At 62.6% G+C, this 57,671-nt stretch carries 50 protein-coding genes; 32 read left to right on the top strand and 18 right to left on the bottom strand.

Annotation, left to right across the window (positions count from 1 at the left end; genetic code table 11):
• Window positions 1-101: 101 nt before the first annotated feature.
• Entirely contained in the window at window positions 102-989 is an 888-nt protein-coding gene (locus M1D51_RS10925) for a helix-turn-helix transcriptional regulator (protein WP_458109480.1), read from the bottom strand.
• A gap of 129 nt (window positions 990-1,118) precedes the next feature.
• Between M1D51_RS10925 and M1D51_RS10920 the strand changes: the two genes are divergently transcribed.
• Both M1D51_RS10920 and hrpB read left to right on the top strand, forming a co-directional pair.
• Window positions 1,119-2,162 carry an NAD(P)-dependent alcohol dehydrogenase gene (locus M1D51_RS10920; protein ID WP_172324260.1) on the top strand — a complete coding sequence of 348 codons (1,044 nt, stop codon included), beginning with the start codon at window positions 1,119-1,121 and terminating at the stop codon, window positions 2,160-2,162.
• A 98-nt stretch (window positions 2,163-2,260) separates the two neighbouring features.
• On the top strand, window positions 2,261-4,945 hold the full coding sequence (gene hrpB / locus M1D51_RS10915) for an ATP-dependent helicase HrpB (RefSeq protein WP_458109479.1): 2,685 nt from the start codon (window positions 2,261-2,263) through the stop codon (window positions 4,943-4,945).
• On the opposite strand, the gene M1D51_RS10910 is transcribed toward hrpB, so the two are convergent.
• Window positions 4,942-6,573 carry an amidohydrolase gene (locus tag M1D51_RS10910; protein ID WP_458109478.1) on the bottom strand — a complete coding sequence of 544 codons (1,632 nt, stop codon included), beginning with the start codon at window positions 6,571-6,573 and terminating at the stop codon, window positions 4,942-4,944. The genes hrpB and M1D51_RS10910 overlap by 4 nt on opposite strands.
• Complete coding sequence (locus M1D51_RS10905) at window positions 6,563-8,020, bottom strand: APC family permease (protein ID WP_458109477.1); 1,458 nt, start codon at window positions 8,018-8,020, stop codon at window positions 6,563-6,565. The genes M1D51_RS10910 and M1D51_RS10905 overlap by 11 nt, the downstream gene beginning before the upstream one ends.
• A gap of 159 nt (window positions 8,021-8,179) precedes the next feature.
• Between M1D51_RS10905 and M1D51_RS10900 the strand changes: the two genes are divergently transcribed.
• The 3 genes from M1D51_RS10900 to M1D51_RS10890 all read left to right on the top strand — a co-directional run bounded on the left by M1D51_RS10900 (window position 8,180) and on the right by M1D51_RS10890 (window position 11,839).
• Window positions 8,180-8,797 (top strand): TetR/AcrR family transcriptional regulator C-terminal domain-containing protein, encoded by a 618-nt coding sequence (locus tag M1D51_RS10900; protein WP_458109476.1) that lies wholly within the window; start codon window positions 8,180-8,182, stop codon window positions 8,795-8,797.
• A 31-nt stretch (window positions 8,798-8,828) separates the two neighbouring features.
• The gene (locus M1D51_RS10895; RefSeq protein WP_172326241.1) at window positions 8,829-9,563 is read left to right on the top strand and encodes a M50 family metallopeptidase; all 735 of its coding nucleotides are present in this window, start codon (window positions 8,829-8,831) and stop codon (window positions 9,561-9,563) included.
• Window positions 9,564-9,733: 170 nt separating this feature from the next.
• Window positions 9,734-11,839 carry an elongation factor G-like protein EF-G2 gene (locus tag M1D51_RS10890; protein ID WP_458109475.1) on the top strand — a complete coding sequence of 702 codons (2,106 nt, stop codon included), beginning with the start codon at window positions 9,734-9,736 and terminating at the stop codon, window positions 11,837-11,839.
• Between the two features lie 34 nt (window positions 11,840-11,873).
• Here the strand turns inward: M1D51_RS10890 and M1D51_RS10885 are convergent, their stop codons facing one another.
• Window positions 11,874-12,536 carry an alpha/beta hydrolase family protein gene (locus M1D51_RS10885; protein WP_458109474.1) on the bottom strand — a complete coding sequence of 221 codons (663 nt, stop codon included), beginning with the start codon at window positions 12,534-12,536 and terminating at the stop codon, window positions 11,874-11,876.
• A 76-nt stretch (window positions 12,537-12,612) separates the two neighbouring features.
• Between M1D51_RS10885 and ligD the strand changes: the two genes are divergently transcribed.
• Entirely contained in the window at window positions 12,613-13,638 is a 1,026-nt protein-coding gene (ligD, locus tag M1D51_RS10880; protein ID WP_458109473.1) for a non-homologous end-joining DNA ligase, read from the top strand.
• Window positions 13,639-13,678: 40 nt separating this feature from the next.
• Complete coding sequence (locus tag M1D51_RS10875) at window positions 13,679-14,818, top strand: serine hydrolase (protein WP_458109472.1); 1,140 nt, start codon at window positions 13,679-13,681, stop codon at window positions 14,816-14,818.
• 12 nt (window positions 14,819-14,830) lie between these two features.
• On the opposite strand, the gene M1D51_RS10870 is transcribed toward M1D51_RS10875, so the two are convergent.
• From M1D51_RS10870 to M1D51_RS10850, 5 genes are read right to left on the bottom strand one after another with little or no spacing between them, the layout of a single operon-like run.
• Window positions 14,831-15,451, bottom strand: a complete 621-nt coding sequence (locus tag M1D51_RS10870; protein ID WP_026540583.1) for an L-threonylcarbamoyladenylate synthase — start codon at window positions 15,449-15,451, stop codon at window positions 14,831-14,833.
• Between the two features lie 20 nt (window positions 15,452-15,471).
• Window positions 15,472-16,338 (bottom strand): ABC transporter permease, encoded by an 867-nt coding sequence (locus M1D51_RS10865; RefSeq protein WP_458109471.1) that lies wholly within the window; start codon window positions 16,336-16,338, stop codon window positions 15,472-15,474.
• Window positions 16,328-17,299, bottom strand: coding sequence for an ABC transporter ATP-binding protein (locus M1D51_RS10860; RefSeq protein WP_458109470.1), 972 nt, complete (start codon window positions 17,297-17,299; stop codon window positions 16,328-16,330). The genes M1D51_RS10865 and M1D51_RS10860 overlap by 11 nt, the downstream gene beginning before the upstream one ends.
• On the bottom strand, window positions 17,296-18,372 hold the full coding sequence (locus tag M1D51_RS10855) for a LolA family protein (protein WP_458109579.1): 1,077 nt from the start codon (window positions 18,370-18,372) through the stop codon (window positions 17,296-17,298). The genes M1D51_RS10860 and M1D51_RS10855 overlap by 4 nt, the downstream gene beginning before the upstream one ends.
• 57 nt (window positions 18,373-18,429) lie before the next feature.
• Window positions 18,430-19,338 (bottom strand): N-acetylglucosamine kinase, encoded by a 909-nt coding sequence (locus M1D51_RS10850; protein WP_458109469.1) that lies wholly within the window; start codon window positions 19,336-19,338, stop codon window positions 18,430-18,432.
• 134 nt (window positions 19,339-19,472) lie between these two features.
• Between M1D51_RS10850 and M1D51_RS10845 the strand changes: the two genes are divergently transcribed.
• The 5 genes from M1D51_RS10845 to M1D51_RS10825 all read left to right on the top strand — a co-directional run bounded on the left by M1D51_RS10845 (window position 19,473) and on the right by M1D51_RS10825 (window position 23,997).
• A complete protein-coding gene (locus M1D51_RS10845; RefSeq protein WP_458109468.1) occupies window positions 19,473-20,204 on the top strand; it encodes a GntR family transcriptional regulator in 732 nt (243 codons plus the stop codon).
• Window position 20,205: 1 nt separating this feature from the next.
• Window positions 20,206-21,000 carry an IclR family transcriptional regulator gene (locus M1D51_RS10840; RefSeq protein WP_172325642.1) on the top strand — a complete coding sequence of 265 codons (795 nt, stop codon included), beginning with the start codon at window positions 20,206-20,208 and terminating at the stop codon, window positions 20,998-21,000.
• Between the two features lie 174 nt (window positions 21,001-21,174).
• Window positions 21,175-21,960: an SDR family NAD(P)-dependent oxidoreductase gene (locus tag M1D51_RS10835; protein WP_458109467.1), complete on the top strand. Its 786-nt coding sequence runs from the start codon at window positions 21,175-21,177 to the stop codon at window positions 21,958-21,960.
• Window positions 21,961-21,997: 37 nt separating this feature from the next.
• On the top strand, window positions 21,998-23,695 hold the full coding sequence (locus M1D51_RS10830) for an FAD-dependent oxidoreductase (RefSeq protein ID WP_458109466.1): 1,698 nt from the start codon (window positions 21,998-22,000) through the stop codon (window positions 23,693-23,695).
• The gene (locus M1D51_RS10825) at window positions 23,692-23,997 is read left to right on the top strand and encodes a Dabb family protein (RefSeq protein WP_458109465.1); all 306 of its coding nucleotides are present in this window, start codon (window positions 23,692-23,694) and stop codon (window positions 23,995-23,997) included. The genes M1D51_RS10830 and M1D51_RS10825 overlap by 4 nt, the downstream gene beginning before the upstream one ends.
• On the opposite strand, the gene M1D51_RS10820 is transcribed toward M1D51_RS10825, so the two are convergent.
• Genes M1D51_RS10820 through kynA form a run of 3 tightly spaced genes read right to left on the bottom strand, consistent with a single transcriptional unit; the run spans window position 23,998 to window position 27,043 of the window.
• Window positions 23,998-24,879, bottom strand: a complete 882-nt coding sequence (locus M1D51_RS10820; protein WP_458109464.1) for a PaaX family transcriptional regulator — start codon at window positions 24,877-24,879, stop codon at window positions 23,998-24,000.
• Window positions 24,880-24,886: 7 nt separating this feature from the next.
• Entirely contained in the window at window positions 24,887-26,125 is a 1,239-nt protein-coding gene (gene kynU / locus M1D51_RS10815) for a kynureninase (protein ID WP_458109463.1), read from the bottom strand.
• A gap of 48 nt (window positions 26,126-26,173) precedes the next feature.
• A complete protein-coding gene (gene kynA / locus M1D51_RS10810; protein WP_458109462.1) occupies window positions 26,174-27,043 on the bottom strand; it encodes a tryptophan 2,3-dioxygenase in 870 nt (289 codons plus the stop codon).
• Window positions 27,044-27,160: 117 nt separating this feature from the next.
• Here kynA and M1D51_RS10805 point away from each other — a divergent pair, with 117 nt between their 5' ends.
• The 6 genes from M1D51_RS10805 to M1D51_RS10780 all read left to right on the top strand — a co-directional run bounded on the left by M1D51_RS10805 (window position 27,161) and on the right by M1D51_RS10780 (window position 31,843).
• Complete coding sequence (locus M1D51_RS10805; RefSeq protein ID WP_458109461.1) at window positions 27,161-27,679, top strand: HAD domain-containing protein; 519 nt, start codon at window positions 27,161-27,163, stop codon at window positions 27,677-27,679.
• Window positions 27,680-27,860: 181 nt separating this feature from the next.
• Window positions 27,861-29,066, top strand: a complete 1,206-nt coding sequence (locus tag M1D51_RS10800; RefSeq protein WP_458109460.1) for an anion permease — start codon at window positions 27,861-27,863, stop codon at window positions 29,064-29,066.
• Entirely contained in the window at window positions 29,063-29,284 is a 222-nt protein-coding gene (locus M1D51_RS10795) for a hypothetical protein (RefSeq protein ID WP_458109459.1), read from the top strand. The genes M1D51_RS10800 and M1D51_RS10795 overlap by 4 nt, the downstream gene beginning before the upstream one ends.
• Window positions 29,285-29,380: 96 nt before the next feature.
• Window positions 29,381-30,400, top strand: a complete 1,020-nt coding sequence (locus M1D51_RS10790; protein ID WP_458109458.1) for a hypothetical protein — start codon at window positions 29,381-29,383, stop codon at window positions 30,398-30,400.
• A complete protein-coding gene (locus tag M1D51_RS10785; protein WP_458109457.1) occupies window positions 30,397-31,284 on the top strand; it encodes a hypothetical protein in 888 nt (295 codons plus the stop codon). The genes M1D51_RS10790 and M1D51_RS10785 overlap by 4 nt, the downstream gene beginning before the upstream one ends.
• A gap of 13 nt (window positions 31,285-31,297) precedes the next feature.
• Complete coding sequence (locus M1D51_RS10780) at window positions 31,298-31,843, top strand: dihydrofolate reductase family protein (RefSeq protein WP_458109456.1); 546 nt, start codon at window positions 31,298-31,300, stop codon at window positions 31,841-31,843.
• A 10-nt stretch (window positions 31,844-31,853) separates the two neighbouring features.
• On the opposite strand, the gene M1D51_RS10775 is transcribed toward M1D51_RS10780, so the two are convergent.
• Window positions 31,854-32,318: a hotdog fold thioesterase gene (locus M1D51_RS10775; RefSeq protein ID WP_172324061.1), complete on the bottom strand. Its 465-nt coding sequence runs from the start codon at window positions 32,316-32,318 to the stop codon at window positions 31,854-31,856.
• 160 nt (window positions 32,319-32,478) lie between these two features.
• On the opposite strand from M1D51_RS10775, the gene polA reads away from it, so the two are divergent.
• The 4 genes from polA (at window position 32,479) to rpsA (ending at window position 39,173) form a co-directional block, all read left to right on the top strand.
• Window positions 32,479-35,121 (top strand): DNA polymerase I, encoded by a 2,643-nt coding sequence (gene polA, locus M1D51_RS10770; RefSeq protein WP_458109578.1) that lies wholly within the window; start codon window positions 32,479-32,481, stop codon window positions 35,119-35,121.
• A gap of 82 nt (window positions 35,122-35,203) precedes the next feature.
• Complete coding sequence (locus M1D51_RS10765) at window positions 35,204-36,517, top strand: GNAT family N-acetyltransferase (RefSeq protein WP_458109455.1); 1,314 nt, start codon at window positions 35,204-35,206, stop codon at window positions 36,515-36,517.
• 49 nt (window positions 36,518-36,566) lie between these two features.
• Window positions 36,567-37,508 (top strand): polysaccharide deacetylase family protein, encoded by a 942-nt coding sequence (locus tag M1D51_RS10760; RefSeq protein ID WP_458109454.1) that lies wholly within the window; start codon window positions 36,567-36,569, stop codon window positions 37,506-37,508.
• Window positions 37,509-37,691: 183 nt separating this feature from the next.
• Complete coding sequence (gene rpsA, locus M1D51_RS10755) at window positions 37,692-39,173, top strand: 30S ribosomal protein S1 (protein ID WP_026540604.1); 1,482 nt, start codon at window positions 37,692-37,694, stop codon at window positions 39,171-39,173.
• A gap of 97 nt (window positions 39,174-39,270) precedes the next feature.
• On the opposite strand, the gene M1D51_RS10750 is transcribed toward rpsA, so the two are convergent.
• Entirely contained in the window at window positions 39,271-39,960 is a 690-nt protein-coding gene (locus tag M1D51_RS10750) for an IMPACT family protein (protein WP_458109453.1), read from the bottom strand.
• Window positions 39,961-39,982: 22 nt separating this feature from the next.
• On the opposite strand from M1D51_RS10750, the gene coaE reads away from it, so the two are divergent.
• The 4 genes from coaE to M1D51_RS10730 all read left to right on the top strand — a co-directional run bounded on the left by coaE (window position 39,983) and on the right by M1D51_RS10730 (window position 45,924).
• Window positions 39,983-41,221, top strand: coding sequence for a dephospho-CoA kinase (gene coaE / locus M1D51_RS10745; protein ID WP_458109452.1), 1,239 nt, complete (start codon window positions 39,983-39,985; stop codon window positions 41,219-41,221).
• A 29-nt stretch (window positions 41,222-41,250) separates the two neighbouring features.
• Window positions 41,251-43,350, top strand: a complete 2,100-nt coding sequence (uvrB, locus tag M1D51_RS10740; protein ID WP_172325479.1) for an excinuclease ABC subunit UvrB — start codon at window positions 41,251-41,253, stop codon at window positions 43,348-43,350.
• Window positions 43,351-43,519: 169 nt separating this feature from the next.
• The gene (locus M1D51_RS10735; protein ID WP_458109451.1) at window positions 43,520-44,548 is read left to right on the top strand and encodes a TerC family protein; all 1,029 of its coding nucleotides are present in this window, start codon (window positions 43,520-43,522) and stop codon (window positions 44,546-44,548) included.
• Window positions 44,549-44,577: 29 nt separating this feature from the next.
• Window positions 44,578-45,924 (top strand): MFS transporter, encoded by a 1,347-nt coding sequence (locus M1D51_RS10730; RefSeq protein ID WP_458109450.1) that lies wholly within the window; start codon window positions 44,578-44,580, stop codon window positions 45,922-45,924.
• On the opposite strand, the gene M1D51_RS10725 is transcribed toward M1D51_RS10730, so the two are convergent.
• The 4 genes from M1D51_RS10725 to M1D51_RS10710 are packed head-to-tail and all read right to left on the bottom strand — an operon-like array spanning window position 45,921 to window position 51,762.
• Entirely contained in the window at window positions 45,921-47,279 is a 1,359-nt protein-coding gene (locus M1D51_RS10725) for an alpha/beta fold hydrolase (protein WP_458109449.1), read from the bottom strand. The genes M1D51_RS10730 and M1D51_RS10725 overlap by 4 nt on opposite strands.
• The gene (locus M1D51_RS10720) at window positions 47,272-47,784 is read right to left on the bottom strand and encodes an N-acetyltransferase family protein (protein WP_458109448.1); all 513 of its coding nucleotides are present in this window, start codon (window positions 47,782-47,784) and stop codon (window positions 47,272-47,274) included. Before M1D51_RS10720 ends, M1D51_RS10725 begins: the two co-directional genes overlap by 8 nt.
• 59 nt (window positions 47,785-47,843) lie before the next feature.
• A complete protein-coding gene (locus M1D51_RS10715; protein WP_458109447.1) occupies window positions 47,844-49,223 on the bottom strand; it encodes a CoA transferase in 1,380 nt (459 codons plus the stop codon).
• Window positions 49,224-49,227: 4 nt separating this feature from the next.
• Window positions 49,228-51,762, bottom strand: a complete 2,535-nt coding sequence (locus tag M1D51_RS10710) for a DEAD/DEAH box helicase (protein ID WP_458109446.1) — start codon at window positions 51,760-51,762, stop codon at window positions 49,228-49,230.
• Between the two features lie 70 nt (window positions 51,763-51,832).
• Between M1D51_RS10710 and M1D51_RS10705 the strand changes: the two genes are divergently transcribed.
• The 6 genes from M1D51_RS10705 to M1D51_RS10680 all read left to right on the top strand — a co-directional run bounded on the left by M1D51_RS10705 (window position 51,833) and on the right by M1D51_RS10680 (window position 57,616).
• Entirely contained in the window at window positions 51,833-52,612 is a 780-nt protein-coding gene (locus tag M1D51_RS10705; protein WP_458109445.1) for a trans-aconitate 2-methyltransferase, read from the top strand.
• Window positions 52,609-52,806: a hypothetical protein gene (locus tag M1D51_RS10700; protein WP_458109444.1), complete on the top strand. Its 198-nt coding sequence runs from the start codon at window positions 52,609-52,611 to the stop codon at window positions 52,804-52,806. The genes M1D51_RS10705 and M1D51_RS10700 overlap by 4 nt, the downstream gene beginning before the upstream one ends.
• Window positions 52,803-53,183, top strand: coding sequence for a GntR family transcriptional regulator (locus M1D51_RS10695; protein WP_172325314.1), 381 nt, complete (start codon window positions 52,803-52,805; stop codon window positions 53,181-53,183). The genes M1D51_RS10700 and M1D51_RS10695 overlap by 4 nt, the downstream gene beginning before the upstream one ends.
• A gap of 65 nt (window positions 53,184-53,248) precedes the next feature.
• Entirely contained in the window at window positions 53,249-56,176 is a 2,928-nt protein-coding gene (gene uvrA, locus M1D51_RS10690; protein ID WP_458109443.1) for an excinuclease ABC subunit UvrA, read from the top strand.
• A gap of 68 nt (window positions 56,177-56,244) precedes the next feature.
• The gene (locus M1D51_RS10685; RefSeq protein WP_172325878.1) at window positions 56,245-56,961 is read left to right on the top strand and encodes an HAD hydrolase-like protein; all 717 of its coding nucleotides are present in this window, start codon (window positions 56,245-56,247) and stop codon (window positions 56,959-56,961) included.
• Window positions 56,948-57,616, top strand: coding sequence for a lysophospholipid acyltransferase family protein (locus M1D51_RS10680; protein WP_172325879.1), 669 nt, complete (start codon window positions 56,948-56,950; stop codon window positions 57,614-57,616). The genes M1D51_RS10685 and M1D51_RS10680 overlap by 14 nt, the downstream gene beginning before the upstream one ends.
• Window positions 57,617-57,671 lie beyond the last annotated feature (55 nt).

Below are 57,671 nucleotides of genomic sequence, written 5' to 3'. Positions count from 1 at the left end.
TGCGTCTGCGCCGGTGCCGACGGATCTGTACGGCCGCGCCCTCAATCCACCCCGCCCTTTTTGTTTAGTTCTCCGTCGTGACCCTGCTGCGTCACCGCGTACTACCGGGGACGACCTAGGGGCTCGGTTTCACCGGACACGTAGGGGGTCGCGGCCCAGCTGGCGAGCAATTGAAGAGCGTCGGCCGTGCCCGTGCCGGGTTCGGCGTTATAGACCGTCAAGGTCAAGCCCGCATCGGCGGACAGTTCAAGGGCTTCATACAACAAGTGCAGGTCGCCCACTACCCTGTGCCGGAAGTGTTTCTTCCCGGTGTAGTGCTGGCGGACGTTGTGGGAGGCCCAGCGGACCCGGAATTCTTCACTTCGGGTGGACAACTCACCCACGAGGTCGCTAAGGCCCCGGTCATAGGGGTCGCGTCCGGCCTCGGTCCGCATAATGGCAACGGTGTCGTTGGCGGCCCGCTCCCAGTCGGCGTAGAAATCGTGGCTGCGAGGATCGAGGAAGAGGAAACGGGCGTGGTTGGGCGGTCCGGCAGGACTGTCGTAGATATCCGAGTACAGCGCCCGGCCCAAGGCATTGGTGGCAAGGAGGTCGAGCCTGCCGTTGCGAATAAAAGCCGGTGAGCCTGTGATCGCGTCCAGGGTCAGTTGTACGCCGGGCCGGATTGACTGCTTCCGGACAGGCCGACGCCGGGACTTGCCGCCGTCGCTCGCAGCGCGGGCGAGATCGTACAGGTGTGCACGTTCGGCATCGTCAAGCTGCAGCGCGTTGGCCAGCGATTCCAGCACACTCTCCGAGACGCCGGACAGGTTCCCGCGTTCCAGCCGTGTGTAATACTCAACACTCACTCCCGCCAGCATGGCCACCTCGCCGCGCCTGAGCCCCGGGACGCGACGGTTGCCGCCGTACGCGGCCAATCCCGCCTGCTCGGGGGTGATCTTCGCCCTCCGGGTGGAAAGGAAATCGCGCGTCTCGGTCCGGTTGTCCATGCTTCAACGGTAGGACCTTTGCCCCGCTAAGGGAGTCCCTGTCATTACCCCTTACAGCAGTAACTCCTTGCGTCAACGGAAACAGGGTTAGATGGAAATATCCAATAACGTTCACGACGCAGGAGAAACATGCCTACCGCTAACGCTTACGCTGCCCCCTCGGCCACAGGCGACCTGACCCTGACCACCATCGAACGCCGTGAGGTCGGTCCGAACGACGTCAACATCGACATCAAGTTCGCCGGCATCTGCCACTCTGACATCCATACCGTTCGCGGTGACTGGGGCCCCCAGCAGTACCCCCTGGCCCCGGGCCATGAAATTGCCGGCATCGTTACCGAGGTTGGCTCGGAGGTCACCAAGCACAAAGTGGGCGACCGCGTCGGCGTCGGCTGCATGGTGAACTCCTGCAAGGAGTGCAGGAACTGCCTTGCAGGCGAAGAACAGTACTGCCTCAAGGGAAACGTGGGCACCTACGGTGCTGTTGATCGTGACGGCACCATCACCCAGGGCGGTTACTCAAGCCATGTGGTGGTGAACGAGGACTTCGTCGTCACCATTCCCGAAGGGCTGGAACTTGACGTTGCTGCTCCTCTGCTGTGCGCAGGCATCACCACCTACTCGCCCCTGCACCACTGGGGTGCCGGCCCCGGCAAGAAGGTTGCCGTCGTCGGGCTTGGCGGACTTGGCCACATGGCCGTCAAGATCGCCCACGCCATGGGCGCTGAGGTGACTGTTCTTTCGCAGTCGCTGAAGAAGATGGAGGACGGTCTCAAGCTGGGCGCGGACCACTATTACGCCACCAGCGATCCCGCCACGTTCGAAGAGCTCGGCGGCAGTTTCGATCTCATCATCAACACGGTCAGTGCGTCGATCGACATCAGCGCATACCTCCAGTTGCTGACGCTAGACGGCAGCCTGGTCAATGTCGGTGCCCCGGCCGAACCGCTGCCGGTGAACGTGTTCTCGCTGATCACGGGCCGCCGCCGCTTCGCGGGCTCAGCCATCGGCGGCATCCGTGAAACCCAGGAAATGTTGAACTTCTGCGCCGAACACGGCCTTGGCGCAGAGATCGAGGTCATCCCGGCCAGCAAGATCAACGAGGCGTACGAGCGCGTACTCGCCTCCGACGTCCGCTACCGCTTCGTCATCGACGCTTCCACCATCGGCTAGGAAAAGGCGCCACCTGACCCCGCAATACGACGGAAAGGCCACGCCCGTGTCACTAAGGCGTGGCCTTTCCTGTCCCATCCAACAGGGACAATGGACTGGTGACATTCAGACTGGACACCATCGGCAAGGGCCTGGTCTTTGCCGATTCGCTCGCGGACCTGACGGCGGCTCTTGAACGGCAGGGCGGCGGCGGCGTGGCAGTGGTGCAGGCCCCGCCCGGCACAGGAAAGACCACCCTCGTGCCCCCGCTGGTGGCGAATTTGCTGTCAGAGCGGCACATCGGTGCTGACACGCACCTGCCTGGTCCCCGGAAGACCCGGCCACGCATAGTGGTTACCCAGCCCCGGCGTGTTGCGGCGCGATCTGCGGCACGCCGCTTGGCCACGCTGGACGGCAGCCGCTTGGGCGGCAGGGTGGGTTACACCGTCCGCGGGGAAAGCAAAACCAGCCAGGACACGGTGGTCGAGTTCGTGACGCCGGGGATCCTTCTCCGACGCCTCCTATCGGACGCCGGACTTGAGGGCGTCCACGCCGTGGTCCTGGATGAGGTTCACGAGCGCGGACTCGATACCGATCTGCTGGTGGGCATGCTTGCCGAGGTCAGGGAGCTTCGTGGCGACCTCACGCTGATCGCGATGTCGGCAACCCTTGATGCAGCGCGTTTTGCAGCTTTACTGGAGCAGAACGGGCCAGCGCCCGACGACGACGGGCCGGCTCCCGTGGTCGACTGCGCCTCCGCGCTTTACCCGCTGGAAGTTCGGTGGGCTCCGGCCCGGGAGCGCCGTCTTAACGATCGGGGAGTGGCGCGCGCCTTCCTGGATCATGTGGCCCAAACGGCTGCAACCGCACATGCTTCTGCCTTGGCAGCCAACCCTGAGGTGGATGCGCTGGTTTTCCTGCCGGGTGCCCGCGAAGTGTCCGACGTCGCCGCCCGCCTACGCCTCCACGTTCCCGGGAACGTGGAGGTCCTGGAGCTGCACGGCCGAATCGGCGCGGACGCCCAGGACCGGGCGGTATCCGGCAGGGACCCGGGTGGTCCACCGCGGATCATTGTCTCGACGTCCCTGGCTGAGTCATCCCTGACTGTTCCAGGTGTGCGGCTGGTGGTTGATTCCGGACTGTCCAGGGAACCACGCAGGGACTCGGGGCGTGGCATGTCCGGCCTGGTGACCGTCTCCTGCTCGCGGGCATCGGCGGATCAACGCGCCGGCCGAGCTGCCCGGCAAGGACCAGGCACAGTGGTGCGCTGCTACGACGCCCAGGATTTCGCAGCTTCACCGGCACATCAAACTCCGGAAATCTCCGTAGCCGACCTCACCGGAGCCGCGTTGGTCCTCGCCTGCTGGGGCGCACCGGGAGGAACAGGCTTGCGGCTGCCCGATGCCCCGCCTGCCAGCGCCATGTCAGATGCCGTGGAGGTCCTCCGCGAGCTAGGCGCCATTGCGGCCGACGGGACGGTGACGATGCTCGGCAGGACCCTGGCCCGGATTCCTGCCGATCCGCGCCTTGCCCGCGCCTTGCTGGACGGCTCGGCTGTGGTGGGCTCACGGGCAGCTGCAGAAACGGTGGCCCTTGTAGCTGGAGACCAACGCACCCCTGGCGCGGACCTGACTACACTCCTTAGCTCATTGAGGTCGGGTTCGGACCCGGCTGCCCGCCGTTTCGGCGAAGAGGCCAAGCGGATGGAGTCGATGGCACGGCAGGAAGCGGCCGTCGTCGTGCCTTCCGGGCTTCGCGCGGAAGTCTCAGCCCGCGAAGCGCCTGGCTTTGTGGTGGCGCTGGCTTTCCCGGATCGCGTGGCCCGGCGCGTTCCCGGCGATGGATCCACCACCTACTTATTGTCCTCCGGGACCCGGGCCGGGCTGCCAGCGGGAAGTCCGCTGACTGGGCACCAGTGGCTGGCAGTGGCCGAAGTCTCCCGCGCCCAGGGCCGTGACGCCGCAGGAACCGGCGCTGTCATCCGCTTGGCAGCCCCCTTGACCCAGGAGCTGGCAGAAGCGGCAGCACCGGGTCTGAAGCTTGAAGCCGTGTCGGCGAAGTTTGACCACGGGAAAGTGACCGCACGGCTTGAACGCCGGTTAGGGGCTATTGTCTTGTCCTCCACGCCGATCCGCCCCAGCGCCGAAGCCGGTCGCCGGGCGGTGGGGGAGGCCTTGGCTAAAACCGGGTTGGGCATGATCGGCTGGTCATCCGCGGCTGATGCTCTAAGACGGCGGCTGGCACTGCTGCACCACGAACTGGGTGCACCGTGGCCGGACGTCAGGGAAGCTAAACTTCTGGCCCGGCTGGAGGACTGGCTGGCCCCGGAGCTGGAACAGCTGGCAGGCGGGGGTTCGGTCATGTCGATCAACCTCGCGGATCCCTTACGGAGGCTCCTGCCCTGGCCGGAGGCCACCCGCCTGGACATCCTGGTTCCCGAGCGCCTGGAGGTTCCCAGCGGTTCGCGTGTCCGGATCGACTATCCCGAGGTTACGGACGGCGGGGCGGAAAAGCACGACGCCGGCAGGCCGGTGGTGGCGGTCAAACTCCAGGAATGCTTCGGCTGGGACAGCACGCCGCGGCTCGTCGATGGCCGGGTCCCGGTGCTGTTCCACCTGTTGTCGCCAGCCGGAAGGCCCTTGGCCGTTACCGATGATCTCGCCTCATTTTGGTCCGGTCCCTACTCCCAGGTCCGGGCCGAGATGCGTGGGCGATACCCCAAGCACCCCTGGCCCGAAGACCCGTGGACGGCCCCGCCAACTGCCAGGACCAAGAACAAGATGACCTCTGGGCCTTCCCGCTAGGAGAGTCGCTCCAGCATGAATTGGACCTCACCGTCAACGAACGTTCCCAGGACAGTACTGGCAGCTAACTCGTCGGGGTCGGTGGTCAGTGGATCCAGTTCGAACGCGGTGAAGTCTGCCCTTTTGCCCACCGTGATGGAACCCGACACGTCCCACAGCCCGGCAGCCTTTGCGGCATGCGAGGTGTAGCCCTCCAGTGCCTGGAGGGCGGTGAGTCCCTGGGCCGGAGCGATTGGCTCTTGCTCCGGATGGCCGGATCGCCGTCGCAATTGAGCGTCGGCAATGATGGGAAGCGGCTCAAATGGGGCAATGGGCCAGTCCGAGCCGATGCCCAACGTCACACCGGCGTCGCGAAGGTCCCTGCAGCGCCATGCGCGGTGTGCACGCTCGGTGCCAAGACGGGTGGACCAGTTGTCGCTGTGGTCCGCCGCTGAGTAGTGGGTGCAGTGCGTGGGCTGCATGCTGGCCACCACGCCCGCACTCCGAAACCGTGCCACGAGCGTGTCCGGAACCGTCTCGATGTGTTCAATGCGGTGGACAGTGCGGCGAAGGACATCCGCCGGCACAGTACCGTGCAAGGATTCCAGTGCGTTCAACACATGTTCCACTCCCGCATCCCCGATCGCGTGCGTGGCCGTAGGGATGCCGCGTGCGGCGAAGTAACGGACTGCGGCTGAGTATTCCTCGGGCCGGGGCCAGAACGGCGCAGTTGATTCGCCGTAGGTGTCTGGTTCATGAAGCCACGCGGTTCCGTTATCCACTGTTCCATCCACGAACAGCTTGATGGCCTCGACGGACCACCGCCGGCCCCCGGTTCCCACGGCGCGGGCAAGTTCCTTCCAGTCGGACTCATTGGTGCCCGGCATGCACCACGGGGCACTGCGCAGGCGCAGCGGCAGGCCGCCGTCCTTCTCCAGGGCCTGCATAAGGCGGGCCGATTCCTCGCTGTGATCCATGATGTGTCCGCCGGTCAGTCCTGATCGGGCGAAGTCCTGCAGGAGTGCGGCGAGCCTGGCTTTGCGCTCGGCAAAAGGTTCCAACGGGATGTGCCGTTGGATCAGTTCCATGGCGGCTGCTTCGAGGAGGAGGCCGGTGGGAACGCCGTCGGCATCGCACACCACTTCCGAGGCCTGGTCAAACTCGTGCTTGCCGCGGATACCTGCAATTTCCAGGGCCCTGCTGTTTGCCAGAGCCGAATGACCGTCGAACAACCGGATGACTGCGGGCTTATCGCCGCTGACGCCGTCAAGGACAGTGCGGTCCAGCGGGACGTCGCCAAACGCGTTGGGATTCAGTCCCCAACCACGCAACCAGCCGTCGTCGTTCCGTGATTCCTGCTGAAGCAGGGCGCGGACCTCATCCAGCGTGGCAGCGCTGGACAGGTCAACGCCTGTGGTCAGGTCAAGTCCGAACACCGGATGCATATGGCAGTCCACCAGGCCCGGGGTCAGCGTGGCGCTGCCCAGATCCATCACGAGAGCGTCGCCATGGGCCCAGTCCTGGGCTTCAGCCCGGCTTCCGACTGCGGTAATCAGGCCGTTCCGAACGGCTACTGCCTGGTGGGAGTCGCTGCCATGGCCGTCCATGGTGTGGATGGTACCGGCCAGGACTATGAGGTCAGGAGTCATGTTTTTCGAAGCTTCCAATCCGTGCAAAGACGTCAGGTCGGGTGGTGCGCAGGCGGCGGGCAATGAGCAGCCCTGCAATGAAAACCACCGGTGGTACAAGAAGGAGGATGGTGTTGGTGAGGGGATCGGCGAAGGTGAGGAGTTCGATGTTGATGGCAATCAAGGCCACCACTCCGAACAGCAGGATGGCTGAGGCAATGCTGACCGGGAGAAGGACCCGATGCGTCACTGCGGCGGGATTGCGACGCAGGTAGATGAATGCGGCCACGGACACCACACCCTGCAGGGCAACGATCCCGACGATTCCCGGGGTGTTCACCCAGATCAGGAGCTGCCTGTACGGGTCGGCACCGGCAATTGCGCAGATGAGGATAACGACGGCGGCCAGAATGGTTTGGATTTGCCCGGCACGGTGGGGGGACTTGTATTTGTGGTGGGTCCTGCCGAGGAATGCCGGGAGGACCCCGTCCTTGGCGAGCATGTAGACGTAGCGGTTGATGGCGTTGTGGAAAGCCAGTTGTGAGGCATAGACGCTGGTGACGATCAGGACGTACATCAAGATCTCTGCCCAGGGGCCGACGTACTGGCTGATGGTGGCGAAGAACATTCCGTCGGCCAATTCACCGGCCGCGGCAACAACGTTCCCGTTGCCGAAGGCCTGAATGACAGTCCAGACGATGAAGGCGTAGAACACGGACATGAAACCCACGGCGATGTAGGTGGCGCGGGGGACGGACTTGTCCGGGTTGCGGGCCTCCCGCCGATACAGCACCGTGGACTCGAAGCCCATGAAAGCTGCGAAACAGATGGCCAGAATAGCCAGGACGCCCGGGGTGAAGGCGTGTTCGGGTGCGAAGGAGGCGAAACTGATGCCATCTGCTCCGCCCCGGAGGAGGATCGCTGCGCCCATAATGCCCAGGATGGCTGTTTCCGCGATGAGGAGGACTCCAAGGACTTTCGCGCCGACGTCAATGCCGCGGTATCCCAGGAGCCATACGGCTGCGATGGCCACCAGGGCTACAACCGGCCATGGCACGTCCAGGCCAAAGAGCGTACGGAGCATGGCCTGGGTCTGGACGGCGAACAAGCCGTAAACGCCGATTTGCAGGCAGTTATAGGACACGATGGCCAGGATGGCAGCTGCCAGGCCCACGGTCCGGCCCATGGCCAGGCTGATGTAGGTATAGAAACCGCCCGCGGCTTTGACGTGCTTTGTCATGGCCATGAAGGAGATGGCGAAGACCAGGAGGACGGCACCGGCAATGACGTAGCCCATAGGGGCGCCGATGCCCCCGATGCCTATAGCCACAGGGGCTACGCCGGCCATTACTGTCAGTGGTGCTGCTGCGGAGATCACCAGGAAGGCGATGCCGCCGGTGCCGATCGCATTCCGTTTGAGCCCGTTTCCGGCATCGGCTGCCGGAGGTCGGGTTTCGAGGTCAGACATGGGGATCCTCTGGGTTTTGGGGGAAGGAAATGTTGTGGGAGTGCCATTCATTAAGCGAAAGGCTTTCGTTTAGCGTAGGTCCTTGTGATCCCGAGCACAATACCTGGCAGCAAAGTTCTGGCTAGAGTCGTAACAACAACGCGAAAGAGAGATCCCTGAATGGCACGCCCGCTGGTCCCGCTGATATCCATCGATGCACTCGTCACCGCCGCCCTTGAGCTGGTGGACGAGGCGGGGGACTTCAGTCTGCCCAAACTGGCCAAGCGGATAGGCGTCAGCCAGTCCTCCATCTACAACCATGTGAGCGGCCGGGAAGAGATCCTGGAGCTGATGCGCGGACGCATCATCGCAGAGAGTCCTTACGTCCTGACCGATGAACACGACTGGGAGGCCTCGCTTCGCGCCATAGTCCGCAGTTATCGCGATGCCTTCGCCCGTCATCCGAAACTGGCGCCGTTGCTGGTGCTCCAGACTGTGCAGGATGACAAGGTCATGGCCCTCTACGAGAACCTGGCGGTTGCCCTCGGAGTTGCCGGATTCCAAGGCCGGGACGTGATGTCAGCGATTTCCACTATTGACAGCTTCGCCTTGGGGTTCGCCTTGGACCTGGCGGCGCCGGAGGTCGTCTGGGCTCCACCTGCGCAGGGATACCCGGCCCTCACCCATGCCCTGGCACACGCCGGTCCGGCTGAGGAGCGAGGCGAAGCAGCTTTCGACTTCGGCCTTGAAATCCTCATCGCCGGGTTGCATTCCCGTCTTCAGTCAACAGTGTCGTGAAGTTCACGTCGCAAGGGATCCGGAAGACTCAATGACCCTCTTTCAGACCTGGTGGGACGCGGTGGTCCGCGGCTTTACCGACACCCACACCACCATGGTGCCCCTTCCAGCTTTGCTGGGAATCCTGGCGTGCGCGGTCGTCCTAAGTATTCCGCGCCTCACGTGGCGTTGGTTCGGCCTGTACGTCACCTTCGTCCATGAACTTGGCCACGCCTATGCGGCGCTGATGACCGGACGATTTGTGCACGGGCTCCGGATCGGGCTGGACCATTCAGGGCGCCTTGTCAGCAGCGGCCGTAGTGCTTTCGGTGCCGCCTGGTCCGGGTTTTGGGGTTATCCGGCGCCCGCCGTGGTCGGCTTCGGGCTGATTGCCGCGTTTGCAGCGGGCCGTTCCGGAGCGGCAATGTCCGTCGGTGCCTTAATCCTGTTGGTCTCGCTTATTTTCCTGAGGAACATCACCGGGATTCTCGTGGCTGTGGTGAGCGCTGCAATCGCCCAGCTCCTGGTCCTTTTCGCCACGCCGGCAACAGTGAACTATGCAGTCCTGGCCCTTGGCATTGCCCTCTCGGTGGGAGGCATCCGCGACCTCCTCAAGCTCGCCGGTGTGCACACCCGCCGCCGGGACCGGCTTGCAGCCTCAGACGCCTTCATACTGGGCCGCACCACGGGCGTGCCGGCCTTCGTGTGGCTGACCGGGTTCACTGCGGTGATTGCCGGATGCGCGGCAGCCTCTGCCTGGTTGTTGTGGGGATTGCTCGCAGTTTAGTTTGGAGTCCAAACCCGGGCCAGGGGCCGACGACGGCCCGTAGGCAGGCCCGTAGGTATTGGTCGCCGCGAGCCCTTGCCCTGCAGTCACTCCAGGGTGTCCAATCCTGTTTAAGGTTCGAACCCGGCGTGTTCGGACACCCTGCCGGGATACAACACCAGGAGGTGGCCATGTCCGCAAAGGGCACGCGAGAGGCACCCAAAGGAACCGGAGCCGGCACGCCCGATGCCCGCCGGGGCGACTCCGGTGCCGCCTTGGCAGCCAGTGACCCGGCCCGAGTCCGCAATGTTGCCCTGGTGGGGCATTCCGGAGCCGGCAAGACGATGCTGGTGGAAGCATTGCTCGCCGCAACCGGGGCGATCACCAGAATGGGCTCCATCAGCGAAGGCACCACGGTCAGCGATTCAGATCCGTCCGCGGTCCACCAGCAACGGTCCGTGAGCATGTCGGTGGCCCCGCTGTTGCTGGGCGAGGTAAAGGTCAACCTGATCGACACCCCCGGCTACACCGATTTCACCGGCGAACTGCGGGCTGGTTTGAGGGCCGCCGATGCGGCCCTTTTTGTTGTCTCCGCGGTGGAAGGAATCGACGGCGCCACGGTCGCCTTGTGGGGTGAATGCGCGAAGATCCGCATGCCCAGGGCGGTAGTGCTGAGTAAAGTGGACCACCCGCGCGCCGACTTCACTGCCGCCGTCGCGCGTTGCCGGGACGCCTTCGGCGAGTCGGTGCTTCCGCTGTATGTTCCTGGGGCGGGCAATGTGGCGCTCCTTGGCGTCCTCCAAGGGCAGGGTGATGAGGACGGGGTGGCGGAAGCGGCCGTAGAGTCGGCCAGGGGCCCCTTGATCGAAGGAATCATTGCCGAGAGCGAAGACGAAACACTCATGGACCGCTACCTCGGGGGCGAGGAACTGCCCTTGGCCGATCTGATCCAGGACCTGGAAAAAGCCGTAGCCAGGGGGAGCTTCTTCCCGGTGATTCCCACATCGGCAGAAACCGGCGTGGGCCTTCCGGAGCTGATGTCCTTGTTGATTGATGCGATGCCGGCACCCGCTGAACGCCTCACCCCGGCCGTGATGACGCTGGATGGCACGTCCATGAAGCCGCTGGGCTGTGATCCTGCCGGGCGCTTGGCCGCGGAGGTGGTGAGAACCACCGTGGACCCGTTCCTGGGGCGTGTTTGCCTGGTCCGGGTTTTCTCCGGGACCCTGCGGGAGGATTCTTCGATTCATGTGGGTGGCCGGGGGCTTGCTGACAGGGGCCATGAGGACCACGACGCCGATGAGCGCATCACCCATCTCTACGCGCCGGTGGGCTCCAGCCTGAAAGCCGTTCCGCAGTGTATTGCGGGGGACATCTGTGCCATCAGCAAGCTCGCAAGTGCCGAGACGGGCGACACCGTCTCGGATAAGGATGCGCCGCTGCTGATCGAAACGTGGAACATGCCTGAGCCGTTAATGCCCATAGCCATCGAAGGCGCCTCCCGGAGCGACGAAGACGCGCTGGCCAAGAGCATTGGTAAAGTGGCCGCCGCTGATCCGACGCTGCGCCTGGAGCGCAACCCCGACACCCACCAACTCATCCTGTGGTGCATGGGCGAAGCCCACTCCGAGGTGGTCTTGGACAGGCTGCGCAGCCAAGGTGTCAAGCTGCAGACCGTGGACGTCAAGACTCCGCTCAGGGAAACATTCGCCACGAGGGCTGCCGGTCACGGACGGCACGTCAAACAATCAGGAGGCCATGGGCAGTTCGCCATCTGCGACATCGAGGTGGAGCCCTTGGCCCGAGGCGCGGGATTCGAGTTCACGGACAGAATCGTGGGTGGAGCGATCCCGGCCACGTTTGTTGCCTCCGTGGAGAAGGGAGTCCGTTCCCAGATGCTCAAAGGTGTGTCGGCCGGATTCCCGGTGGTTGACATCAAAGTCACCCTGGTGGGCGGCAAGACCCACAGCGTGGATTCTTCCGACGCTGCTTTCCAGGCGGCCGGAGCATTGGCACTTCGTGAAGCTGCCGCTGCCGCAAAAATCCAGCTGTTGGAACCTGTCTCCTCAGTTGTTGTCAGCGTCCCGGATGATTATGTGGGTGCCGTGATGAGTGATCTTTCGGGACGGCGTGGACGAGTCACCGGCACCATCGCAGCAGACGGGGAGGGAACGGAAATCAGCGCTGAAGTGCCGGACCAGGAACTTCTGCGCTACGCCATCGAGCTTCGTGCCCTCACCGCCGGGACCGGTCGTTTCCGACGATCCTTCCTTCGCCACGAGCCCCTGCCAAAGTAGTGACGGGACTAAGGCCATACCTGCGCCGGCTTTGTTAGTTTGCGCGCAGGAAAGCAGCCACCGCAGGCGCCAGCGAGGCCCCGGTCTCGGCGGCCGGGCGTTTCACACCCTTGACTGCGAACGAGTGGTCACCTCCCTCGCTCCACTGGAGCGTCGCCGTCGGGCCGATCCTGCCCACGACCTCCTCCAAAAGGTTTGGGGTTGCGAACGTATCCCGCGTCCCTTGGAGGAAGAGCATGGGTACCGTGATGCCGTAGAGGTGTTCGTCGCGCAGTTTTTCCGGCTTTCCGGGCGCGTGCAATGGATAGCCCAGGTACACCAGCCCGCTGGCAGGCATGCCGTCAGCCACTGCCATGGACGCCATGCGTCCTCCGAAGGATTTCCCGGCAGCCCAGAGCGGCCCGGCGTCGGCAAACCCGCCCGCCGTCTCCATCACGGCGCGCCATGTGGCGATCGCCAAAGGCGGGCGGTCGGGAAACCGCCGGCCCGCTTCCCGGTAAGGAAAGTTGAAGCGCAGGGTAGCCACGCCCTCACCTGCCATCGCTTCGGCGAAACCTTGCAGGAAGGGGTGCTCCATTCCGGCGCCCGCCCCGTGCGCCACCACCAAAGTGGCAAAGGGGTTCTCCGGCCGGAGGTGCAGGGCGGAAATATCGGATTCGCCCACCGTGATCGCGACGGATGTTTCTGTATTTGGCATGACTCCATCATTGCCCACCACACCAAAAACACCGTGGGTGCTGACGCGCGAGCCATTAACGGGGTAGCTTGTGCCCATGGCGAGCGAAGCAACCACCGTTACAGTGCCCGGTCCGGACGGCCCCCGGGAAGTCCGGATTTCCAGTCCAAGCCGGGTGATGTGGCCGGAGGCAGGACTGACCAAGTTGGACCTGGCGAACTATCTGATTGACGTCGGGGCAGCGTTTGTCGCCGCCAACGGAAACCGGCCCATCAGTCTTCAACGGTATTCAGGAAGTATCGAAGGGGAGATGTTCTTCTCGAAGAATCCGCCCAAGGGCGCCCCGGAGTACGTCCGCTCGGTTCCGGTGACGTATCCCAGCGCACGGTCCCATCCGCAGTTGGTGATTGATGAGCCTGCCGCAGCCGTGTGGGCAGCGCAGATGAACACTGTGGTGTTCCACCCGTGGGCTTCCCGGGCGGATGATCCCGATAACCCGGACCAGTTGAGGATAGACCTCGATCCCCAGCCGGGCACCGACTTTGACGACGCAATTCCTGCAGCACAGGAACTCCGGTCCGTCCTTGCTGAGGCCGGGCTGACGGCTTTCATCAAGACCTCCGGCAACCGGGGACTGCACGTGTACGCTCCGATCCATCCCAAACACGAGTTCCTCGATGTACGGCACGCCGTGATCGCGGCAGGACGTGAGTTGGAGCGGCGCATGCCTGACCAAGTCACCACGGCGTGGTGGAAAGAAGAACGCGGAACCAGGATCTTCGTGGACTTCAACCAGGCCAACCGGGACCGGACCATCGCCGGCGCGTACAGCCCGCGCGCCGTGCCTGCGGCCCAGGTTTCGTGCCCGCTGGAATGGGACGAACTGGAGAACGCCGATCCCGCAAAGTACACCATCACCACAGTCCCGGACCGGCTGGCAAAAGCCGGCGACCCGTGGGCATCCATGCACGATCACCCCGGCGACATCGATGTGCTGCTGGCCTGGTGGGAGCGGGACGTCAAGAACGGCCAGGGCGAGATGCCCTTCCCGCCGGAATTCCCCAAGATGCCGGGTGAGCCCATGCGTGTTCAGCCAAGCCGGGCCCGCAAGCCGGAGGAGTAAGCCGGGAGGCCGAGTGCCACAACGATGCAGGACGGGGTTGGTGGGTCTCGCAGTAGCCTGCGGGACGCTCCTGGGCGGGTGCACTGTAGTGCCGGACCCGCTGCCGTCCCGGCCCGCTACGTCCGTGAAGCCACCGGCAACAGCAACGTCTGCACCGATGGCCACGGCGCCAACGACGACGTCCCCTCCTGTGGCGCCGACAAGCACCGAAGCATCAAGTTCGGCACCGCTGGACACTGCGTCACTTTCACCGGCCTTCCAGGAGCTACGGGCCACCTTGGAACTGTTCTCCCGCGAAAAGCGCGAGGAAGGCGCCTCAGCGGTGCTCATCAGCGCCAAGGTTGGCCTGCAGGAGTGGACTCATGCGGCTGGAGTGAGGAGCCGTGATGGGCGCACTGAGGTCCAGCCCGGTGACACCTTTGCCGTGGGCGGACAACTCCGGACCATGCTGGCAGTGTCCATCGCCAAGCTCGTGGAAGAGGGAGCATTGACTCTGGACGACACTGTCCTGACGCACCTGCCGGGTTCAGTTGCCGAGGGCAGCGCACTAACCATTCGCCAACTCCTCGGGATCACGGCAGCCCTTCCCGACATGACGTCCGCACAGGCCGATGCCTTGCTGGGCCGGCTGGTGGAGCGGCTCCGGGGTTCATCTCTTGAAGCTGTCCTGCAGGGTGATGTCTTCGGGCCCCTGGATCTCGAGTCCACTTCCTTGCTGGTTCCTGGCTCCACCGCCCCGGATGATCTTGTCCACGGCTACATCCAGGCGGCCGGGGAAACGGTGGATGTGACGTTTCCTTCGGCCCCGAGCGGGGTTGCACCAGGCGGTTTGGTCTCCAGCATTGAGGACATCAGCACCTTCTATGAGGCCCTGTTGACGGGACGACTGGCGGAACCTGCAAGCTTGATCGACATGAAGGGCGCGGTGCCCGCCGACTACGGCCTGGGCCTGGACCACTGGGACGACCGATGCACGAACGGCTCCTACTACGGCCATGCCGGAGACATTCCAGGCTACGGGAGCGTTGCCCTCAGCAGTGCCGACGGCAACCGCCAGCTGGTTATTTTCGTAGCGTATCCGCCCCGGCCTTTGCTGCCACAGCCGTCGGCAATCTCCTTGGAAATGACTGGTGTTGCGCAGGTGGCTTTGAACTCGGGCTGCCGTTTCCAGTTCCGCTGAGGCTGGCTGTGGCTATTCGAAACGCGAAGTATCGCCCATGCCCCGCCGCACCACCTCGGCAACTCCACTGGAGAAGTCGATCACTGTGGTGGGCTCCGAGCCGGTGTCGCCCGCGTCGATGACGCCATCCACCTGGTTGTCCAGGCGCTCCTTGATTTCCCAGCCCTGTGTCAGCGGCTCTTCCTCGTCCGGCAGCAGCAGGGTGCTGGAGAGCAAAGGTTCACCAAGTTCAGCCAGGAGCGCCTGGACCACCTTGTGATCGGGAATTCGGACACCCACGGTTTTCTTCTTGGGGTGCAGGAGCCGTTTGGGCACTTCGCGTGTTGCGGGGAGGATGAATGTGTAGCTGCCGGGGGTGACCGCCTTGATGCTCCTGAAGATGTCGTTGTCCAGCATCACGAACTGCCCCATCTGGGCGAAGTCTTTGCACACCAGCGTGAAGTGGTGTTTGTCATCCAAATGCCGGATGGTCCTGATCCGGTCCAAGGCTTCCCTGTTGCCGATCTGGGCACCTAGTGCGTAGCAGGAGTCGGTGGGGTAGGCGATCAAGCCGCCGCCTTGGAGCATATTCACCACTTGGCCGATGGCGCGTGGTTGTGGATCTTCAGGGTGCACGTCAAAGAATCTGGCCATGGAAAAAGCCTACGACAAAGCTATGACAAGACGTCCTTGCTGGAGAATTTGGCATAGGCCAGCGCGCCGCACACAACGATGTATCCGGCCTGGAGGATTGCGTTTTCGCCAAATGATGTCCAGGAGATGGGCTGCCGCAGCAGGTCAGCGAAACCCAGCCAATGGTGGCTGAAGAGCCAAGGGTGCAGCCATTCGAGTTGGGGGAGGTTGTCAAGTACCTGCGAGAGGACTGAAAGGACGATTGTGGTGGCCATTGCTCCCACAGGAACGTCCGTGAACGTGGAAATCAGCACGCCGATTGCCGACAACCCCAGGAGCGAAACCGTGATGTAGGCAGCAATCAGCAGTGATCTCACGGCGGCCTCGCCCACGCTGATGGTGTCACCGGACAACAGCGTCACCGGCCCCACAGGAAAAAGTACGACGCCGGCCAAGGCGCCGGATACTGCCACGGCAGCCGTGGCGGCGAAACAGAAGGCGACGGCCCCCGCATATTTCACCAACAGCAGGCGGATCCGTCCCGCGGGAGCCAGCAGGAGATATCGCAGGGTTCCAACGTTCGCTTCGCCGGCTATGGTGTCACCGGCAACTACGCCAACTGTCAGCGGCAGGAACAGCGGAACACAAACCACCAAAGCGGTCACGGCAACGAAGAGGCCGTTCTGGGTGATGCGATCCAAAAACAGCGGTCCTCGTCCGGGGGTTGCGGGGCGCGATGACAACCTCACGGCCACGGCGATCAGGACGGGAACGGCGGCAAGTGCGATCAGCATGGCCGAGGTGCGGAGGCGTCGGAACAGCACTGACAGTTCCGAACCCAGCAATGCCCAACCCGCTCCGGGACAGACTGTGGCCGTGGCGTGCTGTGCGCCCGGTTCAGCCGACAACGTCGAACCCCTCTCCGGTCAAGGACACAAAGCGGTCTTCCAGGCTGGCATTCTCCACAGCGAAACCACGGACCCGGACGCCGCCTGCTACCAGTGCGGCCACGATCGCCTCGGGTTCCAAGCCGTTGAGGCCCGTGCCCAACACGGCTGTGGTTCCCCAGCGGCTGCCGGTGCCGGGAGCTTCGCCGGGTACCAACCCGAGGCGCGCCAGGACACTGGCGGCACGTTCGACGTCGGGCGTGTGCACCACCACATGGGCCTGCCCGGCGGAGCGTAACTCTTCCAAGGGGCCTTGTGCCACCAAACGCCCCGCGCTCATCACGCCAATGTGCGTGCACATCTGTTCCACCTCCGCCAGCAGATGGCTGGAAACGAACACTGTGGTCCCGCCCGCGGCCAGGGAACGTACCAGGCCCCGCACCTCACGGGTGCCCTGCGGGTCCAGTCCATTGGTTGGTTCATCCAGGACCAGCAATTCCCGCGGCCTGAGCATGGCATTGGCAAGGCCAAGACGTTGCTTCATGCCCAGAGAATAGGCGCGGACCTTCTTGCCTGCAGCGTGCCCGAGTCCAACCCTTTCCAAGGCGTCGTGGACCCGTTGGCGCCGCGTGGACGAGGCAGCATGGCGGTCAGCGGTATCCAAGCGCATCAGGTTGCCCATACCCGAGAGGAACGGATAGAACCCGGGGCCCTCCACGAGGGCGCCGACCTCGGGCAGGACGGACGCAAGCGACTTGGGCATCTCCTGGCCCAGCACACGGATGTCGCCGCTGCTGGCCGAAGCCAGTCCCAACAGTAACCGGATGGTGGTGGTCTTTCCCGAACCGTTGGGACCAAGGAAGCCATACACGGAACCGTGCGGGACCGCCAGATCGATACCATCCACGGCCGAGCGGTGGCCGAAGCGCTTAACCAGGCCACGCGTTTGAATAGCGAAGTCAGTAAGGGCGGCTTCGTTCACAGGGCGGCAGCGGCTGACTGAAGCCGTTCCAGGGGCACCATGCCCGCATAGACGCGGCCGTCGTCGAGAATCAGGACGCTTAATAGCGAGGTCGTCAACGCGCGGCCACCGGAAACAGGTTCCAAGGCCTGGGACAGTTGCGGGTTGGCTGAGAGTCCTGACGGTGCAGAGCCCGCCGGATAGGCAATCACCGTATCCCACCCCTCACCGGAAATGGTGGGGCGGGGCCGGTTGGGTTCCGGGACGTCCTGCGGGGTGGCGGGTGCAGTCATGGCAGGTGCAGGCTTGGCAGGGACTTCCTTCTCCGTCACGGCCGAACCCGGTGGCGGAGTGAAGTCGAACAGCGATGGGTCGGGAGTGGACAAATCCACATCCGTGAAGGCCAACGAATACGCGGGGTCGTCCTGACCTTTCGCCCGCACTTGAACTCCCAGAGGAAGTCCGGTTTCGGCATCGACGTCGATCGTCACGGAGTCCACCAAGGTGGCATTGCTGCGGGGGTTCAGGCTGAGACGGTATGCGCTGCGGCCGGCGACTGACGTGGAATCACCGACGGAGACCTCAGTGCTGTCATCTATGGCGGCCAGGAAGCGGCTTGCCATGGCTTCCGGCGTGGGCAGGTCCTTGGACGTCAGGTCACCGGGTCCGGCGGGAAGAGGGGCCCTCAGATGGACAGCGCTGTTGTCCGCCGAGTTGTAGAACCAGGCGTCGCGGCCATTAATGACGAGGTCGCGTTCGGCCATGCGGTCCAGGATCTGCAAACGGGCCTTGGACGGACCATCAACAAAGACACGGGCAGTGTGTGTTCCCGCCAACAACTCCATGGCAGAGACGGCGCCCGGGGCGGGGCCGGTCGCAGGCAACACCGGCAGGCCCAGAGCAGCCGACTGTTCCACGGTTCCGGAAAACTCCCGCACCTCGGTGGATGCCATCATGGCCAGAATTTCGTCAGCGGTCTTGCTGGGCAGGGATGCGGCAGCCCCGGCCTGGACGGAGCCAAAAGCCACGGCCAGCGCTGCAACCACGCTGATCACCACGGCAGGCAGCCACCGCTGCTTGGACCGCGTCACCATCACCAACCACCGATCGTGAAAGGCATGGCTCCAGACTACTCCCGTTACCGGTGCGGATCACCTGTTCACATCTGGAGCTTTGATCAGTTGACGGGCCAGCTCCACCGCCCCGTGAACGGGGGCTTGGGAGAGAATACGGATTGATGATGGATCCTCTATGGAGACCTTCCTGGCCACGGCGCCAGCCAGTTGGGTGTGGTTCACCAACAGGCTGCCGGCCATGACCAGCGGCAGGTCCAGGCCCAGTTCTCCCAGGACCTGCCGTGCCAAAGCGGCCAAGTGGTGGGCGGCCTCAGCCTGTATGCGCTCGGCGGCGTGATCGCCTTCCGCTGCCAGTTCCAGGACCAAGGGGGCCACAACGGCCCAATGGTCGGGCTCGGGCTTTGCGTAGAAGGAATCCATTAGTTGCAATGCGTCCACGTTTGCGGTGGCTGTCATCAGTGCGCGGACCATCGTGCCGGGCTCCAGCCCTGCGTAGTACTCCCGCAGCGCCTCACGGACAGCGTCACGCACCACGGAGTATCCACCGCCTTCATCGCCCAGCAAGTAGCCATAGCCGCCGCTGCGGGCTTCCATCCCGTCGCTGTTGCGGCCCCATGCAACTGAGCCAGTACCTGCAACCAGGACAACGCCGGCGTCCAGGCCTGCTGCAGCAAGAATGATGCGCGTGTCATGGACCACCTCAATGCGGGCGCCCGGGAAGTGTTCGGTCAGCAGGGCGGACAGCACTGCCCGGCTGGCCGGAGTGTCCGCGCCCGCGGCACCGGCGCACACGGCTTCGATGCCCCCGCCCACCTTTGCCGCAATCCTGCGCAGGACTGCGTCGGCTCCTTGGTGGCCTACGGAGGAGAGGTTGGCGCTCGCTTCGGTGATTTCGACGCCTTCCCCGTCTGCCTGGGTTCCGTCCCACCTGAGAGCATGGGTCTTGGAACCGCCGATGTGCAGGCCGAGGACTGCCGGCGTCATCGCCAAGCCTCCGTGCCAGACTGTTGTACTTCCTCCAACGGACGTCCCCTTCGTTTTGGCCATGCAGGATCAGGTGTGGTCCACCTTAGCCCAGTTCAGATTGGCATAGACCAATAATGTTGTCTACAAGTAGGATGTCCAATATGCCGCCAGACCTCGTTCCGGGAACGCCTAAGTACTACCTCCTCAAGACCGAGGTACTTGGGCTTATCGCCGGCCTCAAGCCGGGAACGTTGATACCCACCGAACGTGCATTGGCAGAGAAATACACGACGTCCCGTACCACTGTCAGGCAGGCAATCAGCGAGCTCGTGGCGGAGGGAAAGCTGGGTCGCATCCAAGGGCATGGAACCTTCGTGGCACCTCCCAAGATGACCCACGTGAGGCAGTTGACGTCCTTCTCCGATGACGCCCGCAGCCAGGGGCTGCGCCCCGATTCCAGGATGCTTGCCCTCGGTGTCCTCGCCTCGGACGCCGACGTCGCCGCACGGTTGGGCCTCGAACCCGGCGATCCTGTGACGCGGCTGGAACGCATCCGTTTGATTGACGAGGAGCCTTTGGCGCACGAGGTCGCGTGGCTTCCAGGCAAGCTGCCTCGATTGAAGTCCCATCTGGCCACGTCGGGATCACTCTATGCCGTGATGGCCGAGGTTTATGGCCTTCGTGTTGCAGACGTCGAGGACACGGTGGAAACCGCCCTGGCCGGACCGGAAGATGTCAGGCTGTTGGGGATGGAGATGGGTGCGCCCCTCCTGGTGGTCCACCGGCTGGCCCGGGACGCCATGGGCACTCCGGTCGAATGGACCCGCAGTACGTTCCGCGGCGACAGGTTCCGGTTCGTCTCACGCGTGAAGTCCGGAGGCTGACATGGCCAACTCGTCCTCGGGGGAGTCGATTATCCGGCGCCTGGTCCGCTTGGTGGGTTCATTCGACGACGTCCACCTCACCATGAGCGTGGCAACATTGGCCCGGCGCTCGGGACTCCCGGTCACCACCACTTACCGCCTGGTGGACGAGCTCCTTGCGGAAGGGTTGATGGAGCGTGACGCCAGTGGCGAGGTCCGGATCGGCACCCGGCTGTGGGAACTGGTGTCCAGGAGCTCACCCATGCTGGGCCTCCGGGAAGCGGCGCTGCCCTTCATGGAGGACGTGCAGTCCGTGGTCCAGCACTCCACCACCCTGGGAATCCTGGATTCAGACGAGGTGCTGTACATCGAACGCATCGGTTCCAGGGATTCCCTGGTGGATATCACCAAAGTTGCCGGCCGTCTTCCGGTTCACGGAACGTCGTCGGGACTGGTGCTGCTGGCCTACTCGGAGCCTGCGTACCAGGACCTGTTCCTCTCCCGTCCACTGGCGAGATTCACCGATGACACCCTGACCCATCCCACTGACTTGCGCCGCCACCTCGCGCACATCCGGCAACGAGGCTTTGCCTCCATGCCCGGGATCATCGTTCCCGAATCCAGCGGAATTGCGGTCCCGGTCTTTGGTCGAGCGAATACCGTGGTGGCCGCCTTGAGCGTGGTGGTTCCACGAAATGAGGAAAACGTCGCCGCCCGCGTGCCGGTGCTGATGACTTCGGCGCGCGGCATCTCACGCGCGCTTGGATGGCGCGGCGAGCTCAAAGGCGCCGTACGGCAAAGCAACGGAAGCATCTGATTCCCGATCATCGGTAACCCTGTGGTTCCGCTCACAAGAGCACTGGCAGAGTGGAATCCAGCAGGGCAACATGCCCGATACCCACCACATCACGGCCCTTGGGCCCTGTTCCGTGCTGCCCTGCGTCGTACCCCGGATTCAGCAGCCGCAACGCCGCGGCAGGAGGAGTTGGCCATGGAAAAAACAACGGACACAGGCCAGGAGACCCACGGCCGGCGCGTGGCCGGCAAGGTCGCCGTAGTCACTGGAGGCAGGGGAGATCTTGGCGGTGCCACGGCCCGCCTGCTGGCCCGTCACGGAGCGATCGTTGCCAGCCTGGACCGGGCAGGAACATCCGCAATGGCCGGCCATCCACATATCACCGAGTACGACGTCGATGTCACCAGTGAAGCCAGTGTGGCCCGGACCGTGCAGCAACTGACCTCAGACCTCGGCGCACCGGACATCCTGGTCAACGCGGCAGGAATCATCGGCCCCGCGGGTGCCAGCCACACGGCCGTCATGGATGACTTCAACCTCATTTTCGACGTCAACGTCAAAGGCGTGTGGCTCCTGACCAAGTACGTTGTTCCGGGCATGATCGCCAAGCAGTCCGGCAGCATCATCAATTTCTCTTCCATCCATGGACTGACCGGCGGGCGCAACGTCCCGCTCTACCACGCCACCAAGGGAGCCGTCCGGCTCTTGAGCAAGTCCGATGCCGCGGCCTATGGCGCCTATGGCGTAAGGGTGAACTCCATCCACCCCGGCTCCATGAACACCAGGATGAGCCGGCATTCGGCCGAGCAGTCGGACATCGGCGCGGAGGCCTACTACCAGCAACTGGTGGGCGGAAACCCGCTACCACGCCAAGGCGAACCAGACGAGATCGCCTACGGCGTGCTCTATTTGGCCTCCGACGAATCCCGGTTCACCACCGGCTCCGAGTTGGTCATCGACGGCGGCTATACGGCCGTCTGAGACGCCCGATTCTTCACGACCCATGAGAGGCTCCACCATGAAATTCCTGAACGGCACACCCTCCGATACCTATGACGTGGTGGTCGTCGGCTCCGGCGCCGGCGCCCTCACCGCAGCGGCCACGGCCGCGCGTGGCGGCAAGTCCGTCGTCGTGCTTGAAAAAACCGCATTGCTGGGCGGCACATCTGCCGTCTCAGGAGGCATGTTGTGGGTGGCCGACAACCACCATGCCCGCGCAGCGGGGCTGAGCGATTCCAAGGAAGCGGCTGCCCGGTACGTCCGCGCTGTTGCCCGCGGCCGGGGCCGTGACGAACTCCTGGATGCGGCACTGAACTTCGGCGATACCATGCTCCGCTTCACCGAAGAGGAATGCGGGCTGAAGTTCATCTTCCTGGATAACTTTCCGGACTACCGCCAGGACCTGCCCGGCTCGGTGGAAGGCGGCAGGACTGTGGAACCTGAGCTGTACAACGTGCGTGAAGCGCTGGGGGAACTCGCTGCCCATGTCCGCTCGGATGGCCGGGCTCCCTTCACCATGCAGGAATACGAGGCCTGGGGTGCTTTCACCAAGTTTCCCTGGGAACAATTGAACCAACGGCAGGAAGAGGGACTCGTTGCCAAGGGCCAGGCATTGGTCTCCATGTTGTTGGCCAGCCTCGTCCGGGATAACGCTGCGCTGGTGGTTGGCGCCCGTGGGCACCGGCTGCTGAACGACGACGGCAAGGTGGTGGGCGTCCAGCTTGAGTCAGGTGAGAGCTTCCATGCCAACGACGGCGTGGTCCTCGCCACGGGCGGATTCGAATGGGATAAGGCCCTTGCGGACTCATTGCTGGCTTCACGGCTCCACATCATGTGCTCGCCGCCATCGAATACCGGCGACGGCCTGAAAATGGCCCAGCGGGTGGGCGCCCAGACCAGGGGAACCCGGGAAGCCTGGTGGGCTCCCATGTCCGTTACGGGAGACACCCGGGATGGCGCACCGGTTGGGACCCTGCTGCGCTTTGAGAGGCAGGGCCCGGGATCCCTCATGGTCAATCGACACGGCAGGCGCTTCGCCAATGAGTCCCAGAACTACAACGACCTCGCCCGGTGCCTCCAATCATGGGATTCACCCAACAACCAAACGTTGAACACCCCTGCACACGTGGTGTTCGATCACAGTTACCTGGAGCGCTACGGCGTTCTGGCGCATCGGGCAGGCCAGCCGACACCGGCCTACCTCGTAGAAGCGCCCACTTTGGCGGAACTTGCAGCGAAGATTGGCGTCCCTGCAGAGAACCTGGCGGCCACCGTTGAACGCTTCAACCATTACGCAGTGACAGGCGAGGATCCTGACTTTGGCCGCGGTGAAAGCGCCTACGACAAGTACTGGGGTGATGAAGACTGCCCATGGCCCAACCCCTCCCTGGGTCCGTTGCAGACCGGCCCGTTCTACGCGATGGAAGTAGTCAATGGCGCTTTCGGGAGCAACGGGGGCGTCACCACGGACGGCCTTGCACGGGTCCTGGACGTGGACGGTGAGCCGATCCCGGGCCTGTTCGCAGCAGGAAACACCGCGGAAAACGCCTATGCGGCAGGCTACCCGGGGGCAGGGGCCACGTTGGGCCCCATCATGACCATGGGTTATCTGGCGGGACGCACCATCGCGGGTGAACCGGCTGACTACCTGCCGGCGGGGTTGGCGGGGTTGGCGGGGTTGGCGGGCGCAGCAGCGGGAGTGGGAGTGGGAGCATGATCCGGCATACGGTGCTCTTCAAATTCAAGGCGGACTTTCCCGAGGCGGACTTGGCAGCCTGGAGGGACGGCCTTGACCGGATGGAGGGCAATATTCCCGGCCTCCTCAAACTCACCCACGGGGCAGATGTGCTCCGGCAGGACCGGTCCTTCGACTACGCCATTGTGGCTGATTTCAACGCCGAGGAAGACCTCGAGGTCTATGCCACGCATCCGCTGCATGAGCCCCTCAAGAAGTACTCCCTTCCCAACAGCGAGCAGATCATCGCCGTGGATTTTCTGTTGCAGCCCACGGATGACTAATCAGGAAGCCCTCACACCGTCAGTTTCCTTCAGGGTTTGGCGAACAAATTCCGCACTGGGCCCTGCGTAGGCGGTAACAATCCTGTTGAAAAGGGCCGTACCTTCGGCCCCGGGCCAGTCCTCAGGCAAGAAGTCTGCCGGCAACCCGGGGTCGAGGTACGGGATGATCCGCCATCTGTCGATGCACTGCACGTAAGCGGCAAAGGATGCAGCTGAAGCCTCCACCACCTGGCCGGGAGTTTCAGAAAGATCAGTTGGACTGGCACCTGCCGAACCGTGCTCGCGGATAAAGTCCCTGTGCAGCGCGGCCACTGCATCCAGGTCCCACCATTTGGCGGCAGCCTCCCGGAGGCTGCCGCCCACTAATGGTGTTTCCGTGATGAAGATCGTCGCCATGTCCCGGAGCATCAGATCCGCCAGGATTTCCTCTACTTCTTCACGCAAGGAATCGGGGCAGATCCATAAGCCCGCTGCCACGGTCCCACAGCCGATCCAGTGGAGCCGGCGCCGCAACTGATGCCGCTTTTCGCGTTCCGTTTCCGGAATGGAGAAGGAGATGAGGCACCAGGGATCCGTCAGTGACATGCTGCGCGGGTTGTAGATCCGGCGGTCGCCGCGCGCCAGCATGGTGGCTGCCCCGTCGGTGAGCGTGAACCCGGGAATACCGGCGCGCGCCTCCTGGAGCACCACGTCCTTTTTACGCAACCTGCCCAAGGCGGTCCGGGTTACTGTCCCGGAGGTGCCCAGGGCTTCCATGAGCGCCACGATGTCCTTGGCGGACATCCATCCGCCGGCGTCGCGCAGATAAAGGCCAATCACGGTTCGCAGCAATGACGTTGTACTCCCCGGGCGGGAGTCCATGTCGTCAAGGACAGCACTCATGTATGGCTCACCGCAGCTCGGAGAGGGCGTCGCGGATTGCTGCTACTCCCAGTTCAACTTCGGCAAAGCTTGTGCTCAACGGCGACAAACCGATGCGCAGGCCATGCGGAGGACGGAAGTCCGGGATGACACCCTTTTCCCACAGGCGTGCGGTGACGTCTGCAAACAGCGGGTGGTCCACGGTGATGTGGGATCCACGCTCGGCAACGTTGCGGGGGCTCACGATTTCCGCGCCAAGGGGCACCAGGAGCTCCTCTGAGAGTGCGATTGCATACTCGGTGAGCTTGATGGACTTTTCGCGGACCGCGTCCATGCCTACGGAAGCGATCAGTTCCAGCATGTCCTTCATGGGCTGCATGGCCAGTACCGGAGGCGTCCCCGTGATGAACCGGCGCATCCCTTGTGCCGGACGGTAGGTGTCCGTCATGCCAAACGGATTGTCAGCTCCCATCCAACCCCAGATCGGTTGCTGTAAACGCTGGTGCTGCGAAGCGTTGACGTAGGCAAATGCCGGCGAGCCGGGGCCACCGTTGAGGTACTTGTAAGTGCAGCCCACTGCGATGTCCACACCCCACTTGTCCAGTTCCATGGGAACGGAACCTACGGAGTGGCAAAGGTCCCAGAGCATCAGTGCACCTGCATCATGGACCTTGGCGGTGATGCCCTCGGCGTCAGCCAGGAAGCCGGAACGGTAGGCAACGTGGCTGAGGACCACTACGGCGGTCCGTTCGCCCAGCAACCCGTCCAGGTCCTCCGCGCGCACACCGCTGGCGGGGTTCGCGGCGATCCATTTGATGCTCGCTCCACGTTCCGAGGCTATTCCTTCAATGATGAACCGATCGGTGGGGAAGTTATCCCGATCAATAATGATCTCGTCCCGCCCCTCTTGGGCGTCCACTGCTGCGCGGATCATTTTGTAGAGCATCACGGACGTGGAGTCGCCCACGGTGGTCTGTCCAGCGGCCGCACCCAGGGTTACTTCACCGATGCGGTCTCCCACGGCCGTTGGCTCGTCCATCCACTGCTCGTCCCAACCACGGATGAGGCGGCTGCCCCAGGCGTCGTGAACGAAGGACTCAAGGTTCCCTGCGGTGACTTTAAGCGGGCGTCCCAGTGAGTTGCCATCCAGATATGAGGTGAGTTGGCCGGCGTCGGGCGCGTAGAAGGCGTCACGCTGGGGGGCGAGGGGATCAGCGGCGTCCAGCTCGGCCGCCGTTGGCCGCTGGGTTTGCTGTGCTGTGGTCATGGTTCCTCCTGCGGAAAGATAATGGCCCGGCGATGGCCGGATGGTTGCTTAGTTGCCGATTTCGGTGCGGACGGCGTAGAGCTCGGGGAAGAAGGTCAGGTCCAGGGCGCGCTTGAGGAAGTCAACGCCGGACGATCCTCCAGTACCCACCTTGAAGCCGATGGTCCGTTGAACCGTCCTCAGGTGGCGGAAGCGCCAGGCCTGGAAGTTGTCCTCGATGTCCACCAGGTCCTCGCAGGCCTCGTACAGGCCCCACTGGGTGTCGTCCGACTCATAGATCTTCTGGAACACAGGGACCAGGTCTTTGCGGAAGGTCCACGGCTCGCTGGTATCCCTTTCGAGGATGTCGGCGGGAATGTCATACCCGGCACGGGAGAGGACCGCGAGGAAGGCGTCGTAGAGTGTGGGCTCATCCAGAAGCCTGCTGAGCAGGGCGTGGGCCTCGGGTTCGCTTTCGAAAACACGCAGCATCCCACGATTCTTGTTGCCCAGCAGGAACTCAACGCCGCGGTATTGATAGGACTGGAAGCCCGAGGAGCTTCCCAGGAATCCACGGAACTGGGCATATTCGCGCGGCGTGAGGGTTCCCAGGACTGACCATTGCTCGGTCATGGTGCGCTGGATGGCCTTGACGCGGGCGATGCATTTGAGGGCTTTGCCCAGGTTGTCCGCATCAAAGAGCCTGCGCGCCTCCAGAAGTTCGTGCAGGACCAGTTTCAGCCAGAGTTCGCTGGTTTGGTGCTGGATGATGAACAGCAGTTCATCGTGGTGTTCCGGCTCGCTGAGGGGGTGCTGGGCGCTGAGCAGGTTGTCGAGGTCCAAATATCCGCCATAGGACATGGCATGCCGGAAATCGGTGCGGACGGTGTCCTCGATGTCCCGGACGCTGCGGGCGGAATGGACTGTGGGCTTTTCCATGCTTTGAGATTATCACTTCCATGACGAACGTCAAGGTATTGATTCTTGGCTCCCCGGGGATCGGCGTCCCGTAGGCTGAACCCAACCGCGAGGTAAGCGGGACAAGGGGGAGTGGACATGGACAGTGCAGGAAGCGCTGCCGCACCGGTATCCATTTACCTGGACGTCGACGGCGTGGTGAACCCCTTTAGTCCGGTTGGAACCACCGACTGGGGCGGGGAATGGACCATAGCCGACGCCGGCATCCTGGAGGTCGCCTTCGCGCCGGAACTCGTGGCCGGACTGAACAAGCTCGCTGACCATCCGGCTGCGCGTTTCGTTTGGCTCACCACGTGGGAGCGCCTTGCACCTGAGTTCCTGTGCCCGGCCATCGGCCTGAAGGGGGAGGAGTGGCCCGTGCTGTCCAGCCAAGGCTGGGACCAAGGGCCGGAGTGGTGGAAACTCGTCGCCCTCCAAAAGGACCTGGCCGCCACGGGAAGCCAGCGGGTCGTGTGGCTCGATGACCAGCTCAACCGGGAATCCGAGGCCCTGTCGTGGGCCGAATACCAGCAGGACCATGTGCTTTGCATCTCACCCGATCCCCGCAAGGGGCTGTCCCCGAGCCACCTCGCAGCGGTACGGGAGTACCTGGGTTGAAGCGGAGCCTGTGCACGTTTGTCCGCTCACGGGATGCCACGTAGGATTCTTAAGGTTTCAAGCCCGCCAGAGTGAATCCCGCAAGCCAAGTCAGTTGAACAGTTGCTGAACTATGCTGTGGATGGCAGGTATGGGGAAGTGAAACTGCTGAACGTCGTCGACTCTGCAGATTGGGCAACAGGTGGATATCACCTTCATGGTCGCGCTGGTAATAGCGTTGGCCCTATTTTTTGACTTCACCAACGGATTTCACGACACCGCCAATGCGATGGCTACGCCCATCGCTACGGGGGCGATCAAGCCCAAAACGGCCGTTGCCCTGGCCGCTGTACTGAACCTCGTCGGCGCCTTCCTCTCAACCGAAGTGGCCAAGACCATTTCCGGGGGACTGATCCGGGAAGGTTCGGAGGGCATCCACATCACCCCGGACATCATTTTTGCCGGCCTGATGGGCGCTGTCCTGTGGAACATGATCACCTGGCTCAAAGGCCTGCCGTCGAGTTCCTCGCACGCCTTGTTCGGCGGCCTCATTGGTGCAGCGGTGGTGGGCATTGGCCTGCACTCCATCAACTTTGAGACCGTGCTGCAGAAAGTGATCCTGCCGGCCATCTTCGCACCACTGATCGCGGGCCTGGTGGCTTACATCTGCACCCGCCTTGCCTACGCATTGACTTCACGCCACGATCCCGAAACCGGTGACAAGCTGACGCAGAAACGCGGTGGCTTCCGCACCGGGCAGATCTTTACCTCCAGCCTTGTAGCGCTGGCGCACGGCACCAATGACGCACAAAAGACCATGGGCATCATCACCCTGGTTCTCATTGCGGCCGGCACCCAGGAGCCCGGCAGCGGCCCGCAGTTCTGGGTGATCGCGGCATGCGCCTTTGCCATCGCCATCGGAACCTACGCAGGTGGCTGGCGCATCATCCGCACCATGGGATCGGGCTTGACCGAGGTCAAGCCCGCCCAGGGTTTCTCCGCTGAAACCAGCACCGCTTCAGCCATCCTCGCCTCGTCCCACCTTGGCTTTGCCCTTTCCACCACCCAGGTGGCTTCGGGCTCGGTCATCGGCTCGGGCCTGGGACGCAAGGGCACCTCCGTGCGCTGGGGTACGGCAGGCAAGATCGCGCTGGGGTGGCTCTTTACCCTTCCCGCATCGGCCATCGTCGGTGCGCTGACTGCCCTGCTGGTGAGCATCGGCGTCGTGGGTGTCGTTATTGCCGCCGTCGTGGGAACTGCCGCTGTTCTTTCAATGTTCATCGTCTCCCGACGCTCGCACGTCGGCCACCACAACGCCGTCGAGGTTGAAGAAGCAGGCCACGCCGTGCGCTTCCGTAAGAAGAAAAAGAATCAAAAGACCTCCAAGAGCGAGGATGTGCAGCGATGAAATGGCTGGAATTGCTGCAAGTAGGCGGCGTAACCCTCGTGGCAGCTGTAACGCTGGTAGTTCTCTACTCCTTGGGAGTGCGGCTCACTGCGATCGCAGGTGACGCACAGCAAAAGTCTCCTGGTCTGGTGCGCTCCCTGGCTTATGTTTGTTTTGGTGTCTGCGGCATCGCTGTCTTGTTCGGCATCTACCTGATCGTTCCCTACTTCGGAAAGTAGCGGCATCTCTGGCCGTCAGGGGCATTCGGGAGAATAATCAGCAATGTAGTTATACACATAGCTGCGTGGTTGTGATCCGGCAGATGCGGGGCTGTCATGAAATGCCCATCCCGAAGCCATCTCATCCGACTGGCCCTGGTTCCGGTCCTGATGCTGGGGCTCTCCGCCTGCCTTCCACCTGTTGCCGGGGGCGGTTCGCCGACTCCGGGTTCCAGCTCCTCCACACCCGGCAGCCCCGCCCGGCCCACAGCCGGCACCCTGGCTCCCACGGCCACCCAACCGGCAGGACCGGCCGGTCCCGGGGCGCCTGGGACAGATGCTCCGGTGGTTCGCTGGGTCCCCATCGGCCCGATCGGCCCCAACGATCCCACCTCCGGCCAGCGGTACCTCTTGCTCCAACAATTCCAATGTGACGCCCTCGTTGAGAGCGTCGCGGGCGCTGACGACGCAGCCGTCTGGCTGGCTGGTGCAGCGGTGTGCAAGGCGCTGCAAACCGGGAGCCAGCAGGACTGGCAGCGGGCTTCAATTGCAGTTGCAGCCACGCCGCGGATTCCGCAAACCCAATGCCTAGAATTCCGGGTGGCCGCCACCTCGGCATCGCTGCTCGCACAACACCGCAGCAATCCCGGCGCGGCCTTTACGGTGGAACCGGGGCAGGGTGAAGCATGTCCGCGGCAGTTGGTTGGACTGACGGTGGTGGACGAAGATCTTAGGCCGGTCCACGGTCTTGCGCGTGCCTCCGGCCCCAGTACTGGTGGCACGATTGTGCGCCTGGACGGCTACTACGTCCGGGTAGGGGATGTCCTTTTCGACGGCGTACCCGTGGACGCTGAGTTTGTCGGCGCCAGGGACGACTACAAGCCGGTTTATCTGAGGATGCCTTCCTCAGGGGGCCGGGACTCGATTCGGATCTCCATTACGGACACCGTGGATATTGCCGGGACGGTGACCTTCTTCTACGACGACTCCGGTCCTGCAAGCGGCTCCCCGCAGCCTCCTGGGGCCTCAAGTCCCGGCCCTGCCCCTTCTGCCACGTCACCCTCAACGGCACCATCCCCAACGGCACCTCCTGTTTCATCGCCGTCCGGCGAGGCCACCCCGACGGCCACGCCGTGAACGAGACACCGGATACCGAAGAACGCATCAACAACACCCGCTGGCAGCGAACCCTCGAAGTACTCTCGGTTATCGGCCCGCCCTTGACCGTGGCCACGGCCCTGTTGGTCTATTTCGGCTGGGCTCGCACGGATGCGCAGGCCAAAGCCATGGGGTTGGACGTCAGCCTGTTCGGCTACACCGTCCAGGACTTCATCCTCAGGAGCATCCAATCGCTCTTCCAGCCGCTGGCGTGGCTGGTGGTGATCGGCCTGCTGTGGCTGATGCTGGACCGTGCGGTTTCCCGGCTCCTCGAGGCCGGTCGGTACAGGAGAGCAGTCCACTTGACTGCCACTGTTGTGATGTTGCTCGGCTTTGCCTATGCAGCGGTGATGTGGTTGGCCATATCGGCACGTCCGGGCCAGATCGTGCTGTACGCACCCTTCCTGATCGCGGGCGGACTCGTGGTGGGGGCTTGGGGCCTTAGTGTGCGGCGAAGGTCGGCTGAGCGCGGGCAGCCTGCCCCTCGATTCACCCCAAGGGCCCTTGAGCGGTCCCTGGTGTTCGTTCTGGTCACGCTGTTGCTTTTCTGGGGGACATCGGACTACGCGCAGGCACTGGGGCGCGGTGCCGCCATCGATTACCAGGAGCGGTCCGGCCTTTTGCCCACGGCGGTGGTCTACAGCAAAGAGCGCCTCGCGGTCGGTGCTCCCAACGTCCGTGAGGAGTCGGCCGGCTCTGAGGCTGCGCCGCTGTACCGCTACACCGGACTGCGGTTGCTGGTGGTCAGCGGCGGGCGCATCTTCCTGCTCAACGAGGGATGGTCCCTTGACCGTGGCCGGGTAGTGGTGCTTCAGGATGATGGCAGTGTCCGCGTGGAGTATGGGAACCCCGCGTCCGACTGACTAGTCTGGGCTCATGTCGATCTTCCAGTACTACGTAGCTTGCACCATCGACGGCTTCATAGCCTCCCCGGAGGACGACCTCGGCTGGCTCCTGCAGTTTGACAAGGTCGAAGGCCTCAATGAGGGCATTGAGTCCTTCATGGCCGGTGTAGGTTGCATCGCCATGGGCGGAGACACCTATCGCTGGCTCATGGAACATGAACCCACCGCATGGCCCTATCCGGAAAACCCGTGCTGGGTTTTTACGCATCATGAATATTCGGCACCGGCCGGAGCCGACATCACTTTCGTCCGTGGAGATGTCCGCGAGTTCGCCCCTGACCTCCTCAAGGATGCCGGTGAAAAGAACGTGTGGCTGGTAGGCGGAGGTGACCTGGTGGCGCAGTTCGCCGACGCCGGACTGCTCGATGAAATGATCGTCACCATCGTGCCGGTAGTGCTGGGCGCGGGAAAGCGGCTGTTGCCGCTGAAGGGTCCGACGGCGCCCCTTGAGTTGGTCTCGCACAAAGTCATTGGCGGGGCCGCGGCCGAACTGCATTACCGGCTGCCAAAGGGCTGAGATCAGGGATTCAGTGGCGATTGTCCCGGATCATATTCGTGATCCTGGCCGTTGACAGCCTTCGTCCCTTGTCATCGGTGATGACGATTTCGTGCGTTGCCAGCGTGCCGCCCAAGTGAATGGCCGTGCACGTGCCGGTGACCGTGCCGGTGGCGACGGAACGGTGATGGGTTGCACCGACTTCAATGCCCACGGCATGACGGCCCCGGCCCGCATGGAGCGAGGCCGCGAATGAGCCCAGGGTTTCCGCGAGCACAACGTGGGCTCCACCGTGGAGGATGCCGGCTACTTGCGTGTTTCCTTCCACCGGCATGGTGGCCACCATTCTTTCTGCACCCATCTCCGTAAACCGGATGCCGAGTTTGACCACCAGCGCACCTACCCCGTGTGCAGAGAGCCAATCGTGGAATTCTTCGGGCACCCCCGCTTCGTTGAGCTCATCGGTAAAGGGGTTCGGCGTGAAATTGTCCATCATGCCAACTAGGCTGGCACCTGTGAGTGAAACAACCAAACCGGACCAGGTTCCAACGGCCCAAGCTGCTGCCATCGCGACAGCACCCACCCCCTCTGCCACATCATCCGCCAGCACCCCGGGGGAGGGACGGCCCAGGTTGCTGGTCCTGGACGGCCACTCCATGGCGTTCCGGGCTTTCTACGCCCTTCCCGCGGAGAACTTCTCCACCGCCCGGGGGCAATACACCAATGCGGTCCATGGGTTCACCTCCATGTTGATCAACCTGATCAAGGACCAGAAGCCCACCCACGTCGCCGTAGCTTTTGACGTCTCCGACGACACCACGTTCCGTAAGGCTGAGTACAGCGAGTACAAGGGCGGGCGCAACGCGACACCTGCTGAGTTCGCAGGCCAGATCAGCCTCATCGCCAAAGTCATGGAAGCCTGGGGCATCAAGACCATCGCCATGCCCGGATACGAGGCTGACGACGTCCTTGCCACTCTGGCTGCCCAAGGCGACGCCGCTGGTTTCGAAGTCCTTCTCGTCTCCGGTGACAGGGATGCCTTCCAATTGATCAACGACAACGTCTTTGTGCTCTACCCCAAGCAGGGCGTCAGCAACATCCCCAGGATGGACGCTGCAGCCATCGAAGAGAAGTACTTCGTCAAGCCCGGCTTGTACTCCGACCTCGCCGCCCTTGTTGGCGAAACCGCTGACAACCTTCCCGGCGTCCCGGGCGTCGGCCCCAAGACGGCTGCCAAGTGGATCAACCTCTACGGCGGCCTCGAGGGAATCCTGGAGAACCTTGATTCCATCGGCGGCAAGGTTGGTGGAGCACTCAAGGAAAACCTGGAGAACGTCAAACGCAACCGCAGGCTCAACCAACTGCTGACAGACCTCGCGCTGCCCCTGACCCTGGACGACCTCCACGAGCCGCGTCCGGACCGCCAGGCAATCGAGGAACTCTTCGAAGAGCTTGAGTTCCGGACGTTGCGCACGCGGTTGTTTGATCTCTACGGCGATGACACCGCCGGGGAGGCTCCGGAAACCATTGAAGCCCCGGAGTTTGCCACGCTCACTGATGCTTCCGGCCTGACGGACTTCTTCTCCGCAGGATCGGGCATGCGCTCAGCCCTTGCCGTGCACCTGGTTCCCGGCAGGATCGGCGACGACGCGAACGCACTGGCCGTGGTCAGGAACAACGGCGCCGCCTTTATTGACCTCACTGCTTTGGATGCGGCAGCGGAAGCGGTCCTGGCCTCGTGGCTGCGGGACCCCGAAGAAGCCAAAGTCCTCCATGAGTTCAAGTCCGCGCTCAAGGCCCTGCACCACCGCGGGCTCAGCTTGGAAGGCGTGGTGGATGACACCTCCATCTCGGGCTACTTGATCCAGCCGGACCGCCGCAGCTATGACCTGGCCGAGCTGGCCCAAGTGCATTTGAAGATCTCCCTGACCACGGCCGTTGCCGCGTCCGGCCAGCTGGAGCTTGACCTTTCCGGTGATACGGACCAAGCTGCAGCAGCAGCGCTGGTCCAGCAGTCCGCCGTCGTGCATGCCCTGAGCAAGCACTTCGAAACTGAGCTCGCCGCCATCAAGGCCGACGCATTGTTGACCACTCTTGAACTGCCCGTAGCCAGGGTGCTCGCACAGATGGAACTGACCGGTATCTTCGTTTCCACGGATCGCATGGACGAACAACTGGCCGACCTCACCAAGGTGATCGAAAATGCCCAGGAGCAGGCCTTTGCTGCGATCGGTCATGAGGTCAACCTGGGTTCACCCAAGCAGTTGCAAACCGTCCTGTTCGAAGAACTGGGGCTGCCAAAGACCAAGAAGATCAAGTCCGGCTACACCACCGATGCCGCATCCCTGAAGGGCCTGCTGGAGAAGACCGGCCACGAATTCCTGGTCCAGCTCATGGCGCACCGTGAGTCCTCCAAGCTGGCCCAGATGGTGGAAACGCTCAAGAAGTCGGTGGCCGACGATGACCGCATCCACACCACCTACGCGCAGAACATCGCGGCCACGGGTCGAATTTCCTCCAACAACCCCAACCTTCAGAACATCCCGGTACGAAGCGAAGAAGGCCGCCGGGTTCGAGGAATCTTTGTGGTCAGCGAGGGCTACGAGTGCCTGTTGTCGGCCGACTACTCACAGATTGAAATGCGCATCATGGCGCACCTTTCCGGCGACGAAGCCCTGATCCAGGCGTATCGCGACGGCGAGGACCTGCACCGTTTCGTAGGTTCCCGGATCTTCAACGTGGAGCCGTCCGAAGTCACCAGCGCCATGCGCTCCAAAGTAAAGGCGATGTCCTACGGGCTCGCGTATGGCCTGACGTCCTTCGGTCTGTCCAAGCAGTTGGAAATTTCCGTGGACGAGGCACGTACGCTCATGAAGGACTACTTCGATCGCTTCGGCGGCGTACGCGATTACCTGCGCGGCGTCGTGGACCAAGCAAGGCTGGACGGCTACACGGCAACTATCGAAGGGCGGCGCCGCTACCTTCCTGACCTGACCAGCACCAACCGGCAGGCTCGCGAAGCAGCAGAACGCATCGCCCTCAACTCGCCCATCCAGGGCTCTGCAGCTGACCTCATCAAGAGGGCCATGCTGGGCGTCTCGGCCGAGCTTGCCAGCCAGGGCTTGAAGTCCCGGATGCTGCTGCAAGTCCACGATGAACTTGTCCTGGAAGTCGCTCCGGGGGAGCGGGAAGCCGTGGAGAAGCTGGTCATCGACCAAATGGGATCAGCCGCCGAGTTGTCTGTTCCCTTGGATGTCCAGATTGGCGTCGGGTCCAGCTGGTACGAGGCCGGACACTAACCACCCCTGATTTCACGCAACGCCGCAGGGCGCGCCGCCGAGATGGTGGCGCGCCCTGCGGCGTCTGGCTAGGCTCGGAAACGTGGCTGAACCCAACGAACCGACCTCCCAAAAGTATTCCGTCCAACGTTTCCCCGCTGTCGCCGACAAGAACGACTCGGCCGGCTATAACCGATGTGCCATCTGGGTGCAGGCTGTTTCCCACGGATTCCACCAGCAACGGCGGGATGACGAGTACCTCGCAAAGACCCTCGCCGCCTATCAGGCTGACGGCCGTGAGCTGACAGGCGTCTACGCCAACGGCCCCGTTCCGGAGCATTCCCTTGGAGCCGATGTTCCTGTGGCAACCTACGCCACCATGCGCAAGGCTTTGAACATCGGTTTTGGCAGGCAACTCGAATCCAATCTCGTTACTGCTGTGACAGTCCGCGGGACACACCGCCGTCAGGGCATTCTTCGTGGCATGATCACGGCCGATCTGGAGAGCGCCAAGGACGACGGCCTGGCCATGGCCGCGCTGACGGCTTCTGAAGGGTCCATCTATGGTCGGTTTGGATTCGGTGTTGCCACTTTTGAACGCAGCATCAAGGTGGACACCGGCCCACGCTTCAGGATGAAGGGGCAGCCCGAAGGAACGGTGGAAGTGGCCGATCCCTCCGTGCTTATGGACTTGGCTCCACAGGTGTTCGAGCGTGTCCAGCGGCTTTCGCCCGGCTCAGTGGACCGGCAAGAGTACTACCGCCTGCTGGCCGCGGGATCCATTGGCCAAGACGGCAAGCCTGACACCAGCGTCCGTTGCGCCCTTCATTACGACCTCTCCGGAGCGCTGGACGGTTACGTTTCCTACCGTTTCAAAGGGTGGGACCACAAGCCCTACACCATGGAAATCGTGGACCTCGTTGCCGCCACCAATGCCGCTTACCTCGATCTGTGGCGCTTCCTGGGCAGCATTGACCTCATTGAGGACGTCACGTGGGCGGAGGCTCCCGTGGACGATCCCTTGGCATGGGCCCTCGAGGATCCGAGATGCATCGAAGCATCAGAGATCCGCGACATGCTGTGGCTCCGCATCCTGGATGTTCAAGCTGCCCTGCAGGCCCGGCACTACGCTTCTGCAGGGCGGCTGGTGCTCGAGGTGCGGGACCCCCTGTCCCTGGCGGCCGGCACCTGGGTTCTGGAATCCGACGGCGGGACCGCCGTCGTGTCCGAAGCCGCAGGTCAATCTGCGGACTTGAGCATGGACGTTTCCGACCTCGCGTCAATATATCTCGGTGCCGTGTCGCCGGTAACGCTGACCGCAGCCGGCCGCATCCAGGAGAAGTCTGCGGGTGCCGCGTTCCTGGCCGGACAACTGTTCGCAGTGGAGCGCCCCGCGCATTGCCTGACGCACTTCTAGGCTGCGCACTTTCATCACAACATCCAGCCACACCTAATTAAGGACATCCATGGGGGATTCCAAGCGGCGGCCTTTGGCCGGCCGTCGATCACTGCTGCTTGGAATTGCGGGACTCGCGTCCGCTGCGTTGGCGGCATGCGCACCTGTCGAAGGACCATCTGGAGGGGCAGCCCCATCAGTTCCGCCGCCGACAGGCCCGGCCACCCCACCGCCGTCGATTGCTGCCATATCAAGCGAGCAGGCCGCTGCTGCCCTCGAGCCGACGGCTACGGCCACAGCGTCCGCGGTGCCGGATAAACAGCAGATCCTGGCCGAATTCGCCGGCAGGCGGCCCAAGGAATGGGGGCTGCATATCACCGGAGTGGTGAACAATTCGCCGTCGAAGCACGTGGCACTGACATTCGATGCGTGCGGGGGTCCTGGGGGCACCGCCTGCGACCACGCCCTACTGACGACACTCCGCCGGCTCCATGTCCCGGCGACACTGTTCATCAACAGCCGCTGGGTCCACGCCAACCCCTCGCTCGCCGCCGAACTGGCCGCCGAGCCACTATTCGAACTGGCCAACCATGGCACCCTGCACCAGCCCCTCTCCGTCAACGGGAGGTCGGCCTACGGGATCCCCGGAACAGCCAACGCAGCTGCTGCCTATGATGAGCTGATGGGAAACCAGGAGCTGATGCAGCAACTCACCGGCATCGCTCCCGGGTTCTTCCGGCCGGGAACAGCCTTCTACGACGACGTCGCTGTAGACATGACGCGAAGGCTGGGGATGCTGCCGGTCAACTTCACTATTAATGGAGACGGGGGAGCCACCTATCCGCCTGGCACCGTCGCGGGTGAAGTGGGCAGGGCGGCTGCCGGTGACATCGTCATCTCGCACTTCAACAGGCCTGCCGCAGGCACGGCCGAAGGTTATGCGCGCACGTTGCCGGGGATGCTTGAGCGGGGCATCACCTTCGCCCGCCTACGGGACGTACTGACCCCGTGACACTCCTTTTGACCCTGCTTTGCCATTGCGACTAGAATAAACGGGCGTGTACTACGTGCATGCATCCATTTGTACTAATCCACAAATCAGGATGACCCGGTATTTTGCCGTGTTCTGCCGTCCGGACCCGGGCGGCAGCGGTTTGCCTGACCGACTCACTATCCACAACGGAGCCCCTACTACATGACCATCACCTCCACCGAGAAGCCCGGTACCCCCGTAGTCGCCATTAACGACATCGGTACCGCTGAGGACTTCCTCGCAGCTGTCGACGCCACCATCAAGTACTTCAACGACGGAGACCTCGTCGAAGGTACCGTCGTCAAGGTCGACCGCGACGAAGTTCTGCTCGACATCGGTTACAAGACCGAAGGTGTCATCCCTTCCCGCGAGCTTTCCATCAAGCACGATGTTGATCCCGGTGACGTCGTCGCCGTTGGCGATCAGGTCGAAGCTTTGGTTCTCACCAAGGAAGACAAAGAAGGCCGTCTGATCCTCTCCAAGAAGCGTGCTCAGTACGAGCGCGCCTGGGGCGACATCGAGAAGGTCAAGGAAGAAGACGGTGTCGTTACCGGTACCGTCATCGAGGTTGTCAAGGGTGGCCTCATCCTGGACATCGGCCTGCGCGGCTTCCTGCCCGCATCGCTCGTGGAGATGCGTCGTGTCCGCGACCTCGCTCCGTACATCGGTCAGCAGATCGAAGCCAAGATCATCGAGCTGGACAAGAACCGCAACAACGTTGTGCTTTCCCGCCGTGCATGGCTCGAGCAGACCCAGTCCGAGGTTCGCTCCACGTTCCTCAACAAGCTGGAAAAGGGCCAGGTTCGTCCGGGCGTTGTTTCCTCCATCGTCAACTTCGGTGCCTTCGTGGACCTGGGCGGCGTAGACGGCCTCGTTCACGTTTCCGAGCTGTCCTGGAAGCACATCGACCACCCGTCCGAGGTTGTCGAGGTTGGCCAGGAAGTCACCGTCGAGGTCCTCGAAGTGGATCTGGACCGCGAGCGTGTCTCCCTGTCGCTCAAGGCTACGCAGGAAGATCCGTGGCAGACCTTCGCCCGCACCCACGCCCTTGGCCAGGTTGTTCCGGGTAAGGTCACCAAGCTGGTTCCGTTCGGTGCGTTCGTTCGCGTCGAAGACGGCATCGAAGGCCTCGTGCACATCTCCGAGCTGGCTGTCCGCCACGTGGAGCTCGCCGAGCAGGTTGTCTCCGTTGGCGACGAACTGTTCGTCAAGGTCATCGACATCGACCTCGAGCGTCGCCGTATCTCCCTCTCCCTCAAGCAGGCTAACGAGGGCGTTGACGCTGACAGCACCGAGTTCGATCCCGCTCTCTACGGCATGGCCGCTGAGTACGACGAAGAGGGCAACTACAAGTACCCTGAGGGCTTCGACCCCGAGTCGAACGAATGGCTCGAAGGCTACGAGACCCAGCGCGCCGCTTGGGAGCAGCAGTACGCTGACGCCCAGACCCGTTGGGAAGCACACAAGAAGCAGGTTGCCCAGCACGCTGCTGACGACGCTGCTGCTGCAACGTCCGGTGAGAGCGATTCCGGCACCACGAGCTACTCCTCGGAGCCGGCTGCTGCTGAGTCCAACACCGGCGGCGGTACCCTGGCGTCCGATGAAGCACTCGCTGCACTGCGTGAGAAGCTGACCGGCAACTAATTCCGCCTCCCTCACGGGATGTGCTGAATAGCCACAGAAGGACCCCTGCCTCCGGGCAGGGGTCCTTCTGCTTTCCTAGACGCAAGCCGATGATCGCTTACCGCGGTACGTCAACCCATTGGGTGCCAAGGGGCTCGAGTTCCGCCGACCCGGCAGTGAGGGATGCCAACCTGGAACGGGCTTCCGAGATGGCTTCTTCATCATCGGCCAGGGCCACTTGGAGTGTTGTGTGTCGGGGTCCGTATCCAGTACCGGCCATGACATACCCGGAACTGCGAAGTTCGTTTTCCAGCCGGCCGGCCTCCTCGTGGAGAACGTTGATGGCGCACAAGCGCAGCCTCCGGCGCTCAACCAACGGAGCAAGATCCATTGCAGCATCGACCGATTCAGAATAGGCACGGACCAAACCACCCGCACCGAGAAGGATCCCCCCGAAATAGCGCACGACGACGACACTTACGTCGCTGAGGTCCGTCACCCCCGGTGTTGACTCACGCTTGAGAAGGGCCTCCAGCATGGGGATTCCCGCCGTGCCCGAGGGCTCGCCGTCGTCGCTGGACCGTTGAATCATCCGGTCCGGACCTATGACGAAGGCTGAGCAGTGGTGGCGGGCGTCGTGGAATTCGCGCCGGAGGTCAGCCACCAAGGACCGGGCCGTCTCCTCATCAGGTGAACGTCGAAGTACCGTGATGAAGCGGGACCGCCGGACTTCCAGTTCATGTCGAAAATCCGGGCCTGACGCGAGCGTCGTGTAGGTCGTCGCACGGCTGTCATCCTCATTTTCCACCGCTTCAGTCTAGTGTTGGAGGGTGCTGAAAATCGGGCTGACGGGCGGCATCGCCTCAGGGAAATCACTGGTGGCATCCAGGTTGCAGGAATTGGGAGCCATCCTGGTCGATGCTGACCGCATCGCACGCGACGTCGTGGAACCGGGAACCCCGGGACTGGCCCGGATTGTGGACGCGTTCGGCCCCGGGATCCTCGACGCACAGCAAAGGCTTGATCGGCCCAAGCTCGGTTCCATCGTTTTTCAGGATCCCGCTCAGCGTGAAGTGCTCAACAGCATCGTCCACCCCCTGGTCCGTGAGGCTGCTGCTGCGGCGGTCTCAGGTGCCGGTCCTGATGACATCGTGGTCCAGGACATCCCGCTCCTCGTCGAAACAGGGCAGGGCAGCAACTTCCACTTAGTGGTGGTGGTGGACGCTCCCGATGACGTTCGCATCCACCGCATGGTGGAGTACCGGCGGATGTCCAGGCAGGACGCCATGTCCCGTATGGCGTCACAGGCCACACGCACGGACCGCAATGCTGCTGCCGATGTTGTCCTGGGCAACTCCGGAAGCCGGCAGGATCTGCTCACCGCCGTGGATTCGTTGTGGCAACGCCGGCTGGTCCCTTTTTCGGAGAACCTCAGCCGTGGCATCCGGGCCCACCGCGAGGTTGGACCCGTCATGGTCGAATCGAAGGCGGAGTGGGCTGCCCAGGCCGAAAGGCTCGCTGAGCGCATCATCAAGGCAGCGCCGCAGGAAATCCTTGCCGTGGACCATATCGGCTCCACCTCGGTTCCGGGACTCAGGGCGAAAGACGTGATCGACCTCCAGGTCGCAGTGACCGACCTCGAGTCAGCTGACGGGATCGCACCTTTCCTGGCCGCAGCCGGCTTCCCTGCCGTACCCGAGGTCACTCAGGACACCCCGAAGCGCTCACAACCGGATCCTGGGTCGTGGCAAAAGAGGTTCCACGCCAATGCGGATCCATGCCGGCCGGTGAACGTGCATGTCCGGGTGGCAGGTTCACCGGGATGGCGTTATGCCCTGCTCTTCCGCGACTGGTTGCGGGCAGAACCGACAGCGGCAGCACTGTATGCGGCGCACAAGAACGAGCTGGCTGCTGCCCACGCGGGGGATCAAGGCACCGCGGACTACGCCGATGCCAAAGAACCGTGGTTCACTGACGTTGCCTGGCCGCTCATGGAGGAGTGGGCCATACGCGTTGGTTGGAGGCCGCCGTCGTTTATGTCTTCAGCTGAAGGCAAACGCGGACAGTAGCTGTCCTGGGGCGGGGGTAGATTTGTTCCATGAGCCTTGCCCAGGAGATCAACCGTGTCGTCGCGCCCTTCGAAGTCATCAGCGAGTTCAAGCCCGCCGGTGATCAGCCGACCGCCATTGCAGAGCTGACAGAACGAATCAACAACGGCGAAAAAGACGTCGTTCTCCTCGGTGCCACTGGTACAGGCAAGAGCGCCACCACGGCCTGGCTCATTGAACAGGTCCAGCGACCCACGCTGGTCATGGTTCAGAACAAGACCCTCGCCGCTCAGCTGGCCAACGAGTTCCGGGAGCTGTTGCCCAACAATGCGGTGGAATACTTCGTCTCCTACTACGACTACTACCAGCCCGAAGCGTACGTAGCGCAGACGGACACTTTCATCGAGAAGGACTCCTCCATCAATGAGGAGGTCGAAAGGCTGCGCCACTCGGCCACGAACGCCCTGCTGACCCGCCGCGACGTCATTGTGGTGGCCACGGTCTCGTGCATCTACGGCTTGGGTACGCCCGAGGAGTACATTGCCGGCATGGTAACGCTCCGCAAGGGGGCGGAGATGAACCGGGACCATCTCCTCCGGAAGTTTGTCTCCATGCAATACGCACGCAACGACATGGACTTCCACCGGGGGACCTTCCGGGTCCGTGGGGACACCGTGGAGATCATTCCGATGTACGAGGAACTTGCCATTCGGATCGAGTTCTTCGGCGATGAGATCGAGAACATCCAGACACTCCACCCGCTGACCGGAGAGGTATTGCGGGACGAGGAAGAAATGTACGTCTTCCCGGCATCGCACTATGTGGCCGGCCCTGAACGGATGGCCCGCGCCATCAAGCGGATCGAGGATGAACTCGCAGACAGGCTGAAAGTTCTCGAGGGCCAGAACAAGCTGGTGGAGGCCCAGCGACTCCGGATGCGGACGACGTACGATCTCGAAATGATGCAGCAGATGGGTTTCTGCAACGGCATTGAGAACTACTCAGTCCACATCGACGGCCGCGAGCCTGGAACGGCTCCACACTGCTTGATCGACTACTTCCCGGATGATTTCCTGCTGGTGGTTGATGAATCGCACGTCACCATTCCGCAAATCGGCGCCATGTACGAAGGCGACATGTCCCGCAAGCGGAACCTGGTGGATTTCGGCTTCCGGCTGCCCTCGGCCATGGACAACCGGCCCCTGAAATGGGATGAGTTCCTGGAACGCATCGGCCAAACGGTATACCTCTCCGCAACCCCGGGCAAGTACGAGCTCGGCAAAGCCGATGGCTACGTCCAGCAGATCATTCGCCCCACCGGACTGATTGATCCCGAGGTAGTGGTTAAGCCCACCAAGGGACAGATCGATGACTTGCTGGGTGAAATCAGGATCCGTACCGAGAAGAATGAACGCGTTCTGGTCACCACGTTGACCAAGCGCATGGCCGAAGACCTCACCGACTACCTGGTGGGTCATGGCGTCAAGGTGGAGTATCTGCACTCTGACGTCGACACCCTGCGGCGAGTGGAATTGCTCCGGGAACTCCGGATGGGCGTCTTCGACGTCCTGGTGGGCATCAACCTGCTTCGCGAAGGTTTGGACCTCCCCGAGGTTTCCCTTGTGAGCATCCTGGACGCGGATAAGGAAGGCTTCCTGCGTTCCTCCACGTCCCTGATCCAGACCATCGGCCGTGCGGCGCGTAACGTTTCGGGCCAGGTGCATATGTACGCTGACAGGATCACCGATTCCATGGCGCACGCCATTGAAGAGACCAACCGCCGCCGTGCCATCCAGGTCCAGTACAACACCGACCACGGCATCGACCCCCAACCGTTGCGCAAGAAGATTGCCGACATCACCGATCAGCTGGCCAAGGAAGACGCAGACACCCAGGAACTGCTCAACAACAACAGGCTTGCCAAGGGCGGAAAACGCAGCAAGTCCGCTGCCAAGGGTGCGGCCACGGTACGGCAGGACGGCCTTGCTGCTGCACCCGCTGAAGACCTTGTGGGCCTCATCGAGCAATTGACCGAACAGATGCATGGTGCGGCCGCTGAACTGCAGTTCGAAGTCGCTGCCCGCATCCGCGATGAAGTCAAGGAGTTGAAGCGCGAATTACGCCAGATGCAGTCCGCCGGGCACGCCTAAGGTAAGGTTGAGGTCACGTAGGGGAGTATCCCAAGCGCTACGTCCGTCAGCACGCAAGGCACAGATGCCTCGCCGGATCTAGCGGGCCGCCAAAAATTTGCATTCACCGCACCCTGGCAGGCCGGAGAGACTTACACCGCTTTCCCGTACCCTGCGAAAGGCACCTTTAATGCAGCTACCCGTCTGGTTCGAGATCGGCTCCTTTGTCGTTCTCGGAATCATCTTGCTGATCGACCTCCTGTTGGTCGTCAAGCGTCCCCATGAACCTTCCATGAAGGAAGCCGGCCTGTGGGTCGGTTTCTACGTAGCACTTGCCCTGCTCTTTGCAGTGGCCATGTTCGTCTTTGCCGGCCCCGAATACGGCGGCCAGTTCGTCGCAGGCTGGGTCACCGAGTACAGCCTGAGCATCGACAACCTCTTTGTCTTCATCATCATCATGGCCCGCTTCTCGGTGCCCCGTAAGTACCAGCAGGAAGTGCTGATGGTGGGCATCATCATCGCCCTGATCCTTCGCGGTATCTTCATTGCCCTGGGCGCTGTGGTGATCGAACAGTTCAGCTGGGTCTTCTACATCTTCGGCGCTTTCCTTCTCTGGACGGCTTGGAAGCAGGCCAAGGATTCCGGCGAAGACGAAGAAGAAGGCGCAGAGAACCCGCTGATCGCACGCCTGCGCAAGGTCCTGCCGATGTCCGAAAAGTTCGACGGCAACAAGATCCGCACCGTAGTGGACGGCAAGAAGGTCTTCACCCCCATGCTGATCGTCTTCATCACGATCGGCCTGACCGACCTCCTGTTCGCCGTGGACTCCATTCCCGCGATCTTCGGCCTGACGCAAAGCGCGTTCATTGTCTTCACTGCGAACATCTTCGCTTTGATGGGCCTGCGTCAGCTGTACTTCCTTCTCGGCGGACTCATGACCCGCCTGGTGTACCTGAAGCACGCCCTGTCCGTGATTCTGGCCTTCATCGGCGTCAAGCTCGTGCTGCACGCCATGCACGTCAACGAACTTCCGTTCATCAACGGCGGCCAGCACATCGAGTGGGCTCCTGAGATCCCCACATACGTGTCGTTGGCGGTCATTGTCGGAACCATCATCATTGCCGTTGTAGCAAGTTTGATGAGCCCCCAGGCGCGGCAGGCCAAGCTGGATGCGCGACTCGAGGCCGACGCCAAAAAGAGCATGAGCGAGGCAGAGTAACTGACCTCCAAAGGTTGTAGTCTGCTGAAGTGACTACCACTTCAACTACGGCGCTGGACCCGCAAAGGGTTCAGCGCCGTACTGTTTTTCTCCTCAGTTCCGCGCAACTCCTCAGCGGCGTAGGCAACGGAGCCACCCTTTCCATCGGATCGCTGCTGGCAGTAGACCTGTCAGGTTCAGAAGCGTGGGCAGGATCCATCACCACCGTGCTGACATTGGCTGCAGCAATCGCGGCATTACCCCTGGCGAGGCTGGCTGAAACACGGGGACGCCGCATCGGCCTGGTTACGGGACTGGTGGCGGCGATGGTGGGAGCACTCCTGGTCATTGCCTCAGTGGTGGGCCAATCCTTCGTGCTGCTCCTGTTGGGCGCAGCTTTCCTGGGTCTCGGCACCGCCGCCAATCTCCAGGCGAGGTTCGCCGCCGTCGATCTCGCTGAACCTGAGCACCGCGGACGATCGCTGTCCACCGTCGTCTGGGCAATCACCATAGGCGCTGTTGCCGGGCCAAACCTGATTCAGCCGGGTGCAGTGGTCGGGGAGGCGCTTGGGCTTCCGCCCATTGCAGGTCCCTTCGTTTTTTCTGCCGCTGGCCTGCTTCTTGCCGCGCTCCTGTTGTTCGCGGGTCTCCGCCCGGACCCGCTGTTGCTGTCCCGGCGGCTGGCATCGCAGGCGCGCCGGGACGCCGGCGATGACGCGCTGCCCGTCAGGGGCACCATTCGCTCAGGACTTCGCGCCGTACGCTCATCAAGGTTGGCGATGCTCGCCCTGGCGGCCGTAGTGGCTGCGCACGGCGTGATGGTGGCCATCATGTCCATGACACCCCTGCACCTTCAGCAGCTGGTAGGCGGTTCGCATGCCGGACACCATGGGGGAACCACTGACAGTGCCGATGCCTTGGTGATCATAGGCCTGACGATTTCGCTGCATATCGCCGGAATGTTTGCTTTGTCGCCCCTCTGGGGATGGCTGACTGACAAAGCCGGGCGCCTGCAAACCATCGCCATGGGCCACGGGCTCCTGCTGGTCGCTGTGCTTATTGCGGGGTTCGGCCAACACGAGCCCGGTCTTGTCACCGCCGGCCTGATCTTCCTTGGCCTGGGTTGGTCTGCCGCGACCATCGCGGGTTCAACTTTGTTGGCTGAGAGTGTTGCCCCCGACGCACGGGTTACGGTCCAGGGAGTTTCGGACACCCTCATGGGTGGCGCCGGTGCCATCGGCGGCGCCACCTCAGGGCTGCTGCTCGCTTGGATCGGTTACCAGGGGCTCAATGTGACATCGGGCGTTGTGGCCGCGTTGGTGCTGGCCTTGACGCTCCTGCTGACCGTACGGACAGCGGGAGCGTCAACCCCGCAGGCTCTCCAACCGCCGGCCTAGCGGACCGCCCGGACCATCCCGAGGAGCCGGGCGAAAATGCCTTCGCCGTCTTCCCCTATGCCATCGTGGTGGAAGTCTGCGGTCACCCATGGTTGAAGACCGCGCACGGCTGCAGCAGTTTCGAGGGACAGATCGTGATCCACGTAAATATCGTCCTTGTACACGGCGGCCGCAACGGGGACGCTGTTCGCCGACAAGCGGGCAGGGTTGTACAGGGGCTTCCAGTCTTTCTTGGCGGCCAGCTGTTCAGCCACTTCCCGAAGAGGCACCAGGGCCGGATCCTGCTCGAAGTACCAGGGGTACACCATCTCCCCGGTGAGCAGTGGCTCGTCGGCGTCGGGCTTGAATTCCGGATGGTCCTCCAGCACGCGCCACGCTGCCCAGTTGGTCGCTTCCCCTTGCCCGTAGATGGACTCGTGAAGGATGGCGTACAGGGGATTGGCAGCGCGACTGACGAGGCCCCGCACTTGTTCGAGGAATGCTTCGGAGAGACGTGGGCCGGAGGGGGTGTCAATGAAGGCGTCCTCCAGGAGGTAATGAAGGGCGTCCACCCGGGTGTTGCCGCCGAGGAACGAACCGATCATCTGGAAACGCTCGGGCGTGAGCCTTTCACCGCTTGCCAGGAACTCCGCATGGCGGTCCAGGTGCCTGGCGATCCGGGTGACTGTGTCCCTGTCCTCCGGGTACCAGCCGAAATACTCGGCGTTCCGCGCGGCGACGCGCTGGAATGTGGCTTGGTAAACCCGCTCCGCCGGACCGTGGAGGGGAGCAAGGCCACCTGTGATGAGGACCTCGCGAAGGCCCTCGGGAGCGAGCGACAGGTAGGTCAACGCACAGAAACCACCGAAGCTTTGGCCAAGCACAGACCATGGTCCGGACCCCAACACCCGACGAATGTACTCGGCGTCAGCCACAATCGAGTCGGCGCGGAAATGCGTCAAGTAGTCGGCCTGCGCGGAGGCATCGCCCCGGAGTTCGAGTGATTGTTGTTCAACAGGTGTGGACAAGCCGGTGCCGCGTTGATCGAGCATCAGGATCCGGAAGTCCCTGGCAGCCGCCTTCATCCAACCAGACAACGATGTAACCCGGTTTCCGCGGCCGCCGGGGCCTCCTTGGAGGAACAACAACCATGGCAATTTTTCGGCTTCCTCAGCCGTGTGTTCGGTGGAAGAGTATTCCCTGGCAAAGATCGTGATGGTCTCGCCGGAGGTGACCGGTTCACCCGGTGAATGCTCCAAGGGAACGGTGAAATAATGCTCAACTGTCCGCAGGCCGCGGAACTGGTGACGCGCGCGGACAACATGTATCCCGGCGGCGTTCCGTTCGGCGCTCGGTTCCGGGTACCCCTCAGCCACGGGCAAGAGCCTCGTTCGCCTTGCCCGCCGTCGTACCGAAGGCCTCCAGTGCCTCGCCGGTCAGCCGGAAGGTGGACCATTCTTCCATGGGGAACGCGCCCAGGTTCTTGTAGAAGTTGATGGATGGTTCATTCCAGTCAAGGACGCTCCACTCCACGCGGGCGTAGCCACGTTCGACTGCCGTAGCCGCAAGATACTGCAACAGCGCTTTGCCATGTCCCTCACCGCGCGCATCAGGAACCACGTAGAGGTCCTCAAGGTAGATACCGTGGACGCCTTCCCACGTGGAGTAGTTCAGGAACCACAGAGCAAACCCTTGCACCGTGCCGGCACTGTTTTCGGCGATCGTGGCATAGACGCGGGGGTTCTCACCGAAGAGCACTTCCGTGAGCATGGCGGGGGTGTTTTTGACCGCGTCCGGTTCTTTCTCGTAGATCGCAAGATCATGGATCATCCGGAGGATGGCAGGGACGTCGTCAACAGTGGCTGGGCGGATTACAGTCATGGCTCCGAGCTTACTAGGGGAGCCTTACACGCCGCTCACGGTTCTCTGTCAGCTACCTTCTATAACCAGGCCAAAGCCGACGTTCCATACTGCACCGGTGCCTTCCTGTATTGCAGGGGAACACCGTCAACGGCGATGGGTGGCCCTACGAAGCGGAGTGGTCCGTAGGCGCTGTCGATCAGGCGTTTGTCAGGGACAGGTAAACCAGCGTCGTCCTTGGTGGTCAGGGGTGATGGAAAACCGAAGAGTTCCTCCGCCGTGCGGGCCAGGGAAACGTGTGCTGTTCCTCCGAATCCGGTGCGGAGGCGTTCGGACAGCAGAGCCAACGCGGCGGCGGCGATCCCATACCCCGTCGCATGATCCAGCGCTTGGACCGGCAGCACGCCTGGCCTCCACCCGTCGTCGTGGTAGCTGCCATACTGCTCCGCTATTCCGCAGGCAGCCTGGACCAGGCTGTCGAACCCCCGCCGGCTACTCCAAGGGCCCGTGCCGCCCCACGCACTTAGCGCCACCACCACCAGGTCCGGCCTGGCTGCCAGCATGCTCGAAGGGCTGAAACCGAACCGGTCCAGTCCGCCGTGGCGGTACCCGGTCACAACGACGTCGGCGGATCCGAGCAGTTGGTGAACCGCTTCCCGCGCCCCGGCATCATTGAAGTCGGCTTCTGCGCTGCGCTTATCGAAACCCGAATCAACAAAGGCATCAGTGAGCTCGGGAAGGTGCGGCGGATCGATGCGCAAAACGTCCGCTCCGAGGACGCCCAGGAGGCGCGTGGCCGTGGGGCCGGCGATGACGCGTGTCAGGTCCAGGACCTTGAGGCCGGCCAGAGGCAGGAAAACATCCGTTGATGGAATCCACGACGACGGCCGCGGACTTCCGTCCGGCGCTGCGGGCCGGGTGAAACTGAGCCAGGGACCAGTGCCTGCTGCCCGGTGCTGGGGCGTGGACCGCCACTCGTCCCGGGAACGGACGGCTGCAGCGACACCCCTACCTGCAGCAATTGCTTCCTCTGCTTCCAGTGCTGTCATGGAAAGCAGGACACGGTCCAGCTCATCAGGAGTAGCGGCCCGGAGCGTCTCCATCAGCCGCTCCGCATGGTGCGGGTAGTTGGCATGCAGGCGTATCCAGCCGTCCAGCGTGCGGCGGAAGCCCGATGTCGGAGCAAAACCTTGAGGCTTCCGGCCCGAGATCCTGAGGTGCCCCAGTGAATCGAAGGAGGCAGCGGTCAGGTTCGACGATACTGAGTACCGCCCGGTGGAACCTGTCAGGGACTCCAAGGCGGTGGCTGCAGCCTGCACGGATCCCAAGGCGAGCCCCTCGACGTCCAGGCTCCCACACCACCAACGGCGTGGACCCATGCAGGCTGCCGGCTTGGCTGCGCTGAACGAATCCAGTACACGCAGGCTGCCGGTCAGATCCGGGACGGGTTCCACGGCCATTGGCCTAAAGCCTGTTGACGTCAGTCACCCGGACCACAGCTGTACCCGTTTCGTCAGATGCGGCCAAGTCCACTTCGGCAGAGATGCCCCAGTCATGGTTGCGCGCCGGATCGTCGAAGATCTGCCGGACCTTCCAGGTGCCGGGTTCTTCGGTGATGATGAGCAGTCCAGGTCCACGGGCGTCCGGGCCGGTGCCGATGTCATCGTGTTCGTCGAAGTAGTCGTCCAGAATTTCTTCCCAACGCTCCGCATCCCAACCCGCGTCAGCGTCGAGTTCGCCCAAGGCAGCAGAATCCTCATCAGCGAAAAGTTCAACCCGGCGGAACATCTCATTGCGGACCATGACGCGGAAAGCGCGAATGTTCGATGTCAGGAGGGGCGGCGGTGGCGGGGGAGCGTCGTGCGGCGTGGGTGCAAGGCCGGAGGTGAGCTCTTCCCACTCGTCCAGCAGGCTGGAATCAACCTGGCGGACCAGTTCGCCCAGCCAGGCAATCAGATCTTCGAGGTCCTCGCGAAGCAGATCCTGGGGAACAGTCTGCCGGAGTGCCCGGAACCCGTCGGCCAGGTAGCGCAGGACGATGCCTTCCGAGCGGGCCAGCCCATAGAACTGCACAAATTCACCGAAGTTCATGGCGCGCTCGTACATGTCCCGGATGATCGATTTAGGCGCCAGCTCAAAGTCGCCCACCCACGGGGCGGCCTTGCGGTAGACCTCAAAGGCCTCACCGAGGATCTCGGCCAACGGCATGGGATACGTAACTTCGTCCAGCATGGCCATGCGTTGGTCATACTCGATGCCGTCCGCCTTCATGGCAGCAACTGCCTCGCCCCGCGCTTTCTTCTGCTGCGCCGAAAGAATCTGGCGGGGTTTCTCCAAGGTGGACTCAATCACCGAAACCACGTCCAGGGCGTACGACGGCGACTCAGGATCGAGCAGCTCCAAGGCGGCCAATGCGAAGGGGGAGAGCGGCTGGTTCAGGGCGAAGTTTGCCTGCAGGTGCACCGTCAGGCGAACGGAACGCCCTTCGGCTTCCTGTTCGTCCTCAGGGATTCGTTCAACCACGCCTGCGGCCAGCAGTTCACGATAGATCCCCAGGGCCTTCTTCATGAGCTTGAGCTGCGCCGGACGGTTCTCGTGATTCTCGCTGAGCAAACGCCTGGTTGCCTGGAACGGGTCACCCGGACGTTCCATGAGGTTTAGGAGCATTGCGTGCGTGACGGTAAAACTGGATGTCAAGGGCTCGGGGACCGATTCCACCAGCCGCTTGAACGTGGGCTCGCCCCATGAGACGAAGCCCTCCGGCGGCTTCTTCTTGACCACTTGGCGCAACTTCTTCTGGTCATCGCCGAACTTGGCTGTGGCCTTCGCCATGGCCTTGGTGTTTTCCACTACGTGCTCGGGGGCTTGTACTACCACCGTTCCGGCAGTGTCGTACCCTGCGCGGCCGGCACGGCCGGCAATTTGGTGGAACTCACGTGAGTTAAGGGACCTGGTGCGAACGCCGTCGTACTTGCTCAAAGCAGTCAGCAGCACCGTTCGAATAGGCACATTGATGCCCACGCCCAAGGTGTCTGTTCCGCAGATGACTTTCAACAGCCCCGCCTGGGCCAGTTGCTCCACCAAGCGGCGGTACTTGGGGAGCATGCCGGCATGGTGCACACCGATTCCGTGGCGGACAAGTCTGTTGAGGGTCTTGCCGAAGCCTGCGGCGAACCGGAAACCAGCAATGAGCTCAGCAATCCGGTCCTTTTCGGCACGGCTGCACATGTTGATGCTCATGAGGTTCTGGGCCCGCTCAATAGCTTCGGCCTGGCTGAAGTGGACCACGTACACGGGCACCTGCTTGGTGGACAGCAGTTCTTCCAGGCTCTCGTGGACCGGAGTCAGGTGATAGTAGTAGTGCAAGGGAATGGGACGTTCTGCGGAACTGACCGTGGTGGTGGACCGTCCGGTCAGCTCAGTCAGTCCGGTTTCGAAGCGCGTGACGTCGCCCAAGGTGGCGGACATCAGCAGGAACTGCGCCTGGGGAAGTTCCAGGAGCGGAACTTGCCACGCCCAACCGCGCTGGGGATCGGAGTAGAAGTGGAACTCGTCCATGATCACCGAGCCAAGCTCCGCCGTCGAGCCTTCACGCAGGGCAATGTTTGCGAGGATTTCAGCGGTGCAGCAGATGATGGGGGCGTCTTGGTTGACACCGGAATCACCGGTGATCATCCCCACGTTTTCAGCACCGAAGATGTCACAGAGTGCGAAGAACTTTTCTGATACCAGGGCCTTGATCGGGGCGGTGTAATAGCTTCGCTGGCCGCGTGCCATGGCTTCGAAATGCGCTGCGATGGCCACCAGCGATTTTCCTGAGCCCGTAGGGGTGGCCAGGATGACGTTGGCGCCGGAGGCGAGCTCCATGATCGCTTCGTCCTGCGCGGGGTATAGCTGCAGGCCGCGGCTCTCGGTCCACTCCACGAACCGTGTGTAGATTTCGTCCGGGTCCAGGGGACCGGTGGCGGTGGAACCGGGAAGCTGCTCAAGAAGTTTCATTGGTTTCCAGCTTAGTGCCCGGAAGGTTTAGGCTCGGCGCAGCAGAGGTGTCAGATGCGAGGAGGCTTTGATGAAGTGGGATCCTTCCAAATATGTAGAGTTTGGAAACCATCGGGACCGCCCGTTCCACGACCTCGTCGCGAGGGTCCAGGCGAACGCACCCCTGAAGGTGGTGGACTTGGGCTGCGGCCCGGGGAACCTGACGGCGACGCTCGCCGAACGCTGGCCGGACGCCCATGTTGCAGGCATTGATTCTTCGGAGGAGATGCTCCTCAAAGCCCGTGCCTTCTCGCAGCAGTTCCTTCACTTGGAATTCACATCCGGCGACATCGCGGACTGGCTCCCCGACGCCGACACCGATGTGGTGGTCAGTAATGCAGCCCTCCAGTGGGTCCCCGGCCACTTGGACATGCTGGCCGGCTGGCTGCGGGCCCTCAAGCCGGGGGCTTGGTTAGCCCTGCAGGTTCCAGGAAATTTCACTTCGCCATCCCACACGCTGATGCGGGAACTGGCCGAGTCGCCCCGGTGGCAGGCCCGGCTCGGCGGCGTGCTCCGGCACGACGACGCCGTGGGCAGCCCGGCGGACTACTTGGAAATAATGCTCGACGCCGGATGCTCGGCTGACGCTTGGGAGACCACCTACCAACAGGTACTGAAGGGCAGCGATCCGGTCCTGCAGTGGGTCCGCGGCACCGGCCTCCGTCCTGTGCTGGCGGCGCTCTCCCCGGAAGAAGCCGCCGACTTCGAATCGGAATATGCACAGATGCTGCGCACGGCTTATCCCGCCACCAGCCACGGAACCGTCTTCCCTTTCCGGCGCATCTTTGCTGTGGCCAGGAAGAACACATGAAGCCGAAGGGTTCCCTTTCAAGGATGGCAACGGTCCTGCTGCCGCGTGACCTGTTTGGTCATGGCGTACGTCATGCCATGATCCACCGCTTGTCCCGTGCCGTCGTCGCTGGTCTAATTCTCGGCATGGACCAAGGACGCTTCGAACACCAGATGCCCCGCCTCATTCCGGCACGCGGGCGGAGCTCCTCATGACTCCCTCAGGCGATTTCCCCGGCAATTGGCGCCCCAACACCACCAGTGCCGTCGCCCTGTTTGAACAGCTGCGATTGCGGATCATCGAACTCGCTGACTCGGGAGTCCTGGCAGTGGGCGCGAAACTACCGCCCGTGCGCAATCTGGCCGGGGTGCTGGATGTGGCCCCACACACGGTAGCCCGGGCCTATAAAGAGCTGGAGGCTGCGGGCGTCGTGGCAACCCGGGGCCGGAATGGCACCGTGGTCTGCGCAAGGGACGATCGCTGGGGCGCGCTGGCCGAGGTAGCGGGACAATACGCTGCCGCCGCCAAGGCCCAGGGTGCTTCTTTTGCCGAGGCAGTCCAACTGCTTGCCGCTGCTTATGACGCGGATTGATACCGATCAGTAGCATGTGAGGCACGACATGGAAATTCGAAGAAGTTTTCGATTAGCATTGGTGAGTGCCCAAAGCCTTAGCTGAAGATACCGCCATCGAATCTCCGAACAGTGTTCCCGTTGTTCCTGATACCAAGCCCGCGAGGCCTGACCTTTCGCGGCTTGTGGTCAAGGGTGCCCGGGAACATAACCTGCGCAACGTGGATCTGGACCTCCCCCGTGACGCCATGATCGTCTTCACCGGGCTGTCCGGCTCCGGTAAGTCGTCCCTGGCGTTCGACACCATCTTTGCCGAAGGGCAGCGGCGTTACGTCGAATCGCTCTCTGCCTACGCGCGGCAGTTCCTGGGCCAGGTGGACAAGCCTGATGTCGACTTCATCGAGGGCTTGTCGCCCGCGGTCTCCATCGACCAGAAGTCCACCAGCAAGAACCCGCGCTCCACGGTGGGCACCATCACCGAGATCTATGACTACATGCGGTTGCTCTGGGCCCGCGTGGGCCGCCCGCACTGCCCGGTCTGTGGTGAACCCATTGCACGCCAGACGCCGCAGCAGATCGTGGACCAGCTTCTGGAACTCGAGTCGGGCACACGCTTCCAGGTACTTGCCCCGGTGGTCCGTGGGCGTAAAGGTGAATTTGTCGATCTTTTCAAGGAGCTGACCGCCAAGGGCTATTCCCGTGCCCGTGTTGACGGCAATCTCGTTCAACTGAGCGATCCCCCCAAGCTTGGCAAGCAGTTCAAGCACACCATTGAAGTTGTGGTTGACCGCCTGGTGGTCAAGGAAGAGATCAGCCAGCGGCTCACGGATTCCGTGGAAACCGCACTGGGGTTGGCTGAGGGCCGCGTCCTTGTTGAGTTCGTGGACCTCGACGCCGAAGATCCAGGCCGTATCCGCGCTTTTTCCGAGAACCTGGCCTGCCCCAACGAGCACCCCTTGGCGATCGATGAGATAGAGCCCCGTTCCTTCTCCTTCAACAATCCCTTTGGCGCGTGCTCGGCCTGCAGCGGCATCGGAACCAAGCTCGAAGTGGACGAGGAACTCATCGTCCCGAATCCTGAGTTGTCGCTGGGAGAGGGCGCCATTGCCCCTTGGTCCCTTGGCACGGCAACCACCGAGTACTGGAACCGACTCCTCGAAGGCTTGGCTGACGAACTCGGTTTCTCCATGAAGACCCCTTGGGAAAAGCTCCCCAAGGAAGTCCGGAACACTGTCTTGCACGGCAAGGACCACAAGGTTGTTGTTCAGTACAAGAACCGCTTCGGTCGTGAGCGCAAGTACAGTACGGGCTTTGAAGGTGCCATTCAGTACGTCCACCGCAAGCACGGTGAAACCGATTCCGATTGGGCGCGTGACCGCTACGAGGAATACATGCGGCAGATTCCGTGCCCTGAGTGCAACGGTGCGCGACTCAACCCGGCGTCTCTGTCCGTGCTCATTAACGGCAAGTCGATCGCCGCAGTGGCTGCCTTGCCGATGCGCGAATGTGCTGAATTCCTTGGCAGCCTGACCCTCACCAACAGGGAAGCACAGATCGCCAACCAGGTACTGAAGGAGATCCAGGCCCGTCTGACCTTCCTCCTGGACGTCGGGTTGGAGTACCTCAACCTCGAGCGTCCTTCTGGAACCCTTTCCGGCGGCGAAGCCCAGCGTATCCGGTTGGCCACCCAGATCGGATCCGGCCTGGTGGGTGTCTTGTATGTCCTTGACGAGCCGTCAATCGGCCTGCACCAGCGGGATAACCGGCGGCTTATCGAGACCCTCACCCGCCTCCGTGACCTCGGCAACACACTCATTGTGGTGGAGCACGACGAAGACACCATCCACGAGGCCGACTGGGTGGTGGACATTGGACCGGGCGCCGGAGAACACGGCGGCCAGGTGGTGCACTCCGGAACCTACAAGGAGTTGTTGGAAAACACGGATTCCCTGACAGGTGACTACCTGTCAGGACGCCGGAAGATCGAGGTTCCCACCAAGCGCCGTAAGTACGACAAAAAGCGTGAGCTCAAAGTTGTTGGTGCCCGTGAGAACAACCTCAACAATGTTGATGCCACGTTCCCGCTGGGACTCTTTACTGCCGTGACCGGCGTCAGTGGTTCCGGTAAGTCCACATTGGTCAACGAGATCCTGTACAAGGTCCTTGCCAACAAGCTCAACGGTGCCAAGCAGGTGGCGGGACGGCACCGGACGGTGGCCGGCCTGGAGCACCTGGACAAGGTGGTCCACGTCGATCAAAGCCCCATCGGCCGGACGCCCCGTTCCAACCCCGCAACGTATACCGGTGTGTTCGACAACATCCGCAAGCTTTTCGCCGAGACCACCGAAGCCAAGGTTCGCGGCTATCAGCCGGGACGGTTCTCCTTCAACGTCAAGGGCGGGCGCTGCGAGGCCTGTTCAGGCGACGGTACTTTGAAGATCGAGATGAACTTCCTGCCGGATGTCTACGTTCCCTGCGAGGTTTGCCACGGTGCCAGGTATAACCGGGAAACCCTTGAGGTCCATTACAAGGGCAAGACCATTGCCGATGTCCTCAATATGCCCATCGAGGAAGGCGCGGAGTTCTTTGCTGCCTTCACTCCGATCGCACGCCACCTGAACACCCTGGTGGATGTGGGCCTGGGCTACGTCAGGCTGGGTCAGCCGGCTACTACGCTGTCGGGCGGCGAGGCCCAGCGCGTGAAGCTTGCTGCGGAGCTCCAGAAGCGCTCCAACGGGCGCAGCATCTATGTCCTGGACGAACCCACCACGGGTTTGCACTTCGAGGACATCCGGAAGCTGCTCATGGTGCTTCAGGGCTTGGTGGATAAAGGCAACACGGTCATCACGATCGAGCACAACCTGGACGTCATCAAGTCTGCGGACTGGATTGTGGACCTAGGCCCCAACGGCGGTTCCGGTGGCGGAAAGATCGTGGCCACCGGTACACCGGAACAAGTGGCAAAATCAACCGACAGCCACACGGCCACCTTCCTGGCTGAAATTCTCGGTTAGCCACTGGAAGTATTCCGGTAGCGGCATGCGAGTTTCAGGCATGCCGCTACTCGTGAGAAACTAACCCGGTGACTCAAACAACGGTGCCCGTAATATTCGATCTGGACGGCACCCTTGTCGATCCTGCCGGCGGTATCACGGGAGGAATCTCGGCGGCCCTCCGTGAAATGAACCTTCCCGTTCCGGAGCAGGCCGTACTGAATTCCATGGTGGGTCCCAAACTCAGCGACTCCCTGCTGCATTTGGCCAATGTTCCCGAGTCGTTGGTCAACGAAACCATTGACCGTTACAGGCGTCATTACAAGGAAACCGGCATTGGACAGAGCAAGCTCTACCCGGGAATCTTCGAGCTCCTGGAGTACTTTGCTGAATCCGGCCGGCCCGTGGCAGTTGCTACTCAGAAGCCGCAGTCCATTGCGCGGCTCGTCCTGGAACACCACAAAATTACTGACTTCTTCGTCTCCATCCGTGGGGCAGCGGATAACGAGTCATTGGAAGCCAACACGGCTTCCGGCAAGGTGGCGATTGTTGGCGCCGCCTTGGCTGACCTGCATTCGCAGCCGGCCGTGATGGTGGGCGACAGGCACCAGGACGTTGCCGGAGCCATGGCAAACGGCTTGGATTGCATTGGCGTGGCCTGGGGGTTCGCTCCGGACGGTGAACTCGAGGAAGCCGGTGCGGTGGCAGTGGTGCAAACCGCAGCTGAGTTGCGGACCAAAATTGAAGAACTTGACGCTGTCCGTGCGGCAGCCCTGAGCGAGGTACAAAACGATGGCAGTCTTTGATGCGATCCGGTGGACTACCCGTGGACTGATTTCCTCCACGTGCCGGCCTACTGTCATTGGGTTGGAAAACGTTCCCAAAGAGGGGCCCTTCATTGTGGCTCCAAACCACCTTTCCTTCCTTGACAGTGTGATCGTCCAGGCCCTCATGCCGCGTCCTGTGGCTTTCTTTGCCAAGGCCGAGTACTTCACCACCAAGGGCGTCAAAGGCGCCGTCATGAAATCCTTCTTCGAGGCCGTGGGTTCCATTCCGGTGGAACGCGGAGAGCAGGCGGCCAGCGTGCAGGCACTCAAGACCTTGCTGGACATTCTTGAGTCAGGCAAGGGCATTGGTATTTATCCTGAGGGCACCAGGTCCCGTGACGGCATCCTTTACCGGGGACGGACTGGAGTGGGATGGCTGGCCCTGACCACGGGCGCACCCGTGATTCCCGTAGGGCTGATTGGAACCGAAAAGCTGCAGCCGGCTGATAAGAACGCAGTGCGGCCCCAGCACTTCATCATGAAGGTGGGGGAGCCCCTCTATTTTGAGAAGACCGGACCGGACCACTCGCTTCCGGCACGGCGTGAAGTGACCGACAAAATCATGGACGCCATTGCCCTGCTCAGCGGCCAGGAACGTTCTGCAAGCTACAACCAAAGCAAGTCCGTGGACTAGCCGCCGCCTCTTTGAAGTGGCATTGGGCGTCGTTCCGGTTCACTAGACTGGAAAC

It is taken from the genome of Arthrobacter sp. R3-55 (assembly GCF_054161505.1).
Note: the sequence above shows the minus strand (reverse complement) of the source record. Positions and strands in the feature narration are given on the sequence as shown.

What these genes read in the sequence shown, in the direction of transcription:
- M1D51_RS10735 (WP_458109451.1), top strand. Translation starts at nt 43,520, where the DNA reads ATGCAGCTACCCGTCTGGTTCGAGATCGGCTCCTTTGTCGTTCTCGGA.
- M1D51_RS10845 (WP_458109468.1), top strand. Translation starts at nt 19,473, where the DNA reads ATGTCCAATATGCCGCCAGACCTCGTTCCGGGAACGCCTAAGTACTAC.
- rpsA (WP_026540604.1), top strand. Translation starts at nt 37,692, where the DNA reads ATGACCATCACCTCCACCGAGAAGCCCGGTACCCCCGTAGTCGCCATT.
- M1D51_RS10900 (WP_458109476.1), top strand. Translation starts at nt 8,180, where the DNA reads ATGGCACGCCCGCTGGTCCCGCTGATATCCATCGATGCACTCGTCACC.
- M1D51_RS10890 (WP_458109475.1), top strand. Translation starts at nt 9,734, where the DNA reads ATGTCCGCAAAGGGCACGCGAGAGGCACCCAAAGGAACCGGAGCCGGC.
- M1D51_RS10795 (WP_458109459.1), top strand. Translation starts at nt 29,063, where the DNA reads ATGAAATGGCTGGAATTGCTGCAAGTAGGCGGCGTAACCCTCGTGGCA.
- M1D51_RS10905 (WP_458109477.1), bottom strand. Translation starts at nt 8,020, where the DNA reads ATGTCTGACCTCGAAACCCGACCTCCGGCAGCCGATGCCGGAAACGGG.
- M1D51_RS10895 (WP_172326241.1), top strand. Translation starts at nt 8,829, where the DNA reads ATGACCCTCTTTCAGACCTGGTGGGACGCGGTGGTCCGCGGCTTTACC.
- M1D51_RS10775 (WP_172324061.1), bottom strand. Translation starts at nt 32,318, where the DNA reads ATGATGGACAATTTCACGCCGAACCCCTTTACCGATGAGCTCAACGAA.
- M1D51_RS10870 (WP_026540583.1), bottom strand. Translation starts at nt 15,451, where the DNA reads ATGGCCAGATTCTTTGACGTGCACCCTGAAGATCCACAACCACGCGCC.
- uvrB (WP_172325479.1), top strand. Translation starts at nt 41,251, where the DNA reads ATGAGCCTTGCCCAGGAGATCAACCGTGTCGTCGCGCCCTTCGAAGTC.
- M1D51_RS10885 (WP_458109474.1), bottom strand. Translation starts at nt 12,536, where the DNA reads ATGCCAAATACAGAAACATCCGTCGCGATCACGGTGGGCGAATCCGAT.
- polA (WP_458109578.1), top strand. Translation starts at nt 32,479, where the DNA reads ATGGCGTTCCGGGCTTTCTACGCCCTTCCCGCGGAGAACTTCTCCACC.
- M1D51_RS10850 (WP_458109469.1), bottom strand. Translation starts at nt 19,338, where the DNA reads ATGACGCCGGCAGTCCTCGGCCTGCACATCGGCGGTTCCAAGACCCAT.
- M1D51_RS10680 (WP_172325879.1), top strand. Translation starts at nt 56,948, where the DNA reads ATGGCAGTCTTTGATGCGATCCGGTGGACTACCCGTGGACTGATTTCC.
- kynU (WP_458109463.1), bottom strand. Translation starts at nt 26,125, where the DNA reads ATGACCACAGCACAGCAAACCCAGCGGCCAACGGCGGCCGAGCTGGAC.
- M1D51_RS10855 (WP_458109579.1), bottom strand. Translation starts at nt 18,372, where the DNA reads ATGGTGACGCGGTCCAAGCAGCGGTGGCTGCCTGCCGTGGTGATCAGC.
- M1D51_RS10805 (WP_458109461.1), top strand. Translation starts at nt 27,161, where the DNA reads ATGGACAGTGCAGGAAGCGCTGCCGCACCGGTATCCATTTACCTGGAC.
- M1D51_RS10715 (WP_458109447.1), bottom strand. Translation starts at nt 49,223, where the DNA reads ATGGCCGTGGAACCCGTCCCGGATCTGACCGGCAGCCTGCGTGTACTG.
- M1D51_RS10705 (WP_458109445.1), top strand. Translation starts at nt 51,833, where the DNA reads ATGAAGTGGGATCCTTCCAAATATGTAGAGTTTGGAAACCATCGGGAC.
- M1D51_RS10920 (WP_172324260.1), top strand. Translation starts at nt 1,119, where the DNA reads ATGCCTACCGCTAACGCTTACGCTGCCCCCTCGGCCACAGGCGACCTG.
- M1D51_RS10835 (WP_458109467.1), top strand. Translation starts at nt 21,175, where the DNA reads ATGGAAAAAACAACGGACACAGGCCAGGAGACCCACGGCCGGCGCGTG.
- M1D51_RS10925 (WP_458109480.1), bottom strand. Translation starts at nt 989, where the DNA reads ATGGACAACCGGACCGAGACGCGCGATTTCCTTTCCACCCGGAGGGCG.
- M1D51_RS10825 (WP_458109465.1), top strand. Translation starts at nt 23,692, where the DNA reads ATGATCCGGCATACGGTGCTCTTCAAATTCAAGGCGGACTTTCCCGAG.
- M1D51_RS10830 (WP_458109466.1), top strand. Translation starts at nt 21,998, where the DNA reads ATGAAATTCCTGAACGGCACACCCTCCGATACCTATGACGTGGTGGTC.
- M1D51_RS10695 (WP_172325314.1), top strand. Translation starts at nt 52,803, where the DNA reads ATGACTCCCTCAGGCGATTTCCCCGGCAATTGGCGCCCCAACACCACC.
- M1D51_RS10720 (WP_458109448.1), bottom strand. Translation starts at nt 47,784, where the DNA reads ATGACTGTAATCCGCCCAGCCACTGTTGACGACGTCCCTGCCATCCTC.
- M1D51_RS10790 (WP_458109458.1), top strand. Translation starts at nt 29,381, where the DNA reads ATGAAATGCCCATCCCGAAGCCATCTCATCCGACTGGCCCTGGTTCCG.
- M1D51_RS10780 (WP_458109456.1), top strand. Translation starts at nt 31,298, where the DNA reads ATGTCGATCTTCCAGTACTACGTAGCTTGCACCATCGACGGCTTCATA.
- M1D51_RS10700 (WP_458109444.1), top strand. Translation starts at nt 52,609, where the DNA reads ATGAAGCCGAAGGGTTCCCTTTCAAGGATGGCAACGGTCCTGCTGCCG.
- M1D51_RS10760 (WP_458109454.1), top strand. Translation starts at nt 36,567, where the DNA reads ATGGGGGATTCCAAGCGGCGGCCTTTGGCCGGCCGTCGATCACTGCTG.
- M1D51_RS10710 (WP_458109446.1), bottom strand. Translation starts at nt 51,762, where the DNA reads ATGAAACTTCTTGAGCAGCTTCCCGGTTCCACCGCCACCGGTCCCCTG.
- ligD (WP_458109473.1), top strand. Translation starts at nt 12,613, where the DNA reads ATGGCGAGCGAAGCAACCACCGTTACAGTGCCCGGTCCGGACGGCCCC.
- kynA (WP_458109462.1), bottom strand. Translation starts at nt 27,043, where the DNA reads ATGGAAAAGCCCACAGTCCATTCCGCCCGCAGCGTCCGGGACATCGAG.
- M1D51_RS10910 (WP_458109478.1), bottom strand. Translation starts at nt 6,573, where the DNA reads ATGACTCCTGACCTCATAGTCCTGGCCGGTACCATCCACACCATGGAC.
- M1D51_RS10840 (WP_172325642.1), top strand. Translation starts at nt 20,206, where the DNA reads ATGGCCAACTCGTCCTCGGGGGAGTCGATTATCCGGCGCCTGGTCCGC.
- M1D51_RS10820 (WP_458109464.1), bottom strand. Translation starts at nt 24,879, where the DNA reads ATGAGTGCTGTCCTTGACGACATGGACTCCCGCCCGGGGAGTACAACG.